55 protein-coding genes and 1 tRNA gene (2 of these 56 cut by a window edge) are annotated in these 57,671 nt (G+C 49.5%); 31 read left to right on the top strand and 25 right to left on the bottom strand.

Going from position 1 to position 57,671, the window contains the following annotated elements:
- Both ACQKLP_RS10760 and ACQKLP_RS10755 read right to left on the bottom strand, forming a co-directional pair.
- Positions 1–165 carry the 5' portion of a hypothetical protein gene (locus ACQKLP_RS10760; protein WP_427322759.1) on the bottom strand. The gene continues 252 nt to the left of window position 1, outside the view, so 165 of the gene's 417 nt are visible here — the first part of the coding sequence; it begins with the start codon at positions 163–165; its stop codon lies beyond the left edge, outside the window.
- Between the two features lie 139 nt (positions 166–304).
- Complete coding sequence (locus ACQKLP_RS10755; protein WP_427322757.1) at positions 305–907, bottom strand: hypothetical protein; 603 nt, start codon at positions 905–907, stop codon at positions 305–307.
- A 230-nt stretch (positions 908–1,137) separates the two neighbouring features.
- On the opposite strand from ACQKLP_RS10755, the gene ACQKLP_RS10750 reads away from it, so the two are divergent.
- The 5 genes from ACQKLP_RS10750 (at position 1,138) to ACQKLP_RS10730 (ending at position 5,912) form a co-directional block, all read left to right on the top strand.
- Positions 1,138–1,605, top strand: a complete 468-nt coding sequence (locus ACQKLP_RS10750; protein ID WP_427322755.1) for a helix-turn-helix transcriptional regulator — start codon at positions 1,138–1,140, stop codon at positions 1,603–1,605.
- 366 nt (positions 1,606–1,971) lie between these two features.
- The gene (locus ACQKLP_RS10745) at positions 1,972–2,475 is read left to right on the top strand and encodes a TlpA family protein disulfide reductase (protein WP_427322753.1); all 504 of its coding nucleotides are present in this window, start codon (positions 1,972–1,974) and stop codon (positions 2,473–2,475) included.
- An 18-nt stretch (positions 2,476–2,493) separates the two neighbouring features.
- Positions 2,494–5,166, top strand: a complete 2,673-nt coding sequence (locus ACQKLP_RS10740) for a protein kinase domain-containing protein (protein WP_427322751.1) — start codon at positions 2,494–2,496, stop codon at positions 5,164–5,166.
- Positions 5,167–5,266: 100 nt separating this feature from the next.
- Positions 5,267–5,548: a hypothetical protein gene (locus ACQKLP_RS10735; protein ID WP_427322749.1), complete on the top strand. Its 282-nt coding sequence runs from the start codon at positions 5,267–5,269 to the stop codon at positions 5,546–5,548.
- Between the two features lie 73 nt (positions 5,549–5,621).
- Positions 5,622–5,912, top strand: coding sequence for a hypothetical protein (locus tag ACQKLP_RS10730; protein WP_427322747.1), 291 nt, complete (start codon positions 5,622–5,624; stop codon positions 5,910–5,912).
- A 324-nt stretch (positions 5,913–6,236) separates the two neighbouring features.
- On the opposite strand, the gene ACQKLP_RS10725 is transcribed toward ACQKLP_RS10730, so the two are convergent.
- The 4 genes from ACQKLP_RS10725 to ACQKLP_RS10710 form a co-directional block, all read right to left on the bottom strand.
- The gene (locus tag ACQKLP_RS10725) at positions 6,237–7,688 is read right to left on the bottom strand and encodes a RagB/SusD family nutrient uptake outer membrane protein (RefSeq protein ID WP_427322745.1); all 1,452 of its coding nucleotides are present in this window, start codon (positions 7,686–7,688) and stop codon (positions 6,237–6,239) included.
- 11 nt (positions 7,689–7,699) lie between these two features.
- Positions 7,700–10,972 carry a SusC/RagA family TonB-linked outer membrane protein gene (locus ACQKLP_RS10720; RefSeq protein ID WP_427322743.1) on the bottom strand — a complete coding sequence of 1,091 codons (3,273 nt, stop codon included), beginning with the start codon at positions 10,970–10,972 and terminating at the stop codon, positions 7,700–7,702.
- A gap of 657 nt (positions 10,973–11,629) precedes the next feature.
- The gene (locus ACQKLP_RS10715; RefSeq protein WP_427322741.1) at positions 11,630–12,829 is read right to left on the bottom strand and encodes a FecR family protein; all 1,200 of its coding nucleotides are present in this window, start codon (positions 12,827–12,829) and stop codon (positions 11,630–11,632) included.
- Positions 12,830–12,975: 146 nt separating this feature from the next.
- Entirely contained in the window at positions 12,976–13,572 is a 597-nt protein-coding gene (locus ACQKLP_RS10710; RefSeq protein ID WP_427322739.1) for an RNA polymerase sigma factor, read from the bottom strand.
- Between the two features lie 497 nt (positions 13,573–14,069).
- Between ACQKLP_RS10710 and ACQKLP_RS10705 the strand changes: the two genes are divergently transcribed.
- The 10 genes from ACQKLP_RS10705 (at position 14,070) to ACQKLP_RS10660 (ending at position 23,066) form a co-directional block, all read left to right on the top strand.
- Positions 14,070–14,873, top strand: a complete 804-nt coding sequence (locus tag ACQKLP_RS10705) for a hypothetical protein (RefSeq protein ID WP_427322737.1) — start codon at positions 14,070–14,072, stop codon at positions 14,871–14,873.
- A 1,234-nt stretch (positions 14,874–16,107) separates the two neighbouring features.
- The gene (locus tag ACQKLP_RS10700) at positions 16,108–16,788 is read left to right on the top strand and encodes a hypothetical protein (protein WP_427322736.1); all 681 of its coding nucleotides are present in this window, start codon (positions 16,108–16,110) and stop codon (positions 16,786–16,788) included.
- A gap of 24 nt (positions 16,789–16,812) precedes the next feature.
- Complete coding sequence (locus ACQKLP_RS10695; protein WP_427322734.1) at positions 16,813–17,667, top strand: hypothetical protein; 855 nt, start codon at positions 16,813–16,815, stop codon at positions 17,665–17,667.
- Between the two features lie 42 nt (positions 17,668–17,709).
- Positions 17,710–18,531: a hypothetical protein gene (locus ACQKLP_RS10690; RefSeq protein WP_427322732.1), complete on the top strand. Its 822-nt coding sequence runs from the start codon at positions 17,710–17,712 to the stop codon at positions 18,529–18,531.
- A gap of 259 nt (positions 18,532–18,790) precedes the next feature.
- On the top strand, positions 18,791–19,819 hold the full coding sequence (locus ACQKLP_RS10685) for a DUF932 domain-containing protein (RefSeq protein ID WP_427322730.1): 1,029 nt from the start codon (positions 18,791–18,793) through the stop codon (positions 19,817–19,819).
- Positions 19,820–19,885: 66 nt separating this feature from the next.
- Positions 19,886–20,365 (top strand): hypothetical protein, encoded by a 480-nt coding sequence (locus ACQKLP_RS10680; RefSeq protein ID WP_427322728.1) that lies wholly within the window; start codon positions 19,886–19,888, stop codon positions 20,363–20,365.
- A 156-nt stretch (positions 20,366–20,521) separates the two neighbouring features.
- Positions 20,522–21,157, top strand: coding sequence for a hypothetical protein (locus ACQKLP_RS10675; RefSeq protein WP_427322726.1), 636 nt, complete (start codon positions 20,522–20,524; stop codon positions 21,155–21,157).
- A 19-nt stretch (positions 21,158–21,176) separates the two neighbouring features.
- Positions 21,177–21,641, top strand: a complete 465-nt coding sequence (locus tag ACQKLP_RS10670) for a hypothetical protein (protein ID WP_427322724.1) — start codon at positions 21,177–21,179, stop codon at positions 21,639–21,641.
- Between the two features lie 2 nt (positions 21,642–21,643).
- Positions 21,644–22,201, top strand: a complete 558-nt coding sequence (locus tag ACQKLP_RS10665; protein ID WP_427322722.1) for a hypothetical protein — start codon at positions 21,644–21,646, stop codon at positions 22,199–22,201.
- A gap of 625 nt (positions 22,202–22,826) precedes the next feature.
- Complete coding sequence (locus ACQKLP_RS10660) at positions 22,827–23,066, top strand: helix-turn-helix domain-containing protein (protein WP_427322720.1); 240 nt, start codon at positions 22,827–22,829, stop codon at positions 23,064–23,066.
- Between the two features lie 16 nt (positions 23,067–23,082).
- Here the strand turns inward: ACQKLP_RS10660 and ACQKLP_RS10655 are convergent, their stop codons facing one another.
- Positions 23,083–23,691: a hypothetical protein gene (locus tag ACQKLP_RS10655; protein WP_427322718.1), complete on the bottom strand. Its 609-nt coding sequence runs from the start codon at positions 23,689–23,691 to the stop codon at positions 23,083–23,085.
- A gap of 154 nt (positions 23,692–23,845) precedes the next feature.
- On the opposite strand from ACQKLP_RS10655, the gene ACQKLP_RS10650 reads away from it, so the two are divergent.
- Complete coding sequence (locus tag ACQKLP_RS10650) at positions 23,846–24,229, top strand: hypothetical protein (RefSeq protein WP_427322716.1); 384 nt, start codon at positions 23,846–23,848, stop codon at positions 24,227–24,229.
- A 24-nt stretch (positions 24,230–24,253) separates the two neighbouring features.
- On the opposite strand, the gene ACQKLP_RS10645 is transcribed toward ACQKLP_RS10650, so the two are convergent.
- The 4 genes from ACQKLP_RS10645 to ACQKLP_RS10630 form a co-directional block, all read right to left on the bottom strand.
- Entirely contained in the window at positions 24,254–24,583 is a 330-nt protein-coding gene (locus ACQKLP_RS10645; RefSeq protein ID WP_427322714.1) for a helix-turn-helix domain-containing protein, read from the bottom strand.
- Between the two features lie 69 nt (positions 24,584–24,652).
- Complete coding sequence (locus ACQKLP_RS10640) at positions 24,653–25,936, bottom strand: site-specific integrase (protein ID WP_427322712.1); 1,284 nt, start codon at positions 25,934–25,936, stop codon at positions 24,653–24,655.
- A 299-nt stretch (positions 25,937–26,235) separates the two neighbouring features.
- Positions 26,236–26,309 (bottom strand) — tRNA-Pro (locus ACQKLP_RS10635).
- An 88-nt stretch (positions 26,310–26,397) separates the two neighbouring features.
- Positions 26,398–27,273 (bottom strand): DMT family transporter, encoded by an 876-nt coding sequence (locus ACQKLP_RS10630; RefSeq protein WP_427322710.1) that lies wholly within the window; start codon positions 27,271–27,273, stop codon positions 26,398–26,400.
- A gap of 73 nt (positions 27,274–27,346) precedes the next feature.
- On the opposite strand from ACQKLP_RS10630, the gene ACQKLP_RS10625 reads away from it, so the two are divergent.
- Entirely contained in the window at positions 27,347–27,970 is a 624-nt protein-coding gene (locus ACQKLP_RS10625) for a hypothetical protein (protein ID WP_427322708.1), read from the top strand.
- Here the strand turns inward: ACQKLP_RS10625 and ACQKLP_RS10620 are convergent, their stop codons facing one another.
- From ACQKLP_RS10620 to ACQKLP_RS10610, 3 genes are all read right to left on the bottom strand, one after another.
- Positions 27,971–29,557 carry an ABC-F family ATP-binding cassette domain-containing protein gene (locus ACQKLP_RS10620; protein WP_427322706.1) on the bottom strand — a complete coding sequence of 529 codons (1,587 nt, stop codon included), beginning with the start codon at positions 29,555–29,557 and terminating at the stop codon, positions 27,971–27,973.
- Between the two features lie 159 nt (positions 29,558–29,716).
- On the bottom strand, positions 29,717–30,388 hold the full coding sequence (locus ACQKLP_RS10615) for a DUF4253 domain-containing protein (protein ID WP_427322704.1): 672 nt from the start codon (positions 30,386–30,388) through the stop codon (positions 29,717–29,719).
- A gap of 273 nt (positions 30,389–30,661) precedes the next feature.
- Positions 30,662–31,639, bottom strand: a complete 978-nt coding sequence (locus tag ACQKLP_RS10610) for a phosphatidylinositol-specific phospholipase C (protein ID WP_427322702.1) — start codon at positions 31,637–31,639, stop codon at positions 30,662–30,664.
- A gap of 265 nt (positions 31,640–31,904) precedes the next feature.
- Between ACQKLP_RS10610 and ACQKLP_RS10605 the strand changes: the two genes are divergently transcribed.
- Together ACQKLP_RS10605 and ACQKLP_RS10600 are read left to right on the top strand one after the other, a co-directional pair.
- Positions 31,905–32,882 carry a 3-keto-disaccharide hydrolase gene (locus ACQKLP_RS10605; RefSeq protein WP_427322700.1) on the top strand — a complete coding sequence of 326 codons (978 nt, stop codon included), beginning with the start codon at positions 31,905–31,907 and terminating at the stop codon, positions 32,880–32,882.
- A 129-nt stretch (positions 32,883–33,011) separates the two neighbouring features.
- Positions 33,012–33,752 (top strand): SDR family oxidoreductase, encoded by a 741-nt coding sequence (locus tag ACQKLP_RS10600; RefSeq protein WP_427322698.1) that lies wholly within the window; start codon positions 33,012–33,014, stop codon positions 33,750–33,752.
- 80 nt (positions 33,753–33,832) lie between these two features.
- Here ACQKLP_RS10600 and ACQKLP_RS10595 read toward each other — a convergent pair whose 3' ends face one another.
- The 7 genes from ACQKLP_RS10595 to ACQKLP_RS10565 form a co-directional block, all read right to left on the bottom strand.
- Positions 33,833–34,870, bottom strand: a complete 1,038-nt coding sequence (locus tag ACQKLP_RS10595) for a Gfo/Idh/MocA family protein (RefSeq protein ID WP_427322696.1) — start codon at positions 34,868–34,870, stop codon at positions 33,833–33,835.
- A gap of 106 nt (positions 34,871–34,976) precedes the next feature.
- A complete protein-coding gene (locus tag ACQKLP_RS10590) occupies positions 34,977–35,537 on the bottom strand; it encodes a hypothetical protein (RefSeq protein WP_427322694.1) in 561 nt (186 codons plus the stop codon).
- 78 nt (positions 35,538–35,615) lie between these two features.
- Positions 35,616–36,002, bottom strand: a complete 387-nt coding sequence (locus ACQKLP_RS10585; protein WP_427322692.1) for a DoxX family protein — start codon at positions 36,000–36,002, stop codon at positions 35,616–35,618.
- A 101-nt stretch (positions 36,003–36,103) separates the two neighbouring features.
- Positions 36,104–37,438 carry an amidohydrolase family protein gene (locus ACQKLP_RS10580; protein WP_427322690.1) on the bottom strand — a complete coding sequence of 445 codons (1,335 nt, stop codon included), beginning with the start codon at positions 37,436–37,438 and terminating at the stop codon, positions 36,104–36,106.
- A 65-nt stretch (positions 37,439–37,503) separates the two neighbouring features.
- Positions 37,504–38,031: a DUF1772 domain-containing protein gene (locus tag ACQKLP_RS10575; RefSeq protein WP_427322688.1), complete on the bottom strand. Its 528-nt coding sequence runs from the start codon at positions 38,029–38,031 to the stop codon at positions 37,504–37,506.
- Positions 37,994–38,632 (bottom strand): NAD(P)-dependent oxidoreductase, encoded by a 639-nt coding sequence (locus tag ACQKLP_RS10570; protein ID WP_427322686.1) that lies wholly within the window; start codon positions 38,630–38,632, stop codon positions 37,994–37,996. Before ACQKLP_RS10570 ends, ACQKLP_RS10575 begins: the two co-directional genes overlap by 38 nt.
- A gap of 78 nt (positions 38,633–38,710) precedes the next feature.
- Positions 38,711–39,508 (bottom strand): DUF6597 domain-containing transcriptional factor, encoded by a 798-nt coding sequence (locus ACQKLP_RS10565; RefSeq protein WP_427322684.1) that lies wholly within the window; start codon positions 39,506–39,508, stop codon positions 38,711–38,713.
- Between the two features lie 96 nt (positions 39,509–39,604).
- Between ACQKLP_RS10565 and ACQKLP_RS10560 the strand changes: the two genes are divergently transcribed.
- The 5 genes from ACQKLP_RS10560 (at position 39,605) to ACQKLP_RS10540 (ending at position 44,325) form a co-directional block, all read left to right on the top strand.
- Positions 39,605–40,243: a Type 1 glutamine amidotransferase-like domain-containing protein gene (locus ACQKLP_RS10560; protein WP_427322682.1), complete on the top strand. Its 639-nt coding sequence runs from the start codon at positions 39,605–39,607 to the stop codon at positions 40,241–40,243.
- A gap of 59 nt (positions 40,244–40,302) precedes the next feature.
- Complete coding sequence (locus ACQKLP_RS10555) at positions 40,303–41,097, top strand: HipA family kinase (RefSeq protein ID WP_427322680.1); 795 nt, start codon at positions 40,303–40,305, stop codon at positions 41,095–41,097.
- Entirely contained in the window at positions 41,075–41,449 is a 375-nt protein-coding gene (locus ACQKLP_RS10550; protein ID WP_427322678.1) for a DUF3037 domain-containing protein, read from the top strand. Before ACQKLP_RS10555 ends, ACQKLP_RS10550 begins: the two co-directional genes overlap by 23 nt.
- 74 nt (positions 41,450–41,523) lie before the next feature.
- Positions 41,524–43,344, top strand: a complete 1,821-nt coding sequence (locus tag ACQKLP_RS10545) for an ABC transporter ATP-binding protein (RefSeq protein WP_427322677.1) — start codon at positions 41,524–41,526, stop codon at positions 43,342–43,344.
- Positions 43,345–43,524: 180 nt separating this feature from the next.
- Positions 43,525–44,325, top strand: a complete 801-nt coding sequence (locus ACQKLP_RS10540) for a glycosyltransferase family 2 protein (protein ID WP_427322675.1) — start codon at positions 43,525–43,527, stop codon at positions 44,323–44,325.
- Here the strand turns inward: ACQKLP_RS10540 and ACQKLP_RS10535 are convergent.
- On the bottom strand, positions 44,310–45,431 hold the full coding sequence (locus tag ACQKLP_RS10535; RefSeq protein ID WP_427322673.1) for a glycosyltransferase family 2 protein: 1,122 nt from the start codon (positions 45,429–45,431) through the stop codon (positions 44,310–44,312). The two genes, ACQKLP_RS10540 and ACQKLP_RS10535, sit on opposite strands and share 16 nt — an antisense overlap.
- Positions 45,432–45,641: 210 nt before the next feature.
- Between ACQKLP_RS10535 and ACQKLP_RS10530 the strand changes: the two genes are divergently transcribed.
- On the top strand, positions 45,642–46,457 hold the full coding sequence (locus ACQKLP_RS10530; RefSeq protein ID WP_427322672.1) for a universal stress protein: 816 nt from the start codon (positions 45,642–45,644) through the stop codon (positions 46,455–46,457).
- A gap of 73 nt (positions 46,458–46,530) precedes the next feature.
- Here the strand turns inward: ACQKLP_RS10530 and ACQKLP_RS10525 are convergent, their stop codons facing one another.
- On the bottom strand, positions 46,531–48,882 hold the full coding sequence (locus ACQKLP_RS10525) for an ABC transporter permease (protein WP_427322670.1): 2,352 nt from the start codon (positions 48,880–48,882) through the stop codon (positions 46,531–46,533).
- A gap of 379 nt (positions 48,883–49,261) precedes the next feature.
- On the opposite strand from ACQKLP_RS10525, the gene ACQKLP_RS10520 reads away from it, so the two are divergent.
- From ACQKLP_RS10520 to ACQKLP_RS10510, 3 genes are read left to right on the top strand one after another with little or no spacing between them, the layout of a single operon-like run.
- Complete coding sequence (locus ACQKLP_RS10520) at positions 49,262–49,894, top strand: MarR family winged helix-turn-helix transcriptional regulator (protein WP_427322668.1); 633 nt, start codon at positions 49,262–49,264, stop codon at positions 49,892–49,894.
- Positions 49,895–49,913: 19 nt separating this feature from the next.
- Complete coding sequence (locus ACQKLP_RS10515; protein ID WP_427322666.1) at positions 49,914–51,767, top strand: sensor histidine kinase; 1,854 nt, start codon at positions 49,914–49,916, stop codon at positions 51,765–51,767.
- A 4-nt stretch (positions 51,768–51,771) separates the two neighbouring features.
- Positions 51,772–52,407, top strand: coding sequence for a response regulator (locus tag ACQKLP_RS10510; RefSeq protein ID WP_427322664.1), 636 nt, complete (start codon positions 51,772–51,774; stop codon positions 52,405–52,407).
- On the opposite strand, the gene ACQKLP_RS10505 is transcribed toward ACQKLP_RS10510, so the two are convergent.
- Entirely contained in the window at positions 52,399–53,553 is a 1,155-nt protein-coding gene (locus ACQKLP_RS10505) for an AGE family epimerase/isomerase (RefSeq protein WP_427322662.1), read from the bottom strand. The two genes, ACQKLP_RS10510 and ACQKLP_RS10505, sit on opposite strands and share 9 nt — an antisense overlap.
- A 12-nt stretch (positions 53,554–53,565) precedes the next feature.
- On the bottom strand, positions 53,566–54,099 hold the full coding sequence (locus ACQKLP_RS10500; RefSeq protein WP_427322660.1) for a hypothetical protein: 534 nt from the start codon (positions 54,097–54,099) through the stop codon (positions 53,566–53,568).
- A gap of 344 nt (positions 54,100–54,443) precedes the next feature.
- Between ACQKLP_RS10500 and ACQKLP_RS10495 the strand changes: the two genes are divergently transcribed.
- The 3 genes from ACQKLP_RS10495 to ACQKLP_RS10485 form a co-directional block, all read left to right on the top strand.
- Positions 54,444–56,030 (top strand): glutamate synthase-related protein, encoded by a 1,587-nt coding sequence (locus ACQKLP_RS10495; RefSeq protein ID WP_427322658.1) that lies wholly within the window; start codon positions 54,444–54,446, stop codon positions 56,028–56,030.
- Between the two features lie 191 nt (positions 56,031–56,221).
- Positions 56,222–56,755 (top strand): class I SAM-dependent methyltransferase, encoded by a 534-nt coding sequence (locus ACQKLP_RS10490; protein ID WP_427322656.1) that lies wholly within the window; start codon positions 56,222–56,224, stop codon positions 56,753–56,755.
- Between the two features lie 26 nt (positions 56,756–56,781).
- A protein-coding gene (locus tag ACQKLP_RS10485; protein ID WP_427322654.1) for a DEAD/DEAH box helicase crosses the window boundary here: on the top strand, positions 56,782–57,671 show its 5' portion. The gene runs 355 nt beyond the window's last position; the window shows 890 of its 1,245 coding nt (coding positions 1–890); the start codon lies at positions 56,782–56,784; its stop codon lies beyond the right edge, outside the window.

Below are 57,671 nucleotides of genomic sequence, written 5' to 3'. Positions count from 1 at the left end.
TGCGGGGAATAGTGTATCACCATGCGAAAAATTTGCGAAGTTGCGGATCAAGCAATCAACCATCGGAGAATTAGCAGGCGCTTGGAAAGGAGTATATACGTCACGCGATGCTTTGGTACAGGATAGAAATAGCAGTATTACTACAATGTAGTACATTTTTTTCATAAAGACAGGTTTAATGGAAAGCCGGCATTACCGACAGCACAAGCAAATGGAGCAATGCTCTGCCTGTCCCAAATATACGAGTTCTACAATCCTCCTGGATTCCCAATGCGGGAAGCCGTAGTCAGTATATATAAAAACCTCATTGACGTATATCAGTAAATGGCATGGGAAATGTATATAGCTCAGACTCTTCTTGCGGCAAATGCCGCTCTACAAGATCGAATCCAGCATTTAAAAGCAATGGCGTACCCATCAGATTTGTAGGTAGTAGCGTCGTCCATATCCTGGTAACACCTTCCCTGATCCACCAATCGCAGACTGATCGCAAAGCAGCGACTATGACAGGAACCAGCGTGATCTCCGGATTGAAATGCATAAAAAAGCAGTAATCCCCCTTCTTTACGTAGTGACTTGTTACCGAAAGTTCACAGGACCATTCCTCTACAATCTCAACCTGAACAATAGGCTGATCCTCCCAGTATAGCATATAGGGCTGCGCATCTTCACTCATCGCCAAGTCAAATAAATGCTGGCTTAGTGCCTTGCCAAGATCCCCGGGCTCCACAACAGTCCCCCAAGATATTTTTTTCCACCGAACCAATACCGGTACGTCGGACGGAATATGAATTGTTTTACAGTTGATCGTATACCCTCTGGCGGATTTTTGCCAAACGGTTTGCCCAGGCTCCATGGGATTGTAAGATGATGTAATTTCCGGCATGATGTAGCTATTCCAGTTCATGGCATGATAAGGTTTGGCTACCGGAATTTACATCCGCGCACGGGAACCCCTCCAAAAAGGTAACCGTGTTAATCAGAGCATAATATAGGGAAAATAGATTGGAGTGAAACTAAAGGCAAGTTCGCAAAACTATCGGTGCCAAATACCCTGTTCATATCACTTTATTGCGCAGCCATGACCACTTTCTCCATCCGTTAAATAATTCCCCTCCTATTAGACTAATGGTTTCCATGTATAAGACAACCAAAGCCAATATTTCCTCACGGAAAATTGGTAGATTCATTACTAATAAACCTTATCTGATTTTTGGGCCTCCTGTCGCATCCTCATCCCCCGAAGATCGTTACATTTATTTGCCAGCCATGATTGTGCTAGAGCAAGACAGGAGTTTTATTATCTCCGTTGTAGAGAAAATGAACCGCAATCCACAAACCGACTACTCCATCGATAGCCTGGCCTTGGATGCGGGAATGAGCATTCGCAAGTTCACCGACATCTTCAGGTCTGTCACCGGAAATTCAGTCCATCAGCAGTTAACTGTTACAAGGATGGAAAAAGCCATGGAGCTTTTAAGGAGCAGCAACCTACCTGTCAGCAATATTTCCAAAAAAGTCGGATATCGAAGTAGCAGCTCATTCACAAGGAAATTCAAGAAATACGCTGATATGACACCGTTAGAATACCGGCACTCGCAATAAGGGTTAACCTGTATGTATATAATTTTTGCCGGTTCGGCATATTACGGTATTGTAATTTGCATACAGATTCCAGCATCACCATCGACATAAAACTAAATCGGGCGCTTCTACCCTCTTTGCTACCCGTCATCATCATCACTAAAATCCGCTACAGGATAGATCGAGTTTTACTATTTACGCGCAATTTCAATTTGATATACGCTTGGACTTAATGTGAGCCAGGGAAATAACGGCGATACTGCCCAGCGAAACCTAATCCGGAACAAACACCGGCAATAGGATGGTTAAGGTCCATTAATGTTTATCCTGCGTCCCGTTCCGGACAGGTCCGGGACGGAATGCAGGTAACTCAAAACCTTGTCTTATATGAAACGCTTCCTATTCTTTATTTTAATTGCACAAGTATTCTATGTATCTGCTTGCAAAAATAAACACGTGGATAAAGAATTCATTGCAAAGATCCAAACTATCCCAACATTTGAAGCGCAAGAACTGGATAGTACTTCAATATTCAATACATCGAAAATCCAGTCGGGCACACCCACTATATTTCTATACTTTGATCCTGAATGCCATACTTGCCAGGACGAAACCAAAATGCTCACGAAATACATTGCAGACTTTAAAGGCACGAACATCATAATGCTTTCTATGAGCGATGTACCGCGTATAAGGAAATTTGTGAAGGACTATAGTCTTGACTACTACAGCAACATAAATGTACTAAAGGACCACAAATACACATTCCTGAATGTATTCAAACTTCAGGAGATTCCATCTGCGGTTATTTATGATAAAGAAAAGCAAATCTTAAAAATATTCAGATATGCTCCCAGTAGGGAAGAAATAATGGAATTGCTTCATTTATAAATCCTCAAGGACGGATCAATGATAAAAAATAATCTATACAACCGAGATATCGAAAGCATCGATTGGAGCGAAATTGATGATTACAGTGTCCATCTCGACAACTTTGGTATTACCTATGATAGATCCGGCTTCCATTACGTAGTTAATAAGCCCAAACTAAGAATTGGTTGGATACTACATGTATCTGTCATCATAAGAGAAATTAGTGAACTCTTAAAATATATACTTCCGGTTCTGCAAGAAAGGAAGGTAGCTTTCAAAATAGTGCAGAATATTCAAGCGGCAAAAAATATTCAATATGGCGAAGGGGGAAAAGAGTTGATAGGAAAGATCATTACCATATATCCAGATTCCATAGAAGACGCAAGAGAGCTTGCCACAATCTTAATTAACATTACAAAACCCTTCCAAGGCCCCGAAGTATTGACCGACTATTGGTTGGGAGGCACAGTCTATACCCGATATGGAATATTCGAACCAGGATATACATACAACGAAAATGGCGAGCGTCTACGGGCAACAAAATTAGAAAACGGATCGATAGTTATAGACTATGTTTCAATCCCATTCAACCTTCAGGAAAGTGTCGCATGGCCATTTGAATCAATTACAAAATTTTCACCGAAAGAACAATTAACAACCCATATCGGGCCTTACAAAATAGTTCATACTCTAAGTAGTCACCCAAAGGGAAATGTTTACTTAGTCGTTGACGAAAATGATAAATCACAGAGACCACTTATCATAAAACAAGGAATTAAGCATATGTGGTCAGACGAAAGCAACCGGGACATGACAGATCGAATCGAATGGCAATACAAAGTGCACAAAAGCCTGGAACAAAAAATTCCAATTCCGAAAATTGAAGACTACTTCTCACAGGCAGGAGATTCTTACCTGGCAATGGAATACGTTCAGGGAATTCCACTGATCGATGCAAGATACCGAATAGTAGACGACTGCGCTGCGTGGTTTGCAATTGAAAAAAACAAGCAACTGCTAATTCTTAATATCGCATATCAAGTCACAGAGATTATTGAAGCTTTTCATATAGAGGGACTTTTACACCGTGATCTTACACCCGCAAATTTCCTTTTGGACATCAATGGGGTTGTCCGACCTATAGATGTAGAGACAGCATACAGATATTGGGGAGCTGAACAATTCCCCCCATTTCAATATGGCACCAAAGGATATGCGGCCCCGAATAACGAAAAAATAGGTACTCCGATACCTCAAGACGACATATATGGACTAGGGGCGCTACTGTTCTTTCTTTTGACAGGGCTTTCACCACACATGTTTACCATGTATGAAAGAAACAATACGGAAATATCACTGGAACAGCTGATTGGTAAAAACAGAATTTCTTCAATTATTTGCTGCTGTCTGGATAACAATCCAAGTAACAGACCAACCATTGAAATACTCAAAACAGAAATATTTAGTTATTGCGAGGAATTATCTGAAGATAAACACCTAGAAGAGAAACCCCAACAAATACCCCTCCCCATTTCCAAAATAAAGGATGCAATTCAAAAGTCCATAAATGGCTTGACATCTCCTCCAACTGAAATCGCTGAAGGACTTTGGCTTACATTAGGAAGAGGAATGAAAACGGAGAACAAATCCATGTATCACTCGCATCGCCTAGACAATGGAATTTCTGGAATTCTACTTCTGCTATCCATAGCAAAAGCGAATGGTTACGATATCACGTCCGGATTAGAAATGGTGAAAAAGGGGATTGCCTATTTGCAAACCAAATTTATTTCATTCTACCCAAAGGTTTCTCCTGGACTCTATGACGGCGCAGCCGGAGTATCTCTATCAATGTTAAAATCAATATCAGCGGGGCTTCACCCATACAACTTGACAGATGTAGCGATATGCAAAAACCTGATGTTACTTAATTCAAATGATCCTAGCATAGCTCAAGGAATTTCAGGCCAAGCACTCGCAATTATCGAGAGTAGGGCTTTCTGGCAAGAAGACGAATTCAAGACACAGCTTAAGACGCTACATGACAAACTTGTAGCCGCAATGATAGAAGCAGGAGAATGGTCATTTATGATTGACGAAAATGAAGAAAGAAAATACCTGTGTAGCTTCTCATTGGGAAATTGCGGGCCCATCTACTTTCTATTAAAATATTATAAAATATTTCCAAATATTGAAACGCAACAACATCTTGACATTGGTTTAGAAAAACTCATCAAGATATCTGAGGGACTAATCAGGAAACACAGCGAAATTTCGACGGCTCAGTTTAGCAAGGAGTACCCAGGACTTGAGTCTATTAATGCTGCAGCATATGTTCTATTAATGGCTTATGAGATATTTAGGGAGGAAAGGTTTCTGATTATTGCCGATCAATTGATCGATTTACGCAATCCGTACGAATTACATCAATTATTCGATCTTGACAGTGGCCTTTCCGGCCTTGGAATCCTACTTCTATACGGCCATAAATGCACAGGACGATCAGAATACTTCACGAGGGCAACCTGGATTGCAAATGTTTTCTGCGGTCTATCATTTCAATTCAATTCAAACTCGTCTTACTGGGTAGGATCTACGAGATACAATCCCATCGCTGAATTAATTGAAGGAAACTGTGGCATCATTCTATTTTTGATGGAATATGAAAAAGCGTTAAGTCAAACGCAGGTCAACAAGCACAATGTGTAGCTACAATTGTATATAGCAGGAACAGCCACCTGTTAAAAAGCTGAAGGGAAAGCCGACGCCCTTGAATAAGTAGGCATAAACAAATTTCAAACTTCATTTTATGAAAAAGGCTATGACTATCACCGCCGCAACTATCGGCGTGTTCGCATTAGGTGCAGCAGCAAGAGAAGTTGTTGCGTTCGCTCAGGCAACTGATCTGTATGCGCTGCATCCAACCACACTCGCTTGTACACGCATTGTAACTTCCACCAACGTCCTCGCAACTGTAGTTCAAAAAAGCGTAGGCGGCCAACAGGCAACAATTAAGAGCGATGGCGGAACACGCTATACTCTGTGGGAAGACAATGGCTGTAGCACAACAGCGATTAAGTTTGTTCCTTAATTGTATCTAAAGGGAGTTCAGAGGGTACCTCTCAACTCCCTTTTCAATATTATCCCAATCTTAAACATCGATAATGAAATATAAATCAATCATCGCATTGAATATCGTTGCCTTGGCAGGTATCGCGGCATATGCAAAACACAAAACTGACAATATTGGAATCGCGCAAGCTACAGACATGTATGCAAAGAATCCAAACACAAGTGTTTGCTGTCGTATCGTAAACAACACAAACTGCCTTAGTTCAGCGATACAAAAAGGAACAATTGGACAACAAGCGACGATGAAAAGTGATGGAGGAACCAGGTACACATTATGGGAAGATGCGAACTGCACGACAACACCACTTCGTTTCTCCTGCTAAAGTCCACCATGCATGTTTCAAAAATTAAAAATTGATGAGCCAGTCAAATAATATATACATATCGTATTTATCAATTCTAATTTATATCACCGGACTACCAAACTTTGCTACAAGAAACAGTTTCTCTACGGCTAGTGATTTATATGCATTGAACCCCTGGTCTACAACATGCGTTAGGGTTGTAAATAACCTTAGTGCCCTTAGTACAACTCTACAAAAAGGAACTTTTACTGGATTGCAGGCAACATTAAAAAGCGCAGGAGGCACCCGCTATACCTTGTGGGAGGACTCTGGGTGCTTCCTGACGCCCCTAAAATTCATTGGTCAATAACCATCGTTTTGAACCAGTGAAGGATTGCGCTGAATTTCTAGCGCAGGCAAAGGAAAAACTTTCATATATGGCTTCCAATTATTCTTAATTTGGGAGTTTACAGAATCGGCCATCCCCCACCTTTTGAGATCGAACCAACGGTGCCCTCCTTCAAACATAAGTTCAGCCATTCTTTCATAATGTAATGCCCGCTCAATTCCAGAGGCGCTTTCATCCTCAATCTCACCTAAACCCGACCGAAACCGAATTTGATCTAAATCTGCTTTTGCCCCACTGAAGTTCTTCAATTTCATTCTACTTTCAGCACGGATCAAAAGTTGTTCGCCCATTCTCAAAAGAGTATAGAACTGGGGAACAACCCCACCTGGAGTCCCCATACCAGCTCCTAATCTATACTTTCTTGCATAGTACTTCTTTTCTCCACTGATTTGAATACTATCAATCCATGATTGTTTCCTCAAATCATCAGGCAAAAGTGATTCAACGAATTCGCTACGTAAAAAGAATCTTATAAAAGAAGCTCTTGGCACCAATTTAACCCCCTCTAATGTTAAATTATATGGAGGCAGATTAGGATCGGAAAAAAACTGGAGTATTGCTTCCTTGCTATTTGGATCAAATGCATTCTTACAATTATCCGCTAATCCAAATATATCCTTTTGATCGATCAGAATTGAAGCAAACTTCTCAGCGTTCGACCAATCCGACTTGTAAAGATACATCCTAGAAAGTAACGCTGCTGCAGAGAAACGATTCGCACGCGTTCTTTGTCCTTGCAACCAATCATATCCATCAGGTAATAACTCATACGCATCTCTTAAATCTTGTACAACTATATCTAATACAGCACTTATCTGACTCTTCGGAACCGACATATTGTTCTTATACTTAGATGTAAGTATCAATGGCACTTCGCCATATAAATTAACTAGATACGAGTAGCAATATGCACGCAGAAATTTAGCTTCGCCTATAAATTGAGCTTTATTCTTCTCACTAATTCCTTTTGATTTTTCAACCTCCTCTATGATCACATTAGACTGGTATATATAGTTATAGATTGGCTCCCAAAAAAACGATAAAATCCCTGAAGTCCTAGGATCTAACAGTCCTATGTAAAATGGATATGCCTCATCGTCGGTTGTGGTAACACCAAACTCATCAGAATAAGCGCCCATAACTGCAGTCATGTTTCCAGAAGCAAAAGGGCTATTAACGCTATTTAATACACCATATAAGCCAAGAATTGCAGACGAAGCATTCAAACTATCGGAAAATTGAACCTCATTAACGATAGAATTTGAAGGAGGGTCTATTTCGATAATTTTATTGCAAGCAGAACTAGCAAAACAAACAGCAATAAACAAGGTAAACACTACTGGCAGACATAAACATTTCGCTGCGCCAATAATTGTATTTATAATAATGAAGACCTCTTTTCTCATACAAATGCGATTTAGAATGAAACTTGTAATCCTCCATCAATAGTAGTCAAAGGGGGCAGATTCCCAAAATTCTGAATTTCTGGATCACTACCTTTATACTTGGAGAACAGTAAAAGATTCTGACCCCTTAGGAAAATTTTGCAATTTTTGGTACCAATTCTCCGCTGAATTGATTTTGGCAAATTATAGGCTACGGAAGCATTACTTAGTCGTATAAAAGATGCATCGGTATACCTTCCATCAGACATATTAAAATTCAAATCTGATGACTCTGGGAACACTGAGTATCTGGGAAATGGCTTCACATCTCCTGGCTTTTGCCAGCGATTGAGTGCATCCCGTGGAATGTTATTAGCGCCGCCATACCAACCAGCCGGGTTTAGCGCATTCTTACCAGGCCCTTTACGCGCAGTAAAGTACGCATTAAACTGCCAGTTCTTTACGCGAAGATCAAACCCAAAACCACCATCTAATTTTAACGACAAATCCTTATACACTACATCAGGGCCATCAATGGATGAAGAAATCTCACCATCCTTATTGACATCCTGATACACATACTTTCCAGTAGCAGGATCAACGCCAACCAAAAGCAATAGTTTTTGCCTATTCAAGCTCCTACCAACCTCCATCACTGATGCATAAGCCGTGTTCTCGATTCCGGGAAATGATATCAATTTGTTCCTATTAATTCCAACGAGAGCCGTCAAAGAGAGTTCTAAATTATCAGATTTAATGATGGATGCAGTTAATTGAGGCTCCCAACCAATATTCTGAACTGTTGCGGGGAAATTTGCTATTACTGAACTAAAACCGGTTGCATACGGAAGCGAGAAATTCAACAATTGATTCCCACTTCGATGCCGATACCATGCAATGTTAAATAATATTCGATCCTTCAAAAATCCCAAATTCAATCCAACTTCAAACTTCTTGTCCGTTTGCCATTGCAAATCAGGATTAGCGTGTTCTATTGGAACTGCACCACTCATTCCCATATATCGTAAATTATTACTGCTCCACCTTGTAAGATAAGCGTAGTCAGAGATGTTGTCAGACCCAGTAATACCAAAGCTGGCTCTTAACTTACCAAAGCTTAGAAATGTTAGATTGTCTTTGAAATACGACTCGTTACTAAAGATCCAGGCTGTCGCAAGCGCGCCAAAAGTACCATATTGTTTACCAGGGCCAAAACGAGACGAACCATCACGACGCCCAGATAGGGTTATGAGATATTTGTCCAACAAATTATAATTTATTCTTCCGAATACAGCTGCATATTTGTATTGTCCAGTTACATCTGAAGAAGTAGAACCAGCAGCATTCGCTATCGACCCTAAGAGCTTATCATTGGTATATCCAAATCCATTTGTGAACACGCCATCTTGACTAACAGCTTGAAATGTACCACCTAAAATTGCAGTCAAATCTCCCTTCCAGGCTCTCGCCTTATATTCCATCATAGGTTCAATAATAATACGAGCCCCATTATTCGTTCCGAAATTTGCAGACCCGAGAGGCATATCTACAGGATTCTGAGACGCGATTGGAATTGTAGCGTTTTGGAACATGTTCTGCGTAGAATAGCCAAGTGAGGTTGTAAACTTGAAATTCTTACTTATGTTGATTTCAGTTTTCAAATTTGCATTCAAGAATCTTGTTTTGGCAATATACGGCTGCAGGACTCCACCAAAACTAAATCGATTTGAAATAGGCGCCCAACCACTATAGTTTAACTTTCCATTTTCATCGAATATTGGTGGTGCGTTTGGCGAAGTAGTAGCGGACCCATTTAACGCTAAGTTGTTGTTCTTAGTAAATGAATATAAAAGGCTAAGTTCTATGTTGATTCGGTTATCAGCAGTTTTGTGTCCTGTATTAAATAACACTGAAGCACGTTCATCAAAGCCTGAGAATGAATTCAAATTAGTTAGCCTATTGTACCCAAGCGAAACTCTAAAATTATTATTTTTGTCCCCTCCTGAGAAAGCCAACTTGTAATCGCTGTTTTTTGCTGACTTCCCCCAAAATTGCTTTTGCCAATCCGTTTGCCTTGTTGTATCCCACACTAACAAGTCGTACGCATTCCCTCTATTGGGAGTTATGCCACTATTTTTGAATGCTTCATAACGCATAGCCACGTATTCGGGAGTCGTGAGCATATCGTAATAGCTTTTCACAAAACTCTGACCGAATGAAACATTGAAATCGACCGTCATTTTACCGTTCTTCCCCTTTTTGGTATTGATCAAAATTACGCCTCTTCCACCCCTACTTCCATAGATGGCGGTGGCATCAGCATCTTTCAATACCGACACCGATTCAATGTCATCTGGATCAATACTGTATAGCGGGCTTTGGCCACCAGCCGGCGGCGTAAATCCGTTTTGCACGAAACCGGTTGAACCAGTTTCGTAGCCACCTGAACCAGGTGCACCGCTGATGACGGTCAGCGGTACTCCGTCTACTATTACCAATGGATCAGACGGGAACTGCTTGCTGATGGAGGAACGACCTCGGAGCTCCATTTTGAAGGGTGCAGAAGCATATCCAGAAGTCTGTGACACCACCAAACCAGCGACGCGTCCTTGTATTGCCTGCAATACATTTTGCACAGGCTGAGTTTCTATCTCCTTTGCAGAAATGGTAGCTATGTTTCCAGTGGCAAGCCTTTGGGTAGTCGTGCCATAACCTTGCACAACTACCTTATCAAGCTGTTCAGCTGCCATCTGAAGATATACAACTACTGGCTTCAGGCCGGCCTCTATGTATTGATTTTTGAACCCTGTGTAAGTAATGAGCAGCTTCTTGTTTGCCAAATTTCCCCTAATCTTAAACTTCCCAAGTACGTCAGTTTGCGTACCTCGTGCAAGCGAGAGTATCCTTACAGTTGCCCCAGGAAGCGCATTCCCTTTCTCATCCATGACCTGCCCAGAAAATTCAATTTCCCCTAATGTGTCAACGGGGGAGACTGGGCTCTCAGGAAGCACCTTTGAAATGGGCATAATTACAACCACCTTATCCTCCACCAATTTAAAGGTTAGCGGCTGCCCCTCTAGGCAAATTCTTAGTGCCTGTATAAATGGCACCTTACTAACGGAGACGGTCACTGGTTTACTCACCCGGACCACTGATTCTCCATAAGTAAATGTGATGTCGGCTTGCCGTGCAATTTCGTTCAACACTTCAAATAGTGGCCTGTCTTTAAAACGAAGGGTAACGCTCTGGGCCTTCGCCAAGACTGAGATTTGGAATACTAAGCAGAGGATCACTGTGAGTTTCATAACCCTAATGGTTTGTGACAAGGCGAGCCTCACATGGCCTTGACCAGGTGGAAAAAAAAGCATAAATTTCGGTTTGGTGATCAGTTAAGTTTTACCATTTTTCTGTCGCCAATCCACTGCCCGGGCCACGAACCTGGGCAGCTTCATTTTGGCATTTTCTGGGTGTTACCAACAACGGATAAAACCGACCATCAACCGGTCGGGTAGGATTAGGCCTTGGTTTTTGTAGACTACTGGCGTCATACCCCTGCCAGGTACGGTAAGTACCACAGCACATGAGGATCTTTTGAATACAGTTCTTCTGTGTCCATACAAGGACTTCGGGGCAAATGCTTGACGTTGAAAATTGGAGAAAATGGAAATGAATGCGCCATCAGGCTCTTGGTAGAGGCACTTTCGGCGGAATGAAGAGGTATAAATTGTTGACAGGTCTAATTATGCGTAATTGTTCAATTTTTCCGTACACGTCGCTACTAATTTTTAATTCCTACCTGTTTCAGATCAAACCTGCGGTCGATAAGAATACCACCGCCGCTTTTTTGGAATGGTTACAAATTCCCATGTTCAAGTGGATGTTGATCTAGCCATTACCCTGGTACTCAGAAATACTGGGGAAATAACTACAGGTTTAATGGATGTTTGGTATTTGATTCTACTTTATATTGATTTTTTTACTGTCACTTTTCTTGCAACCGCATCATAGTCGAAGTGAACACCTCCATTTTCTTCCAGTATGGATAAAATCTTGCCCAACGACATACTTCTCTTAAATGATCCAGCGTATCGGCCTACTACTGGTTCCCCTTCATATATTACCGTTACACCGTACCACCTCGCCAGCGAATTCATGATGGGCCCGATCTCCTCGCCATCGAAGAAAAACCAACCATCCACCCATGCCAGCTCCTTTGAAAGATCCGCTTCCTCGACGCGCAGGGTACCCTTTTCAACCTTACCTTGCTGTCCAGGCTTCAATATTTTCTCACTGAATTGATAATACACCTTGATACTCCCCTCTTTTAGTGTAGCTGTTGCATTAGATAAATCATAGGCTGAAATGCAAAACTGCGTACCCAGTACCTGGACCTTGCTATCGCCGTACACCACATAGAATGGGGCCCGCTCATTTCGCTTTACGATAAAATATGCTTCCCCTTCCAGCTTTACGTTCCTTATGTTTCCTTCAAATCGATTTGGGAATTTCAGGGTGCTATTAGCGTTCAATATAACCTTTGTACTATCAGGCAGGATAATAGTAAACTGACTTGCTGCCGGCGTTCTAAGCTCATTATAAACCCGTTCCCCCTCCTTCTCTGCAGAATAGGCCAGCGTAGATCCTTTCTGGGATATCACTGTTCCCTTTTCATGCAGGGTATCGCTATTTTCAGCTTTCAAATAGACAGTACGGCCATTTTGAAGGGTAAGGACAGCCCGACCATTTATCGAATCTATATTTTCCGATCTCGATACCAGGCCTGTCCTCTCATGTCGGGCACCAAAGAGAAAGTAGGCACACAATCCCATGGTTATTACCAGCGATGCCGCGGCCAGGTGCCAATGCCGCCTAAACAGCATGAACAGAGTCACCGGCTGGCCGTATGTCACTTCTTCCAATATTCGTTTTACGGCCGCTTCCTGCGTACGTTTTATGTACTCATTAAGGCGAATAGCCTTTCTGACATCCGGAATGCGCAGAAGAAGGTCATTCCCCTTTGCTACAATCGCTGACCGTTTTTCAGGACTTTGCGCTATCCATTGATCCAGTAAAAGCTGCTCGGACTCCGTTAATACTTCGTTGGGAGTATGCTTTTTCCGGATCAATTTTAAAATCTCATCTTGTAAATCCAGCTCATCCATAAGGACAGGTTTTACCGCACGTCGCCCGAAAGCAATGTGTGAATTCGAAATGTCTATATATATAAAACCTGAAAAACGGTCTGATTTACCGTTGGTACCGCGCCTTTTTTTAAGAAATTTTTAGATTTTTTAGGACGGGGGGAACATTAATTGATAATGTTTGATTTAGATATGCAATAAATCAATAAGGCAATTACAGTAGGCTCTTTCTTAAAATGCATTTTTAGACTCTCCACTACCTCATACTTCCGGTTGTACACCGACCTGATAGTTATCCCGAGCTCTTCGGCGACTTCTTGCTCGCTTTTGTTGGAAAGTAATAACTTGATTATTTTCTTTTTTCTGATGGGCAGCGTTTCGATGAACTCCATTACATCGGCAATCAGCTGCGCATCGACCAGTTCTGTCTGCAGGTCGATCCTGATCCTCTCCTCGGTCAACATCTCCTGCAGGGTAGCTTTCAACTTTATCTCTTCTCCCCTTTTCTCCAATTTTTTAAAGCAACTATTATGTACCGAGCGCCTGAGATAGGTGTAAATGGCCCCTCCATTATTAAATCCTTCCCTTTTGTGCCAAATCTGCACAAACGCATCCGAAACAATTTCCTCTGCCTCTTGTTCGGATTGCACGATCTCGAATGCCTGCCGGATTAGCACAGGCCGAAGGTCCCTGATAATGGAAGCATATGCTCTTTCATTACCTTTTTGAAAGCCAGAAATTATATGTTGTTTGAGCTCATCCATAAAATGCAATTACTGCCCTATCGGGTTAGAACCCGAAAATCAATAAAAGGATAGGTAATGGTAAGGTGCATTCTTTATGAGGGCACTCTGAACCTGGGAGTTGATTACAAATATATAGCGCAGGATAATGATTTCCATGTCGAAATTGTAGAATTAAAACAAGAATGACAAAAGTCGAATTTCTTGATTTTTCAGGGCAATGCTATTTTTACCGTCCTAAAATGAAATTTCGAAAAGATTTCATAGAGCCATGATTTTCCTGAAGAACTTTCAATGAATTGTATCTTTTTCGCTCAATTTATATTCACTCAAACTAGTTTGCGTGAATATTGTATACATCCCATGAAAAAGCATTTGAAAAGAAATTTTACTTTTGGTCCTCTCACTCTAAAATGCGATCCCAACCATCCACACCCCGTTTGAAGTAACCTTACAGGTATACTGAGAACTTCACATGCCGTCCCAAAAATCCAATCCAGCCGTTAAAAATATTTAGCATGGATTCAAATTTAAAAGTTTTGCTTAGGCAACTAAGCCAGTATAATTATTGGGCCATCGGATCATTGTACCTCGTGGAATATGAAGGCTTATTGTCTTACGTGAAAAAAATGTCGATTGATCCCATTAAAGCACATCTTATTTCAATAGAAGCAATCTGCAAATCGATACGTAAAGCGGACGCTTTTTCCAACTGGAAGGATCTCGTCGCATTTTTGAGAAAAACGGCAAAATCAGCCGGGGAACAGTACATGGAAACCGTGCCCTTGGAAGACACGATCATCCCGATGGATATATCGCTGGATCAAAGCTACCACACACTCTGCATTAGCAATGAGCATAAACCTACAACAGAACAATCGTTACTACAATTCGAGGAATACAAGTACATAACCCATGGACAATTCGAAGCGGAAGAATCCTTGGTCAAACAAGCCATTCTAAGTCTATTACAGGATGAGCTGCCGGACTACTTCGGGAAAATTGCAAACTTGATTTGCGAAATAGCTTACATGGTACCGCGATTTAATGCGCACGAGTTGGTCGAATTACAAAAATGTCTATCCGATAAACCGGAGAATATTCAATCACTCATTAAAGATCAATTCATGGATGGCACAAACCTGGCAAAGGCAGACAGCATCCCAGACTTATTCTCCCTTGGATTTAACAGCTACGAACTTCACAAGGTGGCTTTCCTGCATATGGCGGAGAATTTAGAAAAAGGATGGCCTTTTGTACTTATCTATCATCGATTGTCAAGCGATATTTCAAAAATCGCAATTAGCCAGAATAACGAATAGTTAAAAAAAACCTATCATATAAACTCGTACCTGAACTGGTACAAATCTCACTGGGAGCTACCACCCAGGTTTCACGAACTGCGGTTACTGAAAACGTTTTGTGTGTAAATATCAATCCAGGCGCGAGCAAAACAGATCTCTAACCCAAAAGAAGTTGGGAGTTGGTTTAGATCATGAATTCGGGCTCCCACTTCTTTCAGCCCATGATTTATTGTTACTATCCAATCAGGATATACGCTGCTGTTCATGTACAGCACGTCCATATACTATTGCCCAATTTGGACAAACACATACATTTTAATGAGCAATAAAAACATCGGCACTTCACGACTACTACTTTATCTCCTATTAGCAATCCTATTAATTCTGGAGGTGCTACATGCCTACCTGTGTCTGGGGAAAATTTGTCCGTGCCAATTACAGGATGAATTCATTGAAGAACCATTAGAAGTAGAATAATGAAAAAAACAACGAGGTATCTAAAGTACATTATTATCGGATCATCGACATTTCTTTCGATCACATGCAACAACAAAGCAAAACTATTTACATACTCCAGCACCCGTGACGAAATAATCGCCACACTCGATAGTGCGTTGGGAAAAAACGCGCGTTTTACATGGATATCAATAAAACGACAACCAGGCAATATCCTGGAATACTCCGTCTATGGATTCAAAGAAAACAGAAATAATAAACTATATGGCCTTATAAATAAACAATACAGGTGGGACACCATCGGAATCTATGAAGTTCCGGACTCCAGCCTAGCTTTCACACTATCGGACATAAACAATCTAAAATATATGCCCGAACATGCCTCGGAGATAGAAGATAAACTCCTGTTCTCACCCGGCCCCGTTTATACAACAATTGATGGGCTCGATATTAGAGCCAACAATGCCAAAAACTTACATAAAGTAACGATAAGATATACGAAAACGCTTTTCGACGGCAGAATAGACGGCGAAAGTCTCAACGAAGACCAGCAATTTCAACCTGAAATCATAAAATAGCTACAAGGAATCGCAGCCCGCTTTCCAGCTGGCAGCCTCCTGGTTCATGCAAAAGTGGGATCGCAATTTGCCTTTCGGCGTTTCGCCTTAACCTCTTAGCAGTTAATGTAAGTAAGCAGTTCATTAAGCCGGAACTGCCTTACTTACGCCTTACAGACAAGTATCGCATCCTGCCTTCAGGCAAGAAGCCAATACTCATCACTTTTACTTGAGGGTTTGTGGACTGGCTGAAACAAGCTCTCTTATCTTTTGAACATGGCATTCTATCAATAGAAAGTTTGCCATGTTCATTTCAAATTCTAAAAATAACTATTAAGTATATGTATTCAACTTCCGTCACCAAACCTTGCTTTATCACAGCTTTCCTTTTTAGCCTGTTTTTTTCCATAACTGCCTGTGACGATTGGGCTAATTCGCCAGCAGATACCGAATTCAAAATATTGCCATCATTAATAGATACAAATAATATGCTCCCATTTCCCGAAACCTCCAAATTTCACTTGCCCTTATTCTGGCGGGATGATATGCCAGGCGGAAATAAATTTCAAGGTCCGCTATTCAATGAAACACACTCGTACGCAGCATACGTCATTTCACCAGGCAAATATGATACAGTTGTAAGAGTACTAACCTTCCCCTACCCTTTAGAAAATCTAAAATCTGTAAAAGGAAAAGAGGGCACTCAAAATGGCCTCTTGGAATACGCAATAGAAAGACTCGCTAAAATAAAAAATATGGGATGGTCAAAAGACACGGTACAACTGACACTTTTTACTTTCAACCAGTTTGTCGGAGACTCCATCAACTACCGTTACAACCTACTATTCGACCTATCGACTTTAAAACGTCTTGAATCTAGCATCGATACTGTAATATATGATCGAATGCATTATAAATAAACTCACCCACCAATTATGGAACATATGAAATCCCAAGCCACCAACCCCTCTAAATACTTCAGATTCATTCCGATACTTGCAATGAGCGTATTTCTCCTTATTACAAAGGATTCCAGAGCCCAGATACAATACAATCCAAACATAGATACGTTTTCATGCAGCTATACGCCAGAAATCGTCAACCAAATAGTAAACCAATTCGAACTGAAATACCCATATTATGTTACGGCCTATGCCATATGCGCTGCTTTAGATTCCTTCCACATTTACGTGCACGTATATGCATCCCCCCAGACCTTATCGGATAGTACAGAAATCTTATATCAACACGCGCTTGAAAACACCCGCCGTCTCTCCGAAGACAACTACTTCTCAAAACATGTTTACTTTCTCCAGTTCATCTTTCACAACGCGATGGGCGGAATGGGCGGAGAGCGATTCTCCTGGGTATTCCGGCTATCAGATCAAAAACTACTTGACAGCTATTACAAGCCATTTAGAGGCCCCCAAATAAATGCCCCAACGTTCTGGAAAAGAGCGAAAGACTTTCAGCTCTCAGAAAATGAAGTTATACACTTGCTCGGCGATAGTTGTCTTTATATTATACGGTTCGTCAAGGATTCCGTTGAATTTCCTCCCGATTGCCTTGATATCTGGGACTCAAAAGAAACTTTTCGGGTACTTTATGAACTTGTCGGTCAAGAAACATCTCACTTTAAGTTCATTTGCGAGGCGTATGTTGACCGAAAAATGAATTACAAATACATGAAAGCCTTAAATCTTTCCCAGCACAAACTCGTCGAAAACCCTAATATCTATCTGTCTATATACCGACTATTCTTCCCCTACGGAGTCCCTTACTGTGGCAACTGCGAATAGCCACATACTCATTTTTTCTCATGCTTCAACAACACAGAATATATGAATTCAAAAAGGTCTTCAATTTTCATTTTTCTTTGCTTAATCCTATTGAGCGGCTATGGTCAATTAAAATTTACCACCAACCAGGCTACGTACTTTACTCCTAATGCAGAGCCTATATCCCTTCATGCAAATAAACTTTTAAAGATTAAAGAGCCGCATTGGTTAAAAACTTTTGCCATTTCTCCATCCCTCGACTCAATACTTATTTATCTCAACATCTTCGTACCCGATTCGCTTTTGCTGAACAGGGACTTGTCGCTGACGAAACGGGCCTTTTTTTATGCAGAAGAGCTGTCTAAATTACCGTTAGTTAAGCATTTCGATATTGGATTGCAAGTTGACTTTGTGGATCGGAAATTAGGCATGGGGGGCAATTGCAGATCCTGGATATTCGACCTCACCAAACAAGCATTTGACACCAGCATTTTCACACCTAGAACCCACCCTACAACAACCGACCAATCGTTCTGGAAACGGCTGAAACAATACGACCTTCCTGAAAATGACGTGCTGGATTTTGACTCCGATACTTCGATCATCATACTTCACTATGTGAAAGACTCTTCTAATTTTCCCGTCAAGTATACTTCATTTGAAGAATCAAAGGAATCGCTTAGGCTGATCTATGAAGTACTCGGCTCGGATGTAAAAAGATATAAGGTCATCAGTGAAGTTTTCTTCGACCCAATATTAAATAATCGGGAAATGCCAGGCATGTACATTATGCAGCATCACCTTCACGAGAACCCCATGGCACTTTTCAAAATGTACAGGCTATTCTTCCCTTACAATATACCATACTGCGGAAATTGCGATTGACATCAACAGAGATCGACTTCCTGGTGCGCGGCTACTAACCGGGTCGCAAAAATACTGTTCTGCGCCAGGCTCTCGAACAAGGCACCTAAAATAAATTACCGACGACTATTACCGATCATTTTTGGTCGGTAATTTTTTTTAGGCACCTCGTTCTTCGCCTTCTGCATAACGAGTGCTAGTCGCTAAGGGTTATGGCGCGCGGGGGTTTGCACCCTTTGCACCGAATCGTTCGATTTTTTTCACTCTAAAATGTTATGTTATGCACAATCTCAATTTAAACAAAGCAACAAATGAATTTAGCTTTTACAGCCGAAGGGAAAAGGCGTGGCACCTATTGGGTCAGGTAGGTGAGGCTAAAAACAGCCGGGAGGTAATTGTTCAATCCCATCTCGATTTTACAGTTGGAAAATACCCTAACTACCATTTTATTGCCGGCAGGAAGTTCGAAAAAAGTACCGAATCTTTTTTCACAATGCGGGAAGATACAAATGAGGTTTTGGGTAGCCGCGTAGGCGCGATATACCAGCCCTTGCAAAACGAAGATGCATTTACTTTCATGGATCAACTGGCCGGGGAAGAAAATATTACCTATGAAACAGCGGGCGCATTGGGGAAAGGCGAGAAAATATTCATCTCTGCCAAGCTCCCCAAACATATCCGCATAGGCGCTAACGATGATCTGGAGGAATACATTTTCATCTACAATTCACACGATGGTTCTGGATCTATCGTTATAGCCTACACCCCCGTTCGTATTGTATGTAATAACACTTTAAATGCAGCACTTAAAGATTGTACCAACAGGATTACCATCCGGCATACAGCGTCCGCGGAACAAAAATTGGTTCAGGCCCGCCACTTTTTGGGTATCTGCGAAACATACGGTCAACAGTTAGGTGATACATTAAGAAGATGGACTACTGTAAACATTACAGACAAGCAAGTAAGGCGACTCATCGAAATGGCTATGGCCCCATCCGACACCATGCTCAAACATGTTATCAAGGGCGAAGCCAAAGAGTTTTCTACCCAGTTCGTCAACAAAGTGGATGACGCCATGCAATACCGGTTCAAAAATGATTCTCAACAATTGGCTACGGCGCAGGGAACGCTTTTTGGAGCCTACAATACCGTAACTGGCTATTTCCAGAATGTGAAAAAATTCAAATCTGCAGAACAGCAGTTCACTTCAATAATGGAAGGAAAAGGTAATGAGATAGCACAAACGGCATTTAATCTATGTGCCGAATTTGAAAGGGAAGGTGCGGATGCGCTTTTCCTGAGCTAACAAAAAAGACAGGCGGCTGGTGCCGCCTGTCTTTAACAGTTCTTCATCTACTGACAATTTACGTTCATGGCTAAACTATCACCAGAAAGCCTATTCAAACTGCGAAGACTCCGGAAAGCACGTTTTTTATGGAAAAAAGGCCCACTTATGGCGCTTGCAACGATGCAGGCACAATATCCTGGATATACGCAACAGATGCTAATTGCAGACCTAAAACCGAGGAGCAGAAAAAAGGTTATCCCAAAAACGCGTTCACCGTTGTACAAATATGGCAGGTACGCCCGAATGCAGCAATTAATCCAGTTATATCATCAAACCGGCGATATTCAAAATTTATTGGAGGCGCAAAAGCTAAGAAAGCGGCTAACAGCCCCTTATCGGGTTGAAGTCCGAACGGGAAACCATGTAAAGGAATTTTACTTGCCTGCCACCACTTCATACACGACCGTGGTATCGCTCGTTGCAAAAATCAATGGGTCATCCAGTTTTGAAACCGGGTGCCAAATTGTTGAACAGTTCCTTTCCAGGGTTTATATGGGAAACTAGATCGGATTAAGACTAGCTGGCCGGCACGGGGCATACCCGCGCGCCGCCGCTTGCAGGCGGCGGCGTGACATCCTGAATGCAAAAAATTGCCATATGGATGAATATGGAGTTTCTTGCGTTCGTGGGGATATAACTTCATTTTGAAAAAAACGCGCCATGCAAGTAGATCCTGCCTTCTCTAACCACTCCCCCGTTTTTTATGCCGAGATACCGGGCATTCACGCCGGCGACGGCTTGCCATATCAGTTAAAAACAGACACCTTTACCAGCGCCAGACACCACTGCGAGCTGCTTTCAAATGGAAATTTCTACTACTATATCGTCGAAGCACGGCCTGAATTGCTGAGAGGAGACCTCCTTGCCATGCCAAATGCAGTAGACGCCGTTCGTCTTTCCCTTTTTCACCCGGCTTCGTGCCTCGGTTTTCCTGCCCCTCTTACGCCGGTCAGTTCGCACATTACAGAATGCCCTACCATAGAAGATTTTGTCCTGAATTATCGTCATCCTAAAAAATTCAACGAAGGAGGCGACACCTTCAAGTGGGCCATTATGTATAATCACTATTACGACATCTTAACAAAAGGTTATACGCATGTTTCTCAACATGACAACATTCTCGGCAAATTTCTCACCTATATTCCTACGCCGGAAACATTTCTAAATATCGCTGCACAATTTTCCGAAACAGGACTCGTCAGGTCTCAATTCAAGGTATCAGAAAGGATCACAAAAAGCAATCCTTCAACCCGCCGGCGGGCGCCGTCCTCACCGAATGGCATCAAACTAAAATAAACCTTAAATCTACTTTCTTATGGCTACCGACGGCATAACGAGAATCCTCCATGCGCTCGCCCAAAAAGGATACTTCAAGAACGACTATTTAGACCAAGCATTTACCGAAAACTACTTAAGGGAAAGAGATTTGCAGTTTAGAACTTCTTCGCTTTCCGGATCTGTTGATACATGGAATTCATTTTCAGTCGGGAACGAAAATGGTGGTGTTTCACACAACTTCGGAGTTCAGCTCATTTTCAATGAAAGTTACCCTCAGAGTGAGATTAGCCTGGACACAATTCATTTTACCTTAGCTGATGGAAAGTCGCAAGCCTGGAAGGTTAGAGATCTGTCCTGTATTCCCGAATGCCAAGAAATGGAAACTTTCCTGAATAATTATGCGAAGAAAGGCATACACAAGACTTCCCAAAAAATGAATCAACGATCGTATGTAAAAGCAAACCCTCAAAATTATTTTAGCAAGTACTCGAAAATGCGTTAGATATGCTTATTGAGTTAAAAAACATCGCTTCATTTCGAATTTTCCTTTCCAGCAAACTCGAAGATGGCGTCGAAATCATATATGCCCCAAAATCAGGTATCGTAGTACCTGATCAATTGAGTTTCGCTGTGGCCCGTTTTAATTTGAGAACAAGGCGAGAAGAGGAATACATGTTTGATATCAAGGAACTGATAAACAGCCTTCGAATAATTAAAGAGGACGAAAAAGGTTATTCATTCCTGGATTCGAATAGCAATGAGCGAATACTAAATATCGGTGCATTCCATGACCACAGAATGTCTGCCCATTTCCTGGAATTTTTACTACGGGAGAATCATACGCGAGAACAGTCTCAAAAATCGGTCGAATTTTGTGAATTTATTTTGGAGCAAGTTGAAATACTACTTTCCGACCTCTGTAAAACTCCTGCAGGAGCAATAATTGCCAAAAAACTTTGGACCCGTTATGAACCAACGAACATCAAAATACCTGCTTTCCTTAAACTATCAGAAAGCGTCAAAAAAATCGTTTCTACCCCGGCGAATAACAAAAAGCTATGATCTTACGGCTTGGGGCCTTTCGTCCACCTAGTTGACTATATATTTTTCATTCTTATTGCCCCCTCTTCCCCCGATTTGCATTGTATTAGTATAGACCAATCCCCGAAATGAAATTCGAATATGTTATTTTACTAATATCATGGTATTGCCTGATCTCTTGTAAAAAGACCCTGGTAACCCCGATATTTCAACCTACCCCAAAGGAATACTTGTGGAAATTTAAGGTTGTGGCTGTAAATCCGTACTGTCTGGATTATACAGGAAGAAAAGTAGTGAACCTGGAGTGTATTCGGTTTCCTGAAGGAATGGAGCTATTCTACCAGTCTTACTATAACGGTAGAAATTTTTACACCACCAGCTTGCCAACTGAATTCACCTACCAAGGCAAAGAGTTTGTAGGCTTGGCCTTCGAAAATATCGATTGGACAGAACGGGTTTCGTGCAGGCCACCAGGCCGACAGGTCGTCATCCAAAATGCAGATTATCCTGACTAAGTATCTCCAATTTTTGCTATCTATACGAAGTGACAGATACGCCGGCATTTTTTAGTGCCGGCTTTTTCATTTGTCTGTCATGTTGGGTTTTGGCCCAACAGTTCTTTATTGGCAATCCCCGTAATTTGTTTATGAACCGGAGTAAACCTGACATCTACAAAATCGTAGGAGCCAACATCAAAGCAATTCGGGAGGCGAAAGTAATCTCTATTTCAGACTTGGCTAGGCAATGCGGGATGCAAGCAGATAACTTCAAGGAACTTGAAGCTGGTAATGCCGAGCTCCGGCTATCCACTTTCGTTCATATCAAAAACCTGCTCGGCGTCTCATATGAACAACTTTTCCATCTTCCAGACGAATATGAACGCTAGAATAAAAGACAAAATCTTACCTCCTGGTAAACCGCACATCAGCAAATGACTTGAAATTGCTTCTCCTTATCGCATATTCCTTCTTAATTTGCCGTTTTTTCTGTTTCTGAATTAACAACTCAGGAAATGTCCAGTCGGGCACATGCTTTTTCCAAGCGGACCTAGCCATCGCTTCACCTTCTTCGTAAATACATGCCTGTTTCAATAACTCAGCGATATCGCTTCTCACTCTATTTGGCAAGCGACGTAAGTCCTCCCGGTGACCAAATTCTTTCAACAGGTCTTCCAGGTAGTCAAGATCTCGGTACAGATCAACCAAATCGCAAAGACAGTATAACATCTCTCCTTTCTCATTTTGAGAAGTAAAGGACACGAATTTATGCTTACTTTTTACGATCTGCTGTATCACATCCTTTATTTGCTTGCATAAGTTAATATTAACCGGGCCATCCTCATCTCCTCTAAGTCGATACTCCGTCAACTTTTCGTCTGTTATGAATCGAAAATAGTCCGGCGAGGCTGGATAAGCTGGCGCAATAAACCAGGCTTTATTACTCTTTATGGCTTTTTTGGCATATCGTTGAAGTTTCAAAATGTCAAATATATTAACATACAGCTTGGTCATTACTATTCTTTTCACAATAGTAATTCGATACACACCGTGGAAATTACATATCATGCCATGTGGAGAAAAAATGACGGTGATTCATCGAACTTTTGATCAGCTTGCAAACCGAATACTCGACTAGATTACCTAAAATTCATCCAGCTGATTACGTATGATCGTGATTTTAATTGACCCCAATTTTCAGACTGTCTTTCGTTTTGAATTGGATGGTTTTGATGATTTTCATGATTCAATATCGTATGTGCTAGAAACGGAAAACTGGTACTGTTTAAAGGACGTTGATGACACGCATGTTATGTATGTTATTAAGGACGGAGCAAATGACCCTGGAAACCAGGCATTCGTTATCTGTGAAACTGGGGAGAATATATTTGGCAAGGCCTTGATCTGCAAGTTGTCAAAGCGTGATTATTTGTCGCCTATCAATTGTACCCTTTCCGTAAAGAAGGCAAAGGATCTGATTGTTTTCTGTAATAGAGAAGAATCGCAAATATATCGAGAATTTGAGCGCAATGAAACAGATTCCTTACTTTGACCGGAATCGAACCAATTAACCTTCTCAAATTCCGTCCCGCATCCACCTCTTCACTACTTTTTCCTTCTCCATCAGTTTTTCAATGTCCTTGTAATCGTAATACAATGCCCCACCCATCTTCGTATAGGGAAGCGTACCGTTATCCCGGAGTGTCTGCAAAGTTCCGGGGGATAAATTTAGAAGCTTTCTGACTTCATAAGACTTTAACCATTTCTTTTGTTGAGGATGTAAATGCGCCTGTAAAAGCGCCTCAATTTCCTTAAGAAGGTCGCCTTTAAATTTTTGTAAATCTTCCAGGGTAATCCAAGGTAATTGTGGATTCGAGTTACGACCCGATCCATTTGCTTCTTTCATACAAATGCGGTTTTGCAACAAGTTCGAATTGTTACAAAACCACATTTTACACTTCTCACCATGTGGTGATTATTCAGATTTTATCAACCGAATGGGTTGAGCATTATTAATGTACTCTGTAGGCGAAGGAAGTTCTCTTCGGCGATCCCCGGCAGCTTCAAATTTTTCCATCCCAAACTCTATTATTTCTTCATCAACGCATGTATATATATCGGTTGTTGCAATTTTTCTATGTCCCATAATCACTTTAATAACCTTAATATCCAACCCTGCCTTTACAGCGTAATATCCGAATGTATGTCGGGATAGGTGAAATGTTAGCGGAAACCCAATATCGAATACTTCGGTTAGAATCTTTAATAGTCGATTAATATATTGATTTGTAATAGGCGGAAAAACTGTTTCGTTTGCTACTGATTTCGGTAAATCTTTATACTTTTTTACAAGCAATACTGCTTGGTGGATTAGCGGAACAGCTTCCAGTTCATCCGATTTTTGGCGATATTTTGTACACCAGAACTTACCTTTATCACTGATTTCAAAATCACTCATTGATAAGCTTGATACTTCAGCGAACGAAAATCCGGTATAGCAGGCGAACAAAAAAAGATCCCTGGCAAATTCCAAATCTGGACTTGTAAGTCGTTTGGTTTCCATCATTTTTAACTGATGGGCCTTCAATTTTTCCCTTTTAGTTTTTGCCTTACATATCTTGAATTTACGGAATGGCTCCTTCTTGAACCAACCCAAATCGTCCCCCCAGTTGACGATTCCCCTAAACCGTTCCAAATGTTTAGCGATACCATTTCCCAAACATGGATCGGAATTTTTAAGGGGGTGTTCAGGAATGTAACTTTCCAAGTCGGAAATGAATTCATAATTCAGCTGGCGTACGTGGAGGTCTTCGGATTTGAATTGATGTTTAATAAAATTCAAAACATACTGATGCGTTGCAGCGTAATTCTTCCACGTCCCAGGCGCCAGGATTTTCTGAAATTTTTTTTCATGCTTTTTAAAGAGATTCCGAACTGTGTGGTCTTTGTGTGATTTACCTGTATACGCTTCCTTGACATTTTGGGCAGATACATAATCTTGGGTATCTTGGAGGGCCCTAAAGATATTGGCAATCTTTGTTCGAGTGTTTTCGATATGCTTATTAATATCTTTTACTTCCTGTGTCTTCCCTTTTACTGACTCTGAGGCCGCGTCCCATTTATCATAGGGAATAAATTCCTTTAGCGAAAATTCCTTTGGGGGGCCGTCTATTGTAATTCGTCCGAAAATACAAACGCGCCCGGGATCTTGCTTATCCTTGCGGGCGATAAAATCCAAACTAAGGGTGTGACTAGCCATGTTCCTGCATTTTGATGGTGATTGAATGGTTTTTTCTCCTTTCGGCAGGTCCACGAACTGTGGGGGAGTAAAAACACTATTCAAATCATATCAAATCGCATCAAAAAAAACGACATATTTAACTGAATATCAATAGCATGGGTAGATCGCCGTGAGTAAATATAATGCATATTTAAACTCACGGAATTACTCACAGATAGATTGCAGTCTTTTGAAATGAATTAGTCTATACGATGAAACCAAGAAACCCGCCTTCATAGTGAATGCGGGTTTCTAAATGGAAAGAATCTTCCAGAAGGTCGGGATGACAGGATTCGAACCTGCGGCCTCGTCGTCCCGAACGACGCGCGCTACCGGGCTGCGCTACATCCCGTACGGGGTCGCAAAACTACGTTATGGAAATTTAATTTCAAAATCAATTTTACAAATTTCTCCGGACCGCCTGCCGGCAAAGCATCTGCCTATCCCCGCTTCCGCTGCACCAGATACAGCCCCGCCACCACGAGCATCACGCCGGCGAAGGTATACACGCTCAAAGGCTCATGCATGAGCACCGCCGATATGGCAAATCCGAAAACCGGGCAGAGGAACAACCAGAAAGAGGCATTCACGGGATTATCCTTCAGCAAAAACAGCCACAGCAGCACCGCCACTATCGAAACGGGGCCTACCAGCCAAAGCATGGACAGCAGCCAGACCGTATTGAAGTGATTCTGCACAGGATCGTACCAGCCGATCATTACGGGCAACAGGAAAATACCGCCGAAAAGCGTCTGCCAGCCATTGATGGTAAAAATGTGGAGATCGTGCCACTTCGATGCGGAAAAATACAGCGACCCGATCGAATAGGTTACCATACTCCCCAACACGAGCCCCAGGCCCAGGGGCGTAGCGTAACTATCTGCCAGCAACGGCCAGGCCGCCACCCCGATCCCTCCCAGGCAAAGCACCAGGCTCAGCACCGTCACCGGTTGCAAGGGCTTCCGCAGCCAGAACGTACTCATCAGGCTGATGAACACCGGGTTGGTAGCCGTTGCCAGTGCGCCCAGTCCTGCAGACACTTCCGTCATTCCCAACACATAAATGCCCAGGTACAGCGAAACGTTGAACAATCCGTAAATCGCCACCTGCTTCCATTCCCGCCCCCGGGGCAGCCGTTTCTTCAGCAGCACGTGCGAAACGGACAACATGATAAACGCCGCCAGGAAAAAACGCGGCACGAACAGCACGAAAGGCTGCACCGCCCTTAACCCCAGCTTGGTGGCCGCAGCGGCGGAAGCCCAGAGAAATGCGAACGTGACGCCCGCGAAAATGAGTTGGATACGACGGTTTTGCACAACGGGGTAAAACTAGAAAACGGAATGCGAAAAAAAACCGGTATTTTAGGAAGGATTACGATCTCCAAACCTTATGCGCAGCCTCCTTATATCCCTGTTCATTCTCAGCTTCCTGCCATCGCAGGCCCAGCATAAAAAGCTCCGGCTCCCGCTGTGGACCTTCCATCAATCCAACGTAAACATCTACGGCATCGGGCTGGGATGGTTACCGATTTACGAAACCGTCAATACGACCACCAACGGCCTCCGGCTGGAAGCACCCGGCCCCGGGCTCTTCATCGCGTTCATGCCCCACGCGCCCTGGGATACGGCTTTTGTAAGTCCCAAGCCTATCCCCGCCGACAGCCTGCCCGAAAAAGTAAACGGTATCAATCTCTCCGCACTCGGCTCCATGACGTACCGGGTGAACGGCATTTCCCTCGGCCTAATCGGCCAGGTCAACACCCGCGTCAACGGCATTTCATTTTCGGCGATCAATGTCACCGAAAAACATAATGGCATACAGCTTGGCGTAGTGTCCATCACCAAAAACATGTGCGGGATACAATTGTCCTTCAATGCCATTTCAGATCAGGTCCGCGGCGTTCAGATCGGGTTGCTGACATCGAGCAGTAACACCCGCGGGCTGCAGTTCGGATTATGGAACGTGAACGAAAAACGGAAATTGCCCATCCTCAACTGGAACTTCCGTTCCTGATCACAACGCGATTTCGGCATCAATACCCAGCGCCTCCAGGAATGCTTCGTCGTGAGACACGACGATCAGCGTACCATCGTACCCGTTCATCGCCGCAGTGAGGATCTCCACGTTCTGCATGTCGAGGTTATTGGTGGGCTCGTCCAGCACGATCATGTCCGGCGCTTTGGTACCGATATTGAGCACACACAGCAGCAGCCGCATCCTTTCCCCGCCGCTGAGCGCAGCCGATGGTTTGTTCCAGTCTTCCGGCCCGAACAGGAACCGGTTCAGCCGGGTTTTCACTTCATGTTCTTCCAGCGCGCCGGGATTGTGCTTTTGCGCCTGTTCGTAAACGGTCAGGCTCCCGTCGAGGTACGAATAATCCTGATCGATGTACACAGCCCGGAACTCCGCGCGCACCATCTCTCCTTCCGAGGGCGATAACTGCCCCAGCAGCAGCCGGATCATGGTAGTTTTCCCGGAACCGTTGCCGCCGCGGATGGCCAGCCTGTCGCCGCTCCGCACCTGGAAACTGTGCCCTTCCGGCCAAAGCGGATTATCCCCGAACCGTACGTTCAGGTGTTGCACGTTGACGAGTATTTTCCCTTTGTGCAGGGCGGAATCGTCTACGTTCAGTTTCATTTTGTCGATATCCGGCAGCTCTTTGCGCAGGCGGTCCACTTCCTCCGAAATGCTTCCCATTTTTTCGGCATGTGCCTTTTTCAGGCTGGCCGTGCTTTTTTCGGCGTTGTTGCGAAGGGTGTTGAGGGTGATGGTGGGAACGTTGGATTTGTCCTGCTTTTTCCTGCCGCGCGCATCCAGCTTCTGTTTGCGCTCCATGGCCTCGCGCTCGGTTTCCCGGGCTTTGCGCAAAGCTTTTTCGCGGCTGCGGAGGTCCTGTTGCAGCGCGTCCTGTTCCAGTTCCTTCTGCGCCTTGTAGAAATCGAAATCGCCGCCGTACACGGTTATCCCTTTCTTCCCCAGTTCATATACGACCGGCAACAGGCGCAGCAGGGAAGCATCGTGGCTTACGAGCACGAGGGTTTTCCGCCATCCGCCTATCAGCTCGCGCAGCAGTGCGCGGCCTGCCGCGTCCAGGTGGTTGCCTGGCTCGTCGAGCAACAAAAATGCGGGTTGGTTGACGGCGATCCCGGCGAGGAAAACGCGTGTTTTTTGTCCGCCGCTGAGCCCCTCCAGCTTCACGTCCAGCCCGATGTTCCCGAGGCCCCAATGCGCGAGGGCTTCCCGGCACCGCTCTTCGATGGCCCAGTCGTCGTTCAGCGCCGCCATCAGATCGTCGGTCACATTTCCCGCCAGGATCTCGTGCAGGGCATGCAGCCGGTCGCCCGCACGGAGCGCCGCTCCCACCGTGAGATGGTCGAACTGGCCGAAATGCTGCGGAATGTAATACGGAGGCTCCTCCCGCCGGATGGAACCCGACAGGGGCTGCAATTCCCCGGCCATCAGTCGGAGCAAGGTAGACTTCCCGGCGCCGTTAGGGCCGATCAATGCAATTTTATCTCCACGGTCCACGGTAAAATGAAGCCCGGAAAACAATACGTCTTTATTGGGATGCGCGTAGGTAACGTCTTGGAACGCCAACATGATTTCTTTCTTTAACGGTGAAGAATAACGGCGGCCGGTGAGTATGGCCACGCAGTTACGGGTTAATTGCTAAAAGAAAGTGAATCTCACATGTTGGTATAAATGAAGTTTAATGTGCTGCAAAAATACAAAAATCCCGGAATATGCAAAAACCCGTCGTCAATCCCACCACAAATACAACATGCCCGTTTCCCGCATTTCCGCCGCCAGCGCGGCGATGCTGCCGGCCCCATGGTCTACCGCATCCGGACATAACGCATACACTTTTTCCGCCATCGCATTCCAATCCGGCTGCGCGAGGAAGCGCACTTCCAGCCAATCCGGCCCCGCTCCCACGATTTCGACCGGCGTTTCCGCATGCCACTTTTTCATGGTGGCCACGAGCGATTCGTTGTCGATCCCATAGTTAATGGCATCGGTACCTTTACAGCGCAGGATATCGAATGTATCCCCGGATTTGAGGATACCGATCTCGTCGGGCAAATGCCCGAAATTCTGTTCGGAAAGGAAGATGAGGAAACCTTGCCCTGAGAGCTCCTTCCGCAGCGCCTGAATAATCCGTCCCGCGTCTTGCTGATCGGCTTTGAACAGCAGCGCATCGGGCCGGTACACCTCGGTTACGACCGTGTTACCGGGACCGGCAACGGTGCGCTCAGCCTCGAGTCGATACAGCGCCGCACGGGTGGACCTGCGGATGGCTTGCATCACGGATGGCCTGAACCGGACGGCGTTGGCCAGTTCGAGGTCATTGGCCGGCAGTACGGGAACGGCGGATGGAGCGCCGAAAAGCCGACGGATAAAATCGTTGATACCCATTTTACGGTTACGCATTGCAGGTGGCTATGTTCGCCGACCCATTTGATCACTACTTTGCATTACTTACACCGGGCAGCACGGCCCTGATCGCATAATTTGAATTATCTGTTGACTGGTTTCCGCGGTCCGCAGGCGGGTCCTCGCATGGCACGTTGAATCGGACAGGGATGCTTCAGCTAATCGGATGCAGGGACAAATTACGCCTTTCCGGCGACATCCCACGAAAAAGGCTCCCGGCACGATGCCTGGGAGCCTCCATTCAGCTTTTGCCAGCGCCCGACGCCGGTATCAGAAGTTGGATTCCACGATCAGCTGCGCTCTGGTGGCATCCACGAAATCCATGGGAATGATACCGTAACGCCCATACGTATTGGTGGTGAAATACGTGTTGATGCGCGGGTTGATGTTATTGGACACCGTAGTGATACTGGGGATGCCGAAGATGAGGGATTTGTACCCGCTCGTGAAATTGATGTACAGCGTGTTGCCGGTGCTGGCATTCGCTTCGTTGAACAAATTGGTGACGCCGGTCCATTTCGCGTTGTTGTCGGGCACCACGTATTGGTCCTGTACGCGAAGGGTGGCATCGGGCGTAGTGCTCGTGAAGGTGGTGTTATCGGCCCAGTTGGTGGCGTCGATGCCTTTGGGGGTCGAAGATGCCCCGAAGCGGCGCAGCAGTACGATCTTGTTGCGCACCGTACCGAGATTGGGGACGGACGCACCGAGGTACCAGCGCGAGGGATTGGCGGCCACATAGCTGTCGAACGTCTGCTCGAAGCTGCGCGTATTGTTGGTGGGGTCGTATTCCTCTTTCACGCACATGACGATCGTTTCGCCGGGATGACTGTCGAGGAACGAAAGGCAGGCCGTCAGCACGTCGTTGAAGTTGAGGTTCTGGTAAACACTGCCGTGATGGATGGCGAAAGCGTCGCCGATGTGGCGGCAGCGGATGTCGAGGAAGCGCACGCCGGCCTCCAGTTGCTCTGCGATGGTGAGGTTCTGGCATTTGGCCGTCCCGCCGACGGGCTCGAACCTGGCACCGGAATCGTGGGTTCCGGGGATGGTGATACGGGCGATGCTGGTGTTGTCTGCCATACCGGTCATCCAGCTGTTCATAACGGCGAGGATGCCGGCGGAATTCCCGGAATTGGCGCGGGCTTCTGGCCGGAGAAGGGGCGCGGCAGGCTGGGGGTCTTTGCCGCAGGCGGCGATGAAAATGGCGAAGGCCGCGGTAACGGCGGCGTGCAAAAGGGTTTTGATGCTCATAACGTAATTGGGTTTTGAGAAGGGTTATCCTATCGCTGCTGTCGGGCCTGGTGCTGTATCCTGAAAATAAGCCGTATTTCCCAGCTAAAGTGCAACTATATCGTTTTAGCTAAAGAAATTAAGACAGGGGTCATATTGCCGTGCGTAAAATGCGGCTTGCGCGAAAAACAAATATTATCTAACTTGGCGGGCTGCGTCTTCCCGGCCATTACATAGCCGGCAGGCGGCAGGAAACCATCATTCAAGCGGCAAAATTCAACATTGTATGCATAAAAAATTCCTTGCTCTGGGCATTGGCCTGGCAACGATCATGGGTACCGCCGGCACGGTGGCCGCCCAGGACCATGTCAACGCGGTGTCCGCCAAACCGGAAGAAGCACAGAAAGCCCTCATCGGCCGGTGGGATATCACCATCGATCAGAATGGCCAGCAGGCCCCTTCCTGGCTCGAAGTGAAACTCTCCGGCTTCCGCACCCTCGTAGGCTATTTCGTGGCCGCTTCCGGCAGCTCCCGCCCTGTAGCGCACGTAAAATTCGAAAACGGCAAATTCAGCTTCACCATTCCCCCGCAATGGGAAAGCGGTAAGGGCGACCTCACCGTGAACGGCGAGATCACTTCCACCGGCATCAAAGGTACCATCACGTACCCCGACGGCAATTCGTTCCCCTTCACGGGCGTAAAAGCCCCCGAACTGGTGCGCAAAGCCGCTCCCGTCTGGGGCAAGCCCATCCAGCTGTTCAATGGCAAAGACCTCACCGGCTGGAAGGCCGTAGGTGCCGAAAACCAGTGGGAAGTGCGCAACGGCGTGCTCACCAGCCCGAAATCCGGCGCTAACCTCATCTCCGAGCAGAAATTCAACGACTTCAAACTGCACGTCGAATTCCGCTACAAAAAAGGCAGCAACAGCGGCGTGTACCTCAGAGGCCGTTACGAAGTGCAGATCGAAGACAGTCCGAAGGGCGCCCACCCGTCTCCCGTTTACTTCAGCGGCGTGTACGGCTTCATCGCTCCCAGCGTCATCAACGCGCTCGGCCCCGATCAGTGGCAGACGTACGACATCACCCTCATTGGCCGCCACGTGACCATCGTCGTGAACGGTAAAACCGTGGTGACCAATCAGGAAATCCCCGGCATTACCGGCGGTGCGCTCGACAGCAACGAAGGCGAAGCAGGGCCGATCTATTTCCAGGGCGACCATGGACCGATCGAATTCCGCAAAGTCATCATCACTCCCGCGAAATAACTTTTCCCGGATATCTCCGAAGCCCGTCCCGGTACCACCTGGACGGGCTTTTTCGTTTCCATTTGAATTTTGCAACATCCCCTTTCCCCAATGCAATTGCCGGCTCTCCCGATTTCCGACATTTGGGGCATGCAAAACTTATCCGAAAAAGTAGTACTGGTGACCGGCGCCTCCAGGGGCATCGGTGCCACCATCGCCCGCGACCTGGCCGCAGCGGGCGCCAAAGTGATCGTCAATTATGCCGGCAGCAAGGCCGACGCAGAATTAGTGGTGGAAGACATCCGCTCCGCCGGTGGCGACGCCATCGCCGTGCAGGCAGACGTGAGCCAGGCTGCCCAGGTACGCCGGCTGTTCGATACCGCTATCGCACATTTCGGGCGGATCGACGTGCTGATCAACAACGCGGGCATCATGATCACCAGGCTGGTGAAAGACACCACAGACGAGGATTTCTCCCGGATGTTCGACATCAACGTAAAAGGCGTTTTCAATACGCTCCGCGAAGCGGCAACGCGTTTGGCCGACAATGGGTCGATCATCAATTTCTCGACGTCCGTCAACCGCATCATGATCCCCGGATATGCGACCTATGTGGCCACTAAAGCAGCTGTAGAGCAGTACACACGGGTATTTGCGAAGGAAGTGGGCGCCCGGGGCATCAACGTCAACACCCTTTCGCCGGGGCCTACCAACACCGAACTGTTCACGAACGGCAAGTCGGATGAAACGATCGCAAGACTGGCGGGCCTTTCCGCCTTCAACCGCATCGCCGACCCGGAAGATATTTCGCGCGTGGCCTGCTTCCTGGCCAGCGACGATGCCAAATGGATCTCGGCACAGAACATCGGCGCTAACGGGGGCATGGCGTAAAAACCGGGGCGACGTATATCCGTTTATGTTAGTAACGGCTACGTCGCCCCGCACAGGATATGGAGATTATTACGAAAGGCTTATATCTTGATTTTCTGGCTGCGTTCGGTCGCTTTTTTCATGATGGAAGCGATGCTGACGGGCGCGCCTTTTTTCAGGCGGCTTTCCTGGGCGGCGTCCATGAAGGCGTAAATGCCGATGGTTTCCGCTTCGGGAGCGGGCGCCACACCTTTCTGGAAGAATTCGATGATCGGGGGCATGAGGGGCGCATAGCCGGTGAAATCGCCCAGCGCCATGTGGCCTTTGTCGCCGAAGGCATGTCCGCCGAAATTCCACATATCATTCCTGAAACCGCGCAGCGTGCCCATGCGGCCTCCCTCCCATTCTCCAACCACCATGTCTGAATCGCCCGACTGGTGATGGGTAACGCGGATACAGCCGGGCCCCAGCATCGTAAACAGCATTTCGACGCCGTGGATGCCGTACCAGTACAGGTCAGGGTGCGAAGGCTCGGTGGGTGTAGGGGAAAAGATATCCGCTCCCTTTACCTTCCCGATCTTCCCGTTGCGCACCTCCTGCACGCTTTCGATGTAACGGAGGGTGCTGGAAGAAAAGATGGGCACTTTGTAATGACGGGCGGCACGGTAAATGGTGAGCACTTCCGTTAGCGAAGCCGCTATGGGCTTGTCGATAAATACGGGCTTGCCGGAGGGGAAAACTTCCAGGGCCTGTGCCAGGTGCTCGGTACCGTCGTTGGTTTCGAGCATGACGATATCGCATTCCTGGAGGAGCTTTGCGATGGAATCCACCACTTTCACGCCCTGCGCTTCGATGTTGGCCGCGTTCCGGGGGATCATGTCCATGCTGGACTTGATTTTCCGGCTTCCGTGGGGATAGGCTACGGTGACGCGCATGCCGCCGAATTTGTCGCCCGCGTCGGGGGCATTGAGGATCCGGGCGAAATGAGGGCCGTGCTCGGTGTCCAGCCCGATGACGCCGATGCGCTTGCCGGCGAGGGAAAGGGTTTCGAGTGCGGAAAGCTTACCGGAAAAGGCGAGGCCGAGGCCGGAAAGGGCGGCCGTTTTGAGGAAGGTCCTGCGAGGATGTCCTTGTTGCATACAGGGAAAGATATTTTTACGATTTTACTAACGTGGGAGTCGATTAGCCATAAAAATATATTTATCCCGGCAACTTTTTAATATTTTTTACAAACGGTAAGAAAATTTATTTCGGGACATCGGGTTTTGGCGCCCGGGAGACTTCATGCAACCCGTTTCCTTCCCATTTGTAGATGACGGTCCAGGCCAGTGAATCAGCCGTGTCCTCTCCCCTTACCATTCCCTTTCCGTCCAGCCCGCTCAGCGTCAGGAAAGGCCTGGCATCGTTCCCGCCGCGGGGCAGCACCTGCGCCAGCCGGAGACTATCTTTGTCCCGGAGGAAAACCGCGTAATAAATCCGTTCGTCTTCCGGGCCCAACACCGAAAATGAAGCGATGGCGTCGGGATCGCCGTCGGCGTCAAAGTCGCCCATTACGAGCGGAAATTCCCGGGAAAGTAATTTGAACTGATTTTCCTTGGCGGGGCCGAACTGGCGGAGGAACGCGGAATCCGAACGGATGGCCTGGAAGGCGGCCACGACGCGCGCCATTTCCTGCGGATATTCGTTCTCGTCGTGCCCCGACGAATCAGTGGAATTTTGGGGCCGGGAGGGCGACTGGCAGGCCGTAATGAAAACGGCAGCCGCAACAGTGCATAATTTGGGGAGGGATAGGGGAAACTTTTTCATATCCTAAATATAAAAAAAAACGCTGGCCCGTTTCACACGGCGGGCCAGCGAAGGTGTCAATTGCGATCGCATTGCGGCTCAGGCAATAGCGTATCTTATCTGTTCGTACTTTTTCCAGAAATAGTAGGGTACCGCCATGATAGCCAGCGCCACGAAGGGAAATACGACTTCGAACGTAGGATCGCCGACGAAAGCGCGGGAAGCGAAGGCGCCGAGGAAATTGAACGCGAATCCCGCATACGCCCATTCCTTGATGGCTATGAAGCGGGTTTGCAGGATAGCCGCCGCGCCGAGGATCTTCGCTACGCCCACGATGCTCAGGAAGTAAACGGGATATCCCAGGTGCTGCATGATCTCCACGCCGGCTTGCTGGCGGGAAACGCCTCCATAGCCGTCCATCAGCATCAGCAGCGCGAATATGACGGTGGAGGTCCAATAAGTAATTTTGATCGTGTTAGGTTTCATGGGTCAGACTTTTTTTGTGTGATCGTCTGACACAAAGCTAACACGCATCCGCCGGGAAGACCGCGTACGTTTCAGCCAAAAAAGGGGTAAAATGCGACAGATTACTTTTGCACCAGCAGGTTCTTATAAATAATGCCGTCTTTCATGATGAGCGAGAGGTTCTTTTCCGGGTCTGCCAACAGCTTGATATCCTGTATGGGATCGCCGTTCACGAGCACCATATCGGCCAGCGCCCCCTCTTCCAGCACGCCCAGCTTGCCTTTGTAGGGGCTCCGCCTACCGGAAAGCGCCAGCAGCTCGCCGTTGCTTTTCGTGGCCATCTGCAAAATCTCCACGGGCTTGAACCAGCGCGTCATCGCCACCAGCCGCGCGCCCTGCCGCGCGGCGTTCTTCGCATTAAAAAGCGCATCCGTGCCCCAGGCCAATTTCACTTTATATTTTTTCGCCAGGGCATACGCATTATCCGTTCCTCCGTACATTTCCAATTGCTTTTCCCGGTTCTCTCCTGTTTGCGGATTACTGTCTTCATCGTCGATAAATGGCTGCAACGACCACCATATCCCCTTTTCCGCGATCAGTTTGGCCGTGGCCTCATCTGCCAGTTGCCCGTGCTCGATGCATTTCACACCGGCTTTAATAGCGATCTGCATGGCTTTCGGCGTGTAGGCGTGAACGGTAACGTACGTTCCCCAGTTGTCGGCCGCTTCCACCGCCGCATGGAATTCCGCTTCCGTATATTGGGCCACATCGAGCGGGTCGTACATCGAGCTGACGCCCCCTCCTGCCATGAGCTTCAGCTGGCTCGCACCGGCCATGAGCTGCTCGCGCGCCCGGAGCAGCACGGCATCCGCGCCGTCAGCGATAGCCGCCGCCCTGATCCGTTCCGTATAACTCAACGGTTCGTTCGCCGCCCTCGGCACCTCGTACGGCAGCCGGAAATCCCCATGGCCGCCGGTTTGGCTGATAAAGGCACCGGAAGGCCAGATGCGCGGGCCGGGTGTAACGCCGGCGTCGATCGCGTCTTTCAATCCGAAGATCGGGCCGCCCATATCCCGTACGCTGGTAAAGCCCCGCATCAGGGCTTCCCGTGCGTTCCGCGCGGCCATCAGCACTACAAAGCCATAATCCTTGGCCATCGCCACGACCTGTGTAACGTTGGCGAACATGCAATGGTAATGCGCGTCGATGAGCCCGGGCATGAGGAACTGGCCATTCCCGTCGATGATCGTGGTGTTCATACTGCGATCGGTAGCAATGGGGCCGGTCGAGATTTTGGTGATGACATTGCCCGTCACCAGTACATTTCCGCTGAAGGGAGCGGCGTCTTTGCCGGTGAAGATCCGGACGTTGTTGATGAGCGTAACGGATCTGGGGCGTTCCTGTCCTTGCATGATGCCGGGCGCAATGACCGCCCAGGCGAGGAGTATCCATTTCATATCGATAGTTTTTGGGGCCTGGGGCCGTATACCGATAGAAAACGGATACTTCGCCGAAAGGTTCATTATTTCAGCCGGAGCGCAGCCCAGACGGAAAGGATGGCGGAGACGGCCGAAGCCACCGTGCGCACGAGGTTCCAGCGGTTCCAAGGCCCCTCGAACCGGAGGCGCCACTCTTTCAGCACGCCCTCCCCTGCGGAGGCCAGGTCTTGCTTGTCGAGCCACTCGTTCAGCGGCACATTGCATACCACCGTTACCCCGAACACGCCGACGATATAAATCGCCGCAGCCGCTGCAAGCGCCCACCATGCCGCGTCCGGGGCTTTCGAGAACTGTTGCCACGAACCAAAAGGCAGCAAAAACACCGGCGCCATGAAAACGATCATGAACCATGGGTTCAGTATGGCGCGGTTGATAGACTGGATCGCTGAAAGATACGCCCCGTCCCTGATCCGCCCGATACCCGGAACTACGGACACCGCATAGGCGTAAAAGACCCCGGCCGACAGGCAGGTCGTAATTGTGGCTGCGAGCAGCACCATTCCGGGGAAACCTTCAGTAAGAGACGCCGGGTGTTTGTCTGAGATATGCATGAGATTCGATTTGCTGTAACATAAAATGCGCCACGTCTGCCCGCGACACTTTAACCTGGATCTTCGGGTCATCCGCCGCGAAACCATGGCGGTATTTTTCCGTCAAAGGCCCGTCTGTCAGGTTCCCCGGCCGTACGATCACCCAATCCAGCCCGCTGCTGCGCACATGCGATTCCTGCAGCGCATGGTCCGCGAAGCCTTTCTTCAGGATGAACGGGACGATGATGGACCGGAACACGAAAGGCGTACGGCGAAGCGTTGCCACGCTATCCCCATATCCCAGCGACGTCTGGCAGACGAACCGGCGGATACCCGCCGCCTGCATGGCTTTCACGATATTGAGCGTGCCCTGCGAACGGATGGTGCCGATCTTGTTGGCTGGCGAGCCCAGCGTGGAAAGCACCGCATCGTGCCCTTTCACCGCTTCGCGGACGGCCGCTTCGTTGAGCGCATCTCCGGCGAGCTTGGTGAGCAGGGGATGTTCGATATCGAGACTGGCAGGGTTACGGACGAAGGCGGTTACGCGATGCCCCGCTGCGAGGGCCTGTTGGGTAAGTTGGCGGCCCGTTTTACCGCTGGCGCCGAAAATGATGAGTTGCATGGGTGATAATTTTCAACAAAGCTACTCCGGCCGCCAAGGGAGAAATAGAACAAAACCGACAAAAAATCCGGGAACGGGTTAACGGGGGAAATGGGCAGACAGGTTATCGATGACCGGCCCCGCCTCCTGGAAGCGCAACGGGCTGCAACCGGCGAACTCCTGGAACGCGCGGATGAAATGCGACTGGTCGGCATAATCATTCCCGTAAGCGAGATCGGACAATTTCCCGAACTGCCCCTCCCGCATTTGCTGCAGCGAAGCCTGGAACTGGGAAATACGGGTAAACAGTTTGGGCGAAATGCCGGTGTATTGCTTGAACCTGCGCTCGAAACTCCGTTCCGTCATGCGCAGCTCATCGCGAAGGTCTTTCATGGATAACGTGCCCTGGGCGCCCTGGATCCGATGCAGCGCCGCTTCTATCACGGCATCTTCCTGCCGGCGGTTACGCTCAAGCTGTCCGGCCACGAACGCCGAGAGCCCCTGCAGCTGCCCTTCCCCGGACGCATCTTCCAGCAAGCCTGCCAGCGCGGGTTGCAGCTCGCGGGCGTCGATGCATCCGTCCGTCAGCTCACCGGCATTCAAACCAAAGACCGAACGGAGCGCCCCTGGCCGCAGCACCATCCCGCTGATCCCGAATGCCCCTTCCAGGCGCAGCGCGGCGTGGCGGGTGGATTGGCCGTAGAGGAATACCACCGGCAACAGTTTGTTTTCCTGGTACAGCACGCCTTTTCCGGGATGCTGGAAAATCAGGCCGGGACTGGCGTCGGCCAGGGTGCGGAAAGCCTGCGCTTCCTCACCGGCATGGCTTTCCAGCGTCCAGCAATAGCTGACGAACTGGCGGAGACCCGGCGGCGGCGGAAGTTGACGGTAGATCATCGGAACAAATGTAGCGAATTAATATGTCGTAAATACCCCGCTAATTTGTCGATAATACAACCCGTTTTACAGCCGGAATGGCGGTAGTTTTACATCATGCCCGAACTGCCCAAACTATTGCTTTATTCCCTGTCCATCAACGAGCGGCAATATATGGCGCTCGACCAGCTGGTGGGCAAGGAAACCGCTGATATCCGGATCGCTTTCATCGAGAACGCGGCCGACGTGATCCCGGATTCGGAGCCCTGGGTGCGCTCCATCCGCAACGCTTTCAAACGCCGGGGCTACCAGGTGGAGCCCATCGATCTGCGCGTCTGGCAACGCCGTCCCGAACAACTCGCGCGCCGGCTGGCGTCCAAAGACGTTATCTGGATGGGCGGCGGCAATACCTATTATTTACGCTGGATCCTGAAAGCCAGCGGGGCAGATCATATCATCCGCCGGCTGGTGCGCGACGGTAAGGTTTTCTGCGGATGGAGCGCCGGCGCGATCGTGGCCGGGCCTACCATCGAGCATTTCGAGCTGATGGATAATGCGGAAGACGCGCCGGAGCTCGTGCTCGAAGGCCTGAACCTCACCCAGATCATCATTATTCCCCATATCGACAATGCCGACTTCATCGAAGGCGCGCACCTGGCCAATATGCAGCTCCAGGCCGCAGGATACAGCACGCTTCCGCTGGGCGATACCGAAGCCCTGGTGATCGACGGCTGCAGCCAGCGGATCATCGACTAGGATTTCCCTTAAGTTTCGCCTAAAAGTGTTAATTTTCCGCAGTTTACATGTGGGAGGATATGATCATGACTCATGCAATAGATCTGCGGACCGTTAACGTGACCCGTTACGTGACGCCACTGCGCGAAGGCGGCTCGCTGCCTGCCATCGCGGAGACGGACGACGGGTTCCTGTACGTCCTGAAATTCCGGGGCGCCGGGCAAGGGGTGAAATCGCTCATCGCCGAGCTGATCGGCGGGGAAATAGCGAGGGTCCTGGGCCTGCGGGTGCCCGAGCTCGTTTTCGCCCAGCTCGACGAGGCTTTCGGACGTACCGAAGGGGACGAAGAAATACAGGACCTGCTGAAAGCCAGCGTTGGACTGAATCTCGGGCTGCATTACCTCTCGGGCTCCGTTACTTTCGACCCCAATGCCGCCGAAGTGGACGCGATGCTGGCGTCGAAGATCGTCTGGATGGATTGCCTGCTCACGAACGTGGACCGCACCGCCCGGAACACGAATATGCTGTGGTGGAACCGCGAGCTGTGGCTCATCGACCATGGCGCGTCGCTGTATTTCCATCATTCATGGGATAATTGGGAGGAACAATCCCTCAAACCGTTCGTACAGGTGAAAGATCACGTGCTGCTGCCTTACGCTTCGCAGCTGAAGGAGGCGGACGCTTTATTGCGGCCCCTGCTGACGGAAGACCGTCTCCGGGCTATTACCGGCCTGCTGCCCGACAGCTGGCTGACTACGCACGGCGAATCGCCCGAGGCGGTGCGCGAAGTGTATTTCCGCTTCCTGCAAAACCGGTTGGCACATTCCGATAACTTTTTAAACGCCGCGCTGCATGCCAGAACTGCCCTTATATGAATATGCCGTGGTGCGCGTGGTACCGAAAGTGGAACGGGAAGAGTTCATGAACGTGGGCGTTATTCTCTATTGCCGGCCAAAACGGTTCCTGGGCTGCATGATTACCCTTAACGAGGAAAGATTGAAAGCCCTCAGCCCGGAGCTCGATTTCGATGAACTGAAAGCGTTTGCCGAAGGGTTCGAAAAAACCTGCCGGGGCGAAGGCCCCATAGGCCAGCTCGACCCCGCCAGCCGGTTCAGATGGCTCACCGCCCAGCGGAGCACCATCCTGCAAACCTCCCAGGTGCATCCCGGCCTCTGCACGGAGCCGGAAGGAACGCTGGAACGCCTGCACCGCGAGCTGGTGCTCTGACCCGAGATCCGGGCGGCCTAATTGCCAAATAATGAGTAGCTTTGCACGTTTTATTATTATAGTAGCAAAAGTACATGAAGACATATTTCCGGCTATTGTCGTTTGCCAAACCGATTGAGAAGTACGCTATCCCATATATTCTCTTCACCATCGTGGCTGTCATTTTTGGCACCATGAACCTGGCATTGGTGGCGCCACTGCTCACCGCGCTGTTCGACAAGGACGCAAAACCGCCCGTTCCTCCCGCAGAAGGTAGCTTCGACCTTTTCAAGATCATGAACTACCACGCGGTGCGCCTCAATAACGAACTCGGCCTCATTACCACCCTCCAGTATGTTTGCGGCATTATCGTCGTTTCCGTTATCATCAGCAACCTGTTCAAATATTTCGGGGAAAGGACGATGGAAAACCTCCGCATCCACACCCTCCTCAACCTCCGCAAAACCGTTTTCAATAACGTCATGAACCTCGATATCGCCTTTTTCAATAATGAAAGAAAGGGCGACATCATTTCTAAAGTTGCGTCAGACGTTCAGGTAGTGCAATTTTCCGTGACCAGCACCCTCCAGGTAGTGTTTAAGGAACCTTTACAACTTATCGCATACCTCGTTATGCTGTTCATGATTTCCGTGAAACTGACGCTGTTTTCCATGCTCGTGATCCCGATCGGCGGCTGGCTGATCTCCAGGATCGTGAAGCGGCTGAAAGCGCAGGCTGCCGAATCGCATTCTTCTTATGGCATGATGATCAGCTACCTGGACGAAGCGCTTTCCGGGATCAAGATCATCAAGGCGTTCAATGCCGTTACCTTCATCCGTAAACGCTTCGACAACGAAAACCAGCGTTACAGCGGCATCATGCGCTCTATGGCACGCCGCCAGCAAATGGCCAGTCCGACGTCAGAAACCCTCGGCGTGATCATGGTGGCGGGCATCCTGCTGTATGGTGGCAAACTGATCGCCGAAGGGTCCAACGAACTGAGCCCAGGCGATTTCATCGCCTACATTGCCATTTTCTCGCAGATCATGCGGCCGGCCAAAGCGATCGGACAGGCATTCTCCAGCATCCACTCGGGCATCGCCGCAGGGGAGCGCGTGTTGTCGCTCATCGACGAAAAACCCAATATCGTTGACAAGCCCGATGCCATCCAGATCCACGATTTCAGGGATGCGCTCGAATTCCGCGACGTAACGTTCGGATACCAGGAAAAGAAAGTGCTCGACCATGTGAACTTTACCATTAAAAGAGGCATGTCCGTAGCCCTGGTAGGACCTTCGGGCGGGGGTAAATCCACGCTGATGGACCTCATCCCCCGGTTTACCCAGCCCTGGAGCGGGGAAATCCGGATCGACGGGCATAATATCCAGGATTATACCATGGATTCCCTCCGCTCCCTCATGGGCACGGTGAACCAGGAAACCATTCTCTTCAACGATACGATTTTCAATAATATCGCGTTTGCTTACCCGGAAGCTACCCAGGAGCAGGTGGAAGCGGCCGCCCGCATCGCCAATGCGCACGAATTCATCATGGCGTCCGAAGAAGGGTACCAGACCCGCATCGGCGACCGCGGCGTGAAGCTGAGCGGCGGCCAGCGCCAGCGTATCTGTATCGCCAGGGCCGTATTGCGCAACCCGCCCATCATGCTGCTCGATGAAGCCACATCCGCCCTCGACACCGAATCGGAACGCCTCGTTCAGGACGCCCTCAACAACCTCATGAAAAACCGCACCTCCCTCGTGATCGCCCACAGGCTGAGCACCATCCAGAGCGCGGACATGATCATCGTGCTCGAAGGCGGCCGTATCGTAGAAACCGGCACTCATTTTGAGTTACTGGAAAAGAACGGGCTATACAGAAAGCTGATCGAGATGCAAACATTTGGTGGCAATTAAAAATATTTTTATATATATTCGCTTTTTTTGTAACTTATATAAGTTTTTTGCAAAATCGATTGTAACATCTTTGCCAAGCTATCCGTTATACCTGTATTGCGAACAGTACCTGACTATAAGCGAAAGAAAGGTCAGCAGAAGGCCTGTCTTTGTTAAAAAACCCGAATTAATCGACCTGGGATGGAAAATAAATCATTCACAGTAGGATTACTGATATCTACCTACAACTGGCCCAAGGCGCTGGAGGCCGTTTTGAAAAGTGTGATGCGCCAAACCCGTTTGCCCGACGAGATCATCATCGCCGATGATGGCTCCGGTGCAGCAACAGAGCTGGTCATCCGCAAATATGCGGCGTTGATGGGGATACCATTCCGTCATGCGTGGCATGAAGACGATGGTTTCCGTAAAAGTATCATCCTCAATAAGGCAGTTAAACTGTCGGAATCCGAATATATCATCGAAATCGATGGCGATATCGTGCTGCACCCGAAGTTCGTGGAAGATCATATCCGCCACGCCCGCCGCGGTATTTTCATTCAAGGTGCCCGCACCATGGTAGAGGAAGACCGCACCGGCAATATCCTCAGCAACGGCGCTTTCGATCCCATCTATTTCTTTTCCCCCGGTATCAGCAACCGTTTCAATTCCCTCCGCATTCCCCTCCTCTCCTGGCTCTTCCAGCTGTCCAAACAGGACGCCACGAAAACCCGGGGCTGCAACCTCGCATTCTGGAAAGACGATTTTATCGCCGTAAACGGCTATAACAATACTTTCAGCGGCTGGGGCTCGGAAGACAATGAGTTTGCCGCCAGGCTGATCAATGCAGGCATCAAAAAAATCAGGTTGAAACTGGCCGCGAATTGTTACCATCTCCATCACAAATGCAACAGCAAATCGGAAGTGGAAGCCAATGAATACCGCTACATGGAAACGATCCGGTACAACATCATTTCATGCCTGAACGGCTACGCTGAAGTGTAGACCGACGCCGCCAGCCAGATCAGCAGCGGATATAAAATCCATTTCACAATTTTATAGGTATTGGTCCGGAAGAGATTGCTTTTCCGGAATCCGCCATTATCGTTGAAGCGCCGCGTGATCCCTTCTATTTTCCCTCTCCGCAGATTCCCCCACAACAGGCCCAGATCGTGGCTCAGGCGCAATACCACCACGTACCAGTACACCAAAAGCCCGGGCTTCGCTTTCCGCTTGATGCTCTGCACCGTGGTAGCGATACATTCTATCACCAGCACACCCCCGATAAAAATACCGATAGGCCCCAGCAGCGCAGGTTTCAGTACTGCCGCAACGATCGCTGCCACAACGGCCAGCAACACCGTTTCCACCGTATTCGGCAACTCCCGCGACGCATGCTGCGGCAATTGTTCCGGCAACAACGCATTACCGGTCCCATAGCGGAATGGCCGCCTGAAATCGGGCGCTTCGTTTTTCCACCAGGGGTGGTGCACTTCGGCTGCCGGGAGCGTCCGGTAGTTTTCGTATTGGTTGGCGGCGCGCACTTTCAGGAAAAAATCCACGTCTTCTCCCCCACCCGATTTAGGGTACAACTCCGAAAACCGGATGTTCCCGATGGCGGAACGGCGCACCATCATATTGGCCGTGGCGCCCCAGGCAAAATCTTTCCGGTGCTCCGCGATCGTGAAAATATCCATGCTGCCGCTGGCGAGGATGGCGTCGGAGAAAGGCTTTCCGGGCGGCGGGAGGCGGACAAGGCCGATGAACCCCGTGGCCCGGGGCGCCTGCTCCGCAGCACGGGCGTAAATGTCCAGGAGGTCGGCAGGAACGGTGATATCGTCGTCGAGGAACAATATCCAGTCGCCATCCCCGGACTCGATCCCGCGGTTGCGCGTGTAAGCGGCGCCCATGTTCCGCGGGTTCACTTCCAGGAACACGTCCGTCCCGTTCACCATTTCAGCAATAGCCGGTGAAACCGCCACTTCCGGGTTGTCTGACAGCAGATAGAACCGCACCCTCGCCCCTGCAGGCCTTTTCAACTGCAGAATGGGCACCAGGTAATGTTCGATTAGCCGGAAAGATGGAATTACAACGTCTATGCTGACCCCCATACAGGATATTTAATGTGAATGACAGCCCGGAAAAAGTTTACACCCCGGGGGTCGCAAAAATAGATTTTTTTCGCGCTATGTTATTCGAAGAAAGACAATTCGCCGGCAGATTTATTTTCGGGTGAAATGTAACGTTCTGGGCCTCTGTGCGTTGCCATCCCGCCATAACAATCCTTACACAAGTTTGTTATTTGAGGAAAACGAATCCGCATGCAAAGAATCCTCGTTCCGGTAGACTTTTCAGACACAGCCTTCCATGCCGCACGGTACGCCATTTCCCTCGCCCGACAGATACAGCCGGCCTCGATCACCCTGTTCCATGCCTACGGGCTCCCCCCGGCCGCCAACACTACCGTCATGGCCGTGCTCCCCGGCGATTCCCCCGAGTACATCCATGGCGTGGAAACGGAAATGGCCAAATGGAAGCAGGATTTACAGTCCGAGCTCGTGGAATATGTGCAGCTGGACACCCACATTAACGGCCTTCCGTTCATGGAAGCCGTGCAGGCCGCCACGAAAGCCGCGCAGTTCGCCTTCATCGTGATGGGGATTACCGGGAAAAGTCCCCTGGGACAACGTTTTATCGGCAGCAATGCGCTCGATGTGGCGCATAGCACACACGTCCCCCTCATCATCGTTCCCACCGCCGCAGCACCGCGTAAAGTGAAGCGCATCCTCTTCGCGTACGACCGCAAGCAGGCGCTGCAACCCGAACAGGCGGAAGCCGTACGCTCCCTGCTCAAATCCCTCGACGCGCACCTCGAAGTGGTGCATGTCTCGAAAGACGAGCCCGGCAACACGCCGCCGCCCGCGCTTATGGAAGCTTTACCTATCGAAGCCACGCAATACCGCGAGATCCAGCATACCGACCTGGTGACCGCCATCCAGCAATATGCCGGGGAAACGAATGCAGACCTGTTGCTCACCATCCCCGGGGAATACGGCTTTTTCGCGGAACTGTTCCACCGCAGCGCCACTAAACAACTGGCGTATAACGCAGGGATTCCCGTGCTCGTGGTCCGCTGACGGCTTTATTTTCAAAAATGGAACGGCCCGCAAACGATGATCGCTTGCGGGCCGTTTTCCTATCAGGAGATAACTAATCTTTCAAATGCCGTACCGGGTTGGTGCGCGCGGCTTTCACCGCCTGGCTCCCGACCGTCAACCAGGCGATCACCAACGCGAAAATGCCCGCCATCACAAAGTACCACCACTGCAGTTCGATACGGTAGGCGAAAGTGTTCAGCCAGTTCCTGGTGACCCAGTAACCGACAGGCAACGCCACGCATACCGCCACCATCACCAGTTTCGTGAAATCCGCGGAAAGGAGGTAAATGATGTGCGCTCCGCTGCCGCCCAATACCTTGCGGATGCTGATCTCCTTCATCCGCCGCTCCGCCGTGAACGCCGCCAGCCCGAATAAACCAAGGCAGGAAATGATAATGGCGATCCCCGCGAAATATTTCGATAACACGCCTACCCGTAATTCCGATTCATATACCTTCTGGAAGTCGGCGTCCATGAACGTCACTTCGGGCACGCTGCCGGGGTTCATTTCACGGATCAGCGCCTCGATGCGCGCTATCGTGGCTTTGGTATCGCCCGGCGACAGGCGCGCCACCACAGCGGTGGCCTGGTCTGGCCGGAAGTAATACAACCAGGGCGTGATGGCTTTGTGCACCGTCTTGAAGTTGAAGTTTTTCACCACACCGATGATCTTCACCTGCTCGCCCCAGAAAGTAATTTCCTTGCCAACGGGATCGGCAAGCCCCATCTGCGCCGCGGCCACTTCGTTGATGATCACACCGGAACTGTCTGTCGGGAAACTGGCGGAAAAAGAACGGCCCTGCGCCATTTGCAGCCCCATCGTTTCGATGAAACCTACGTCGATCGACTGGCAACCGAATTCCACATTCATTGCTTTATCCTTCCCCGGCCACTCCACACCCGTGGTGGTGCCCCAATGCGACGTCACGTTGCCGGTGGCGTTGCTCGCGCTCACTACACCGGGCAATTCGCGCAAACGCTGCATGAACAGCCGGCTTTCTTCCCGCATCGGCCCTTCCTTGAAGAAATAGACTACGTTCTCACGGTTGTACCCCATGTTCTTATTTTGTACGTACCGCAATTGCATAAATACGACGATCACCGCCAGGATCAATACGATCGAGATCGAGAACTGGAAAACCACCAATCCCTTGCGCACCCATAATTCGCGCAGCGATGAAGTGAAATGTCCTTTCAGAATCGCCACCGGCCGGAACCCCGAAAGGTACAAGGCCGGGTAACTCCCCGCCAGCAAGCCTGTCAACAATGTCAGCAATACAAAAAAACCGAACAGCTGCATGTCTGCGAACAGCACCAGCTGCTTCGCCGTCACCGTATTGAAAAACGGCAGCAACAGATATACAGCTACCATTGCTACGAGCAACGAAATGAAAGACAGCATCACCGATTCGCCGAGGTATTGGAAGACGAGGGAGCCTTGTCCCGCGCCGATCGCTTTCTTCACGCCCACTTCCTTCATCCGCCGCGAGGCGCGGGCGGTGGAAAGGTTCATGAAATTGATGCTGGCGATCAGCAAAATGAAAATCGCGATGAGCGAAAACAGCCGCACATATTCGATCCGTCCTCCATCCTGCACGCCGTTCGTGAAATTCCCGTACAAATAGTTTTCCGAATGCCGCTGCGTGCTCAACTTTACCGACGTAAAATCGATCTTCGTCTTGATGTAATCCGCTATCTTTTTGTTGAACACGGCAACATCAGCCCCGGGCTTGAGCATGACGAAAGTCATGACATTGTGGTTGTCCCAATGCACATTGAAATCCTTCAGAAAAATATCGTATGAAAGTATGTAATCGTACGGTTCGGAAACATTTGGAGGCAGATCTTTGAAGATACCCCTGATCGTGAATTGCCGCTTCTGTTGCCAGGTAACCGGTTTGCCGATGAGCCCTTCCGTAGTATGGAACATTTTCCTGGCCAGGGATTCGGACAGCAGGACGGATTCCTTGCCGGCCAGCGCTTTTTCAGGACTGCCGTCTGCCAGCGGGAAAGGGAAGATCCGGAAGTAGTCCTGGCTGGCGAACAGATGTCTCGCTTTAAAGCTTTCCGTACCCGTGCCGATGGTGAATTTGGGCATCGTTCCCGGCGGCCGCGTGGCTACCGCATACTCCACTTCCGGAAAATCCTGTTTGAGGGCTTCTGCCAGCACGCCAGGCGTGTGCAGCGACGTTTTGATGCCGGCCGTTTGATGGTGGTTACCAAGGACATGCAGGATGCGCGCGTCGTGCGGAAAATTTTTATCCATCCGCCATTCGTCCGTCACCCATAAACAAATCAGCATGGCGCAGGCCAGTCCGCTGGAAAGGCCGATGAGATTGATGAGAAACGTGGTCCTGAATTTCCGGAAGTTCCGGAAGATCAGCAGCAGGGAATGCCTGAACATAAGCGAAATATTGGTCGTATCCACGGGAACAATCCCCGTGCCGGCAATCAAACCCGCCACCATGGCGGATCTTGAAATCCAGGTACGTTCATTGGCGAACAGGGGGCGTCCGCTTTCGGACACCGCGCGAAACACCGGCGCCCATTAATTCCGGAAAAGTGGAAAATAACCGCTCCAGGAGTGAAGCGGTCTCTACACTCCATCTGAATTGACCTTTCACCGCCCCCAAACCCGTTTCCGGGAAGGGTCCGGCAATCAGCCAAATAATGAATGCATGCATTCATTAGTATAAAAATAGTCTATTTTTGGATACAATAAAATGTTTATCAACTAATCGATTGCAATTTATCTGTTAAATTGACGCTGGAAACACTACAAATTGAATTACAGTTTACTTAAACAACTGATCGATCTGACGGAGGCGTATGAGCAATCAAGCGGTAATGGGAAGGGTGATATCAAGGATTTCGTGCGATGGTTGCGGGAAGGCGATTCGCCGGAAACGGTCAGGACCACGGACCATTACAGCGACGACCACGTACCCGGTCTGATCAGCAAACTGCTGGTGTATATGCACCGGTACGCCAAACTGTATTTCAAGCGTGCCCTGGAAAGCAGGCCTATTCAATCGATGGACGAGTTCGGCTACATGGTTTCCCTGCTACAGTACGGCCCCATGAACAAGACGGCCCTCATCCAGCAGAACATCCAGGAAAAACCGACGGGCATGGAAATCATCAACCGGCTCGTGAAACTGGGCTTCATCGAGGAAACGCCCGACCCGGGAGACAAGCGCAGCAAACTCATCCAGGTAAGCGGCGCCGGCCAGCAGATGATGGGCGAGCTCTTCGGCGATATGGACAAGATTTCGCGGCTCATCCTCGGCGATCTCCTCCCCCGCGAGCAATACCGCCTTCTCGAAATGCTCGAACGGCTCCACTGCTTCCATAAACCCATTTTCCAGGACGATCTCCAGACGCTCGACGATCTGCTCGACAAAAAATCGTCATGATCCCTGATCAATTGTTATCTTGTCGCCTCAACCATTCCTGTACCGGATGAGCAAAGGGGCTTTCCTGTCGATCGTATGTATGCTCTGTTGCTGGCTTTCTACTGCCGGCCAGTCCGTTTTCCGTGTGCTGGAAGACAGCTCCCGCCAGCTATCGCCCGCTGCGGTGCTGGACGCCTGGAACGAAGGGCGCTTCCGGCCCCTGGAGCCTGCCTATCTCAATCCCGGCTACACCACATCGCATTTCTGGATCGCCGTTTCCGCGCCCGACGTGGCTTTTGCGGACAACAAGCTCCTCGTGCTCGACAATCCGCACATCAACCGGCTCGAGTGGTATGGTTCGGGTCAACGGTCCATGCGGCTGATCGCCCTCACCGGCGATTACTTTCCCTTCCGCCAGCGGCCCCTTATCCATCCTTCGTTCGTGTTCAGGTTCAACAACGGGCCCGGATTGTATTTCCTCAAAATCGACAAGCACCACGAATCCTTGCAGGCGCCGCTGCGGCTGGCCGACAGTACCCCGTTCCTCGCAGAGCAGGAAAGCATTGCCCTGGTGAACGGTATTTTGACGGGGATCGTGCTGCTGATCGTGCTATTCGGCGCATTCCTCTATGTGAACACGAAAGACGTGGTGTATGGCTGGTACGCGCTCTATGTGCTGAGCACCCTGGGCTGGATATGGTCGAACAACGGACTGGGCTTCCAGCATCTGTGGCCGGACTCGGCGTATTTCCCCAGCCGCTCGAGAGTAGTGTTCGTGCTGTTCAATTTCATTTTCACCGTTCAGTTTTTGAAAGTATTTACCGGACTGGGGCAACGCGGAAGCCGGTTGCGGCAGCCTCTGCTGTTTGCGCAGGGCGTTTGGATGGCCATGCTCGTGGCTACGCTCTGGCCCATCGATTACCAGCGGTACGCGATGGCCACCATGGTAATTTTACGCGCGCTGCCGTTCTTTTCGCTCGCGGCACTGGGGCTTATGGTGGCGGGCCTGATCTATAAAGCGGCCAAAGGGAACCGTCCATCGCTGATTTACCTCGCCGCCGTGTCCGTATTGCTGTTTTTCGCGGTGATGGAAGACCTGTTCCACCTGGGCAAAGTGAAACTCCCCGTTTTCTTCGCGCATTACGGATTGTTTGCCGGGATCGTGCTGGAAATGATCATCATCACTTTCGGCCTCGCCGCGCGGTTTTCGCGCTACCGGAAAGAAAAGGAAACGCTGCTGGCGGCGATGCACGATCAGCAGAAGCAATTGACGGATACGATCGTGACGGTGGAGGAAAATGAAAGGAAAGAACTGGCGGACAGGCTGCACGACGAAATCGGATCCCTCCTCGCCCTCGCCTCCCTCCAGCTCGACGCGGCGAAAGGCAACCCGCTTTCCGGCGCCGAGCCGGTAGACCGTGCCAGCGGCATCATCCGCGAAATCAGCGAAACCGTGCGCAATATCAGCCACCAGCTCACGCCGGTGGCCATGGAGAAATACGGACTGGTAAAGGCCGTGACGGACCTGACATCCACCGCCAACGCATCCGGCCGCATCCGCATCGAGCTGGTGATCATCGGGTTCGGGGACGACGCGCAATATTCCCGGAATTTCAAGAATATATTATACCGCATCATACAGGAACTCCTGCAAAACGTGCTGCGCCATGCCGAAGCGGGGCATGTGCTCATCCAGCTCATCGAGCACGACGATCATTGCGCCCTGCTGGTGGAAGACGACGGCAAAGGCATTTCCGGCGACCTGTCAGACCCTCGCCTGCTGCGCAGCATCCGTTCCAAAGTGAGCTACCTCGAAGGTGTGGTCCATATAGAAAACCAAAATCAGACCGGCGCGCTGATCAACATCGAGCTGCCGCTGCCGAAATTGCATTGAACATATGTCCGAATTGAGACTTCTTATAGCCGACGACCATCAGCTTCTCATCGACGGGATGCTGTCGCTGCTCCGCGAAGCGGGCGGTTACACCCTGCTGGAGCCCGTTAACGATGGCCGCGCACTGCTCGAAAAACTGGCGGCGACGCCCGTAGACGTCATCCTCCTCGATCTCAACATGCCGCACCTCGACGGCATCCGCGCCCTTGAAAAAATCAGGCGGCTCTATCCCAAAGTACGCATCCTCGTACTGACCAACTATAACCAGCCGCAGCTGGTGGCAGAAGTGCGCAAGCTGGGCGCGAACGGTTACCTGCTCAAAAATGCGTCGGCCAGCGAATTGCAGCAGGTGATCCGGCACATCGCCGACGGCGGCGAGTGGTTCGCAGATGTAGAAGCGGAAGAAGAACCGCTCCCATCTTACTTCCTGGACGAATTCATGAAGAAATACCACCTTACCAAAAGGGAAGTCGAAATTATCCGGATGGTGGGCAGCGAGCTGACGAGCAAGGAGATCGGTTCCCGGCTGTCTATCAGCGAATTCACGGTCAATACCCACCGCAAGAATATCATGCGCAAGCTGGAGGTCCGCAACATCGCGGGCATCCTAAATTTCGCCAGAACGCACGGTTTATTGTAACATCCGGACGATTTCCATACAGGCGCGACTGTTATGGCAAGGCCCTTTCGAGAATCCGGCTTTTTCTTCCGGGATGGGCGTGTTGTCCCGGTTTACGCCCCAGCGCCATTCGCCAAGCTCGCGGTCGAGGATGTAATTTTCTATGAACTGCCAGGTGTCTGCCGCCTGCGTGAGATATTTCTCGTTCCCGCTCACCTGCCAGGCGTTTACGAGCCCTACCATCGCTTCGGCCTGCGGCCACCAGCGTTTCTCTTCCACGACGTGTTTCGTTTCCAGGTCCGCTTTGTACCACATGCCGCCGTCGGTATCCATGCCTTCGAGTGCCGCGTCCGTGAGCTGCAGGGCGGCTTCGCGGGTGCGCTGGATGAGGGTTTCATCGCCCAGGGCTTCGGCTGCCCGCTGGAGTTGCCAGGCGGCCTGGATATCTTTCCCGTAGGAAACGAGGTTGCCTTCGGGCTTCCATTCCGCGTCGAAATACAGGTGGAGGTGATGCGTGGCGGGATCGATGATCTTATCGAGGAAAAGTTGGATAAGGTCGTGGAGGTGATGGCGGAGGGTATCGTCTTGCCAGACCGCGAAAAGCGCCGTGAAGCCTTCGAGGATGTGCAGTTGGTCGTACACCGATTTGATATCCGGTTTTTCCGGCTGCCAGTCGCGCGAGCAAGCGCCGGTGTAGCCACCTCGGACGGGGTCGTGGGCATAGAGTTGCAGCAGGCTGTAAATGCCTTTGGCGAGGTTGAGGTTTTCGGTGGAAGGGCGCAGCTGTTGCCAGGTGGCGAGCGCGTACAGGGCGATGCCCATGGCGTGGGGTTCCTTTTTGGGGTCCTGGCACCGGCCGGCGTAATCGGTGTCCCACACTACGCCGCCGAATTCGGGGTCTATGCAATATTGCCGGAACCAGCTGTGGGCGCGTTCTGCCGCGGCGAGCCATTCTGCCCGCCCGGTCTGCAGCGCGCCGGCGGAAAAGCTCTGCAGGATGCGCGCCATGGGCACGGAGCCTTTGATGGCGAAGGGGTCCGGCTTTCCGTCGGCCGACATCTTCCCATAAAACCCGCCGAAGCGGTGGTCCGTCATTTCCCGGTCCCAAAATCCAAGAATGTTATCTCTTTCCCGTTCGAGTGATTGCCTGAGGGTTGTTTGCATCATTTCCATAGCTGATTAATGACCGGGCGGTTGCAGCCTGGTGGCGGCGAGCCTGCGCCCCGTTTCCAGCTCGCGGATGAAGGGCAGCCCGTTTTGGAGGTAGAGCCGCTCGCTTTGGTCCAGGTAATTGTCGAGCTGAAAGAACATCGCCGCGCGGTTGGCGCCCAGCACCTTGATCATGCGGCGATAGTAGCGGGATTGCAGGTCCACGAATTCGCGGTCGTTTTTAAGGATGTTTTTGGTGAGATTGTGTAACAGGGGCTCGTCGAGCAGCTCGTACTTTTCGTTGTAATCCCGCAGCAAGACGCTGCGCATCTGCGCGATGGGCATTTTTTCTTCCGCATAGGCGTAGAAGGTTTCGAGGAAAGCGGGCTGTTCGCCGCGGCCCACGCGGAGCATTTCGGTAAATACCGCTTCGCGGGTGCGGCCGAAGAGGCGGAATACCACGTCTTCGGTGAGCGGAACGTTGGCCGAGGCCGTGTCCTGCCCGAAAAGGGAAGCACTGCTGAGGAGTGCGCCCAAAAGTGTCGTCAACATCAAATTGCTCATACCACAGTTTTTAAGCACCGGAACAGCCGGCGCCATTTTACCAAATGGGGATTCCTGACGGGGGCGATGATGGAGGGGTAGAAATTCATCCATACGCAAAATGTTGAAGACAACGGCGGGCTACTGTAATACAACAACGGAAAGGGTCGTGTTGTTGTAAAAGGATGTGGAATGAAGGAAAAGATATCTTCTAACTTTCCCGTGCTTTTTTGGACAAAAGTCAAGGAAAAGGAAGAAAGAATGAATGGTGTCCCGAAAAGCATGCAATAAAGGAGAAATCCTCCAAAACACGCGCCAATACTAAATTTCACTATTTTTGCAGTTGTTTTAAAAAGCACCAAAATATGCGGAAAGGATTTATTATCAGCGCGGTCATCGCACTCGCCGGCACCTTCCTCCTCGGCTGGTTCGCCAGCCCCTGGTGGTACGTGGCCACGGCGGCCCTGGCCGGTTTGACAGTGATGGGAATCAACGACATGATGCAGACGAGACATTCCATTATGCGCACCTACCCTGTCTTCGGGCGGATGCGTTACTGGATGGAAGCACTCCGCCCCAAAATGTACCAGTATTTCGTGGAGTCCGATATCGATGGCCGGCCCATCAACCGGATCGACCGCTCCACCATTTACCAGCGTGCCAAACAGGAAATGGACACCATGCCCTTCGGTACGCAGCTCGATGTGTATGAAGAAGGTTACGAATGGATGAGCCATTCCATCGCCCCGAAAGATTTTCATAAACTGACCCATAACCCGCGCGTGACGATCGGGAACAAGGACTGCAAGCAGCCTTACGACGCCAGCATCTTCAACGTGTCGGCCATGAGCTTCGGCTCGCTGAGCAGCAACGCCATCGAGGCGCTCAACGCCGGCGCGAAAATCGGCGGCTTCGCCCATAATACCGGCGAGGGCGGCATCAGCCCCTATCACCTCAAGCACGAAGGCGATATCATCTGGCAGATCGGCACGGGTTATTTCGGCTGCCGCGACGATGAAGGGAAATTCTCCGACGAGGTGTTCCAGCAGAACGCCCTGAAGCCTCAGATCAAAATGATCGAACTGAAGCTGAGCCAGGGAGCCAAGCCCGGTCACGGCGGCATCCTCCCGGCGAAAAAGAACACCCCGGAGATCGCGGCGATCCGCCACGTGAAACCCGGCACCACCATCTATTCTCCCCCGTTCCACACGGCATTCAATAACCCGAAAGAGCTGGTGCTGTTCATCCACCGCATGCGCGAGCTTTCCGGCGGCAAACCCACCGGCTTCAAATTGTGCATCGGCCGGAAAAGCGAATTCATCGGCATCTGTAAAGCCATGATCGAGCTGGACATTTACCCCGACTTCATTACCGTAGACGGCGGCGAAGGCGGTACCGGCGCGGCTCCCCAGGAGTTCAGCAACCACGTGGGCGCACCGCTGCTCGACGGCCTTGCCTTCGTGCACAATATGCTCAACGGGTTCAATATCCGCCAGCATATCAAAATCATCGCTTCCGGCAAGATCCTTTCGGGCTGGCACCTCGTGCGCGCCGTAGCCCTCGGGGCAGACGCCTGCAACAGCGCCCGTGCCATGATGATGGCCCTCGGCTGCATCCAGGCCCTGCAATGTAATTCCAACAAATGCCCGACCGGCGTGGCCACGCAAGACCCCGCCCTGTCTGTAGGGCTCGTGGTGTCCGACAAAAAGCAACGCGTCGCCAATTACCATGAAGACACCCTCAAGACGTTCGTGGAACTGATCGGCGCCGCCGGGATCGACGACTACAAAAAGCTCACCCGCTCCCATATCTACCGCCGCGTCTTCATGAACGAAGTGCGCACGTTCGAAGATATCTTCCCGAGCCTGGAGCCCAACTGCATGCGCGAAAACCGCATCCCGGAAAAATATAAACAGGACTACGAACAGGCGTTCGCAGACCGCTGGGCATAAACCGGCCGTTTACCCGCCCAAAAAGCCGCTCCTTTTCCCGGAGCGGCTTTTTTATTTCACCCTTTCCCGCCTTCCCCGCATCAATTATCAGCAACCCGACCTGCCAATTTTTTCGTATATTCATTGAGTATCAACCAAATCACACTGCAGCGCACATAATGTAAAATTTTAATATATTTATATCCCAACATTTGCATACCAGCATGAAAGTGAACGACCGATTTATTTGGGCAGTTGAAATGCTCCATATCGACCCGGATGACCATATCCTCGAGATCGGCTGCGGCCATGGCATCGCTGTGTCTTTGATCGCTCCCCGGCTGAAAACCGGTTCCATTACGGCGGTAGACAGTTCCCGCGCCATGATCGACAAGGCCCTGCGGAAAAACGAGGGGCTGGACGCCGATTTTATCCATCAATCATTCAGTGAAACCGCGCTGGGCGACCAGCGGTACGACAAGATTTTCGCCTTTAACGTGAACATTTTCCTGAACGATGCGGAGAAGGAATTATCGCTCATCCGCGGGTACCTGGCGCCTTTGGGCGCGCTGTACGTGTTCCACCAGCCGCCGCCGGCATCGGGGATGGAAGTGGTGCAGGGCTTTGCGGACCGGATCGCCGGCGGGCTCGAAAGAGGCGGGTACGTGGTGCGGGACGTGCTGTTCAAGAAACTGGCGCCTTCCCCCTGCGTCTGTGTCATCTCACAGCCTTCCCCCACACCCTGAGGGAATTTGCCTACCTTTGTGGCCGCATGAAATTCGAACAATACCGCATCTCCGAAGAGCTGAAGCGCAGCCTGGAAGACCTGGGCTTCAAAAAGCCTACTGATATTCAATATAAAGCCATTCCGTCTATCCTCAAGGGAGACGATGTGCTGGCCATCGCCCAGACCGGCACGGGTAAAACGGCCGCGTTCGCCATTCCCGTCATCCAACTCATGCAGCAGCGCCACCGTTCCGAGCGTACCCGCGGCGAAGTGAAATGCCTCGTGATGGTACCCACCCGCGAACTGGCCATCCAGATCGCGGACGTGTTCAAGCAGCTCGGGAAATATACGCCCGTAGACATCCTCGGCGTTGTTGGCGGGGTAGACATGGAAGCACAGGTCAAAAAACTGAAAAAGGGGGTAGACATCCTCATCGCTACGCCGGGGCGGATGTTCGACCTCCGCGCACAGGGGCACCTCGATCTTTCGCACGTACAGATGCTGATCCTGGACGAGGCCGACCATATGCTCGACCTCGGTTTCATCCGCGATATCCGTGACGTTATCAGGCATATCCCCCGCAATCACCAGACGTTGTTCTTTTCCGCAACGATCGACGAGCATATCAAGGACCTTGCCTACTCGGTGGTCCGCAATCCCATCCGTATCCAGATCTCGCCCGAAGATCCCGTGTCCAAAAACGTGAGCCATGCCGTGGCCTGGGTGGACATGGACGATAAACGCTTTTTCCTCGAACGCCTCGTGCGCGAGTTCCCCGAAAAGAAGATCCTCGTGTTCGTCCGCACCAAAGTGCGCGCAGAACGCGTTGTGGCGGCCATGGAGCGCGTCGGCATCAAAAGTCTCGCCATGCACGGCGGCAAGGAGCAGGACGACCGCCTGTCTGTCATGGCCGAATTCCGGAAAGGCGACGTCAA

The sequence above is a fragment of the Chitinophaga sp. NPDC101104 genome, assembly GCF_050277495.1.
Taxonomy (GTDB): Bacteria; Bacteroidota; Bacteroidia; order Chitinophagales; family Chitinophagaceae; genus Chitinophaga.
The sequence above is the reverse complement of the archived record's forward strand: the minus strand, read 5'-3'. Positions and strand labels throughout refer to the sequence as shown.

Coding starts and splice junctions, on each gene's coding strand:
- ACQKLP_RS10720 (WP_427322743.1), bottom strand. CDS start 10,972: ATGAAACTCACAGTGATCCTCTGCTTAGTATTCCAAATCTCAGTCTTG.
- ACQKLP_RS10575 (WP_427322688.1), bottom strand. CDS start 38,031: ATGCATATCTCAGACAAACACCCGGCGTCTCTTACTGAAGGTTTCCCC.
- ACQKLP_RS10535 (WP_427322673.1), bottom strand. CDS start 45,431: ATGGGGGTCAGCATAGACGTTGTAATTCCATCTTTCCGGCTAATCGAA.
- ACQKLP_RS10540 (WP_427322675.1), top strand. CDS start 43,525: ATGGAAAATAAATCATTCACAGTAGGATTACTGATATCTACCTACAAC.
- ACQKLP_RS10555 (WP_427322680.1), top strand. CDS start 40,303: ATGATCATGACTCATGCAATAGATCTGCGGACCGTTAACGTGACCCGT.
- ACQKLP_RS10690 (WP_427322732.1), top strand. CDS start 17,710: ATGAATTCAAAAAGGTCTTCAATTTTCATTTTTCTTTGCTTAATCCTA.
- ACQKLP_RS10730 (WP_427322747.1), top strand. CDS start 5,622: ATGAAATATAAATCAATCATCGCATTGAATATCGTTGCCTTGGCAGGT.
- ACQKLP_RS10615 (WP_427322704.1), bottom strand. CDS start 30,388: ATGCGTAACCGTAAAATGGGTATCAACGATTTTATCCGTCGGCTTTTC.
- ACQKLP_RS10500 (WP_427322660.1), bottom strand. CDS start 54,099: ATGAGCAATTTGATGTTGACGACACTTTTGGGCGCACTCCTCAGCAGT.
- ACQKLP_RS10745 (WP_427322753.1), top strand. CDS start 1,972: ATGAAACGCTTCCTATTCTTTATTTTAATTGCACAAGTATTCTATGTA.
- ACQKLP_RS10545 (WP_427322677.1), top strand. CDS start 41,524: ATGAAGACATATTTCCGGCTATTGTCGTTTGCCAAACCGATTGAGAAG.
- ACQKLP_RS10625 (WP_427322708.1), top strand. CDS start 27,347: ATGCGCAGCCTCCTTATATCCCTGTTCATTCTCAGCTTCCTGCCATCG.
- ACQKLP_RS10505 (WP_427322662.1), bottom strand. CDS start 53,553: ATGATGCAAACAACCCTCAGGCAATCACTCGAACGGGAAAGAGATAAC.
- ACQKLP_RS10530 (WP_427322672.1), top strand. CDS start 45,642: ATGCAAAGAATCCTCGTTCCGGTAGACTTTTCAGACACAGCCTTCCAT.
- ACQKLP_RS10670 (WP_427322724.1), top strand. CDS start 21,177: ATGGCTACCGACGGCATAACGAGAATCCTCCATGCGCTCGCCCAAAAA.
- ACQKLP_RS10550 (WP_427322678.1), top strand. CDS start 41,075: ATGCCAGAACTGCCCTTATATGAATATGCCGTGGTGCGCGTGGTACCG.
- ACQKLP_RS10610 (WP_427322702.1), bottom strand. CDS start 31,639: ATGAGCATCAAAACCCTTTTGCACGCCGCCGTTACCGCGGCCTTCGCC.
- ACQKLP_RS10565 (WP_427322684.1), bottom strand. CDS start 39,508: ATGATCTACCGTCAACTTCCGCCGCCGCCGGGTCTCCGCCAGTTCGTC.
- ACQKLP_RS10715 (WP_427322741.1), bottom strand. CDS start 12,829: ATGGATGAGCTGGATTTACAAGATGAGATTTTAAAATTGATCCGGAAA.
- ACQKLP_RS10740 (WP_427322751.1), top strand. CDS start 2,494: ATGATAAAAAATAATCTATACAACCGAGATATCGAAAGCATCGATTGG.
- ACQKLP_RS10750 (WP_427322755.1), top strand. CDS start 1,138: ATGTATAAGACAACCAAAGCCAATATTTCCTCACGGAAAATTGGTAGA.
- ACQKLP_RS10680 (WP_427322728.1), top strand. CDS start 19,886: ATGGCTAAACTATCACCAGAAAGCCTATTCAAACTGCGAAGACTCCGG.
- ACQKLP_RS10510 (WP_427322664.1), top strand. CDS start 51,772: ATGTCCGAATTGAGACTTCTTATAGCCGACGACCATCAGCTTCTCATC.
- ACQKLP_RS10590 (WP_427322694.1), bottom strand. CDS start 35,537: ATGAAAAAGTTTCCCCTATCCCTCCCCAAATTATGCACTGTTGCGGCT.
- ACQKLP_RS10695 (WP_427322734.1), top strand. CDS start 16,813: ATGAAATCCCAAGCCACCAACCCCTCTAAATACTTCAGATTCATTCCG.
- ACQKLP_RS10675 (WP_427322726.1), top strand. CDS start 20,522: ATGCAAGTAGATCCTGCCTTCTCTAACCACTCCCCCGTTTTTTATGCC.
- ACQKLP_RS10495 (WP_427322658.1), top strand. CDS start 54,444: ATGCGGAAAGGATTTATTATCAGCGCGGTCATCGCACTCGCCGGCACC.
- ACQKLP_RS10665 (WP_427322722.1), top strand. CDS start 21,644: ATGCTTATTGAGTTAAAAAACATCGCTTCATTTCGAATTTTCCTTTCC.
- ACQKLP_RS10600 (WP_427322698.1), top strand. CDS start 33,012: ATGCAAAACTTATCCGAAAAAGTAGTACTGGTGACCGGCGCCTCCAGG.
- ACQKLP_RS10660 (WP_427322720.1), top strand. CDS start 22,827: ATGAACCGGAGTAAACCTGACATCTACAAAATCGTAGGAGCCAACATC.
- ACQKLP_RS10755 (WP_427322757.1), bottom strand. CDS start 907: ATGAACTGGAATAGCTACATCATGCCGGAAATTACATCATCTTACAAT.
- ACQKLP_RS10605 (WP_427322700.1), top strand. CDS start 31,905: ATGCATAAAAAATTCCTTGCTCTGGGCATTGGCCTGGCAACGATCATG.
- ACQKLP_RS10735 (WP_427322749.1), top strand. CDS start 5,267: ATGAAAAAGGCTATGACTATCACCGCCGCAACTATCGGCGTGTTCGCA.
- ACQKLP_RS10525 (WP_427322670.1), bottom strand. CDS start 48,882: ATGTTCAGGCATTCCCTGCTGCTGATCTTCCGGAACTTCCGGAAATTC.
- ACQKLP_RS10705 (WP_427322737.1), top strand. CDS start 14,070: ATGGATTCAAATTTAAAAGTTTTGCTTAGGCAACTAAGCCAGTATAAT.
- ACQKLP_RS10570 (WP_427322686.1), bottom strand. CDS start 38,632: ATGCAACTCATCATTTTCGGCGCCAGCGGTAAAACGGGCCGCCAACTT.
- ACQKLP_RS10560 (WP_427322682.1), top strand. CDS start 39,605: ATGCCCGAACTGCCCAAACTATTGCTTTATTCCCTGTCCATCAACGAG.
- ACQKLP_RS10585 (WP_427322692.1), bottom strand. CDS start 36,002: ATGAAACCTAACACGATCAAAATTACTTATTGGACCTCCACCGTCATA.
- ACQKLP_RS10725 (WP_427322745.1), bottom strand. CDS start 7,688: ATGAGAAAAGAGGTCTTCATTATTATAAATACAATTATTGGCGCAGCG.
- ACQKLP_RS10650 (WP_427322716.1), top strand. CDS start 23,846: ATGATCGTGATTTTAATTGACCCCAATTTTCAGACTGTCTTTCGTTTT.
- ACQKLP_RS10620 (WP_427322706.1), bottom strand. CDS start 29,557: ATGTTGGCGTTCCAAGACGTTACCTACGCGCATCCCAATAAAGACGTA.
- ACQKLP_RS10655 (WP_427322718.1), bottom strand. CDS start 23,691: ATGACCAAGCTGTATGTTAATATATTTGACATTTTGAAACTTCAACGA.
- ACQKLP_RS10645 (WP_427322714.1), bottom strand. CDS start 24,583: ATGAAAGAAGCAAATGGATCGGGTCGTAACTCGAATCCACAATTACCT.
- ACQKLP_RS10640 (WP_427322712.1), bottom strand. CDS start 25,936: ATGGCTAGTCACACCCTTAGTTTGGATTTTATCGCCCGCAAGGATAAG.
- ACQKLP_RS10580 (WP_427322690.1), bottom strand. CDS start 37,438: ATGAAATGGATACTCCTCGCCTGGGCGGTCATTGCGCCCGGCATCATG.
- ACQKLP_RS10710 (WP_427322739.1), bottom strand. CDS start 13,572: ATGGATGAGCTCAAACAACATATAATTTCTGGCTTTCAAAAAGGTAAT.
- ACQKLP_RS10685 (WP_427322730.1), top strand. CDS start 18,791: ATGCACAATCTCAATTTAAACAAAGCAACAAATGAATTTAGCTTTTAC.
- ACQKLP_RS10595 (WP_427322696.1), bottom strand. CDS start 34,870: ATGCAACAAGGACATCCTCGCAGGACCTTCCTCAAAACGGCCGCCCTT.